Origin of the sequence: Mesorhizobium hunchu (genome assembly GCF_040081975.1) — a bacterium.
GTDB classification, from domain to species: Bacteria; Pseudomonadota; Alphaproteobacteria; order Rhizobiales; family Rhizobiaceae; genus Mesorhizobium; species Mesorhizobium hunchu.
Genome location: NZ_JBEBMG010000002.1, coordinates 56,538 through 113,408, shown reverse-complemented (window position 1 = coordinate 113,408; position 56,871 = coordinate 56,538). Strand labels below are relative to the sequence as shown.

Annotated in this window: 48 protein-coding genes and 1 tRNA gene (2 of these 49 running past the window's edge); 24 read left to right on the top strand and 25 right to left on the bottom strand. The window is 65.4% G+C overall.

The genetic code is table 11. From position 1 onward, the window contains the following. Positions 1-505, bottom strand: partial view of a hypothetical protein gene (locus ABMA46_RS04060; RefSeq protein WP_348998036.1) — the 5' portion only. 77 nt of this gene lie to the left of the window's left edge; the window shows 505 of its 582 coding nt (coding positions 1-505); its start codon is at positions 503-505; its stop codon lies beyond the left edge, outside the window. Between the two features lie 126 nt (positions 506-631). Here ABMA46_RS04060 and ABMA46_RS04055 point away from each other — a divergent pair, with 126 nt between their 5' ends. Beyond that, positions 632-1,366: a 16S rRNA (uracil(1498)-N(3))-methyltransferase gene (locus ABMA46_RS04055; RefSeq protein ID WP_348998035.1), complete on the top strand. Its 735-nt coding sequence runs from the start codon at positions 632-634 to the stop codon at positions 1,364-1,366. Positions 1,367-1,798: 432 nt separating this feature from the next. Continuing rightward, positions 1,799-3,172 carry a glutamate--cysteine ligase gene (locus tag ABMA46_RS04050; RefSeq protein WP_348998034.1) on the top strand — a complete coding sequence of 458 codons (1,374 nt, stop codon included), beginning with the start codon at positions 1,799-1,801 and terminating at the stop codon, positions 3,170-3,172. 15 nt (positions 3,173-3,187) lie between these two features. On the opposite strand, the gene ABMA46_RS04045 is transcribed toward ABMA46_RS04050, so the two are convergent. Beyond that, positions 3,188-3,379 carry a hypothetical protein gene (locus tag ABMA46_RS04045; RefSeq protein ID WP_348998033.1) on the bottom strand — a complete coding sequence of 64 codons (192 nt, stop codon included), beginning with the start codon at positions 3,377-3,379 and terminating at the stop codon, positions 3,188-3,190. Between the two features lie 319 nt (positions 3,380-3,698). Here ABMA46_RS04045 and ABMA46_RS04040 point away from each other — a divergent pair, with 319 nt between their 5' ends. Further along, positions 3,699-4,655, top strand: coding sequence for a DUF937 domain-containing protein (locus ABMA46_RS04040; RefSeq protein WP_348998032.1), 957 nt, complete (start codon positions 3,699-3,701; stop codon positions 4,653-4,655). Between the two features lie 240 nt (positions 4,656-4,895). Continuing rightward, positions 4,896-5,390 (top strand): cupin domain-containing protein, encoded by a 495-nt coding sequence (locus ABMA46_RS04035; protein ID WP_348998031.1) that lies wholly within the window; start codon positions 4,896-4,898, stop codon positions 5,388-5,390. Between the two features lie 143 nt (positions 5,391-5,533). Here the strand turns inward: ABMA46_RS04035 and ABMA46_RS04030 are convergent, their stop codons facing one another. Continuing rightward, entirely contained in the window at positions 5,534-5,818 is a 285-nt protein-coding gene (locus ABMA46_RS04030) for a DUF1127 domain-containing protein (RefSeq protein WP_348998030.1), read from the bottom strand. A gap of 173 nt (positions 5,819-5,991) precedes the next feature. On the opposite strand from ABMA46_RS04030, the gene ABMA46_RS04025 reads away from it, so the two are divergent. From ABMA46_RS04025 to ABMA46_RS04015, 3 genes are read left to right on the top strand one after another with little or no spacing between them, the layout of a single operon-like run. Continuing rightward, entirely contained in the window at positions 5,992-6,948 is a 957-nt protein-coding gene (locus ABMA46_RS04025; protein WP_348998029.1) for a LysR substrate-binding domain-containing protein, read from the top strand. 52 nt (positions 6,949-7,000) lie between these two features. Continuing rightward, positions 7,001-8,641: an exodeoxyribonuclease VII large subunit gene (xseA, locus tag ABMA46_RS04020; RefSeq protein WP_348998028.1), complete on the top strand. Its 1,641-nt coding sequence runs from the start codon at positions 7,001-7,003 to the stop codon at positions 8,639-8,641. Positions 8,642-8,643: 2 nt separating this feature from the next. Then, complete coding sequence (locus ABMA46_RS04015) at positions 8,644-9,771, top strand: DmpA family aminopeptidase (protein ID WP_348998027.1); 1,128 nt, start codon at positions 8,644-8,646, stop codon at positions 9,769-9,771. Between the two features lie 116 nt (positions 9,772-9,887). Here the strand turns inward: ABMA46_RS04015 and ABMA46_RS04010 are convergent, their stop codons facing one another. From ABMA46_RS04010 to ABMA46_RS04000, 3 genes are all read right to left on the bottom strand, one after another. After that, positions 9,888-10,130: a hypothetical protein gene (locus tag ABMA46_RS04010; protein WP_348998026.1), complete on the bottom strand. Its 243-nt coding sequence runs from the start codon at positions 10,128-10,130 to the stop codon at positions 9,888-9,890. Positions 10,131-10,312: 182 nt separating this feature from the next. Then, positions 10,313-10,389 (bottom strand) — tRNA-His (locus tag ABMA46_RS04005). Positions 10,390-10,683: 294 nt separating this feature from the next. Further along, entirely contained in the window at positions 10,684-11,142 is a 459-nt protein-coding gene (locus ABMA46_RS04000; protein WP_348998025.1) for a phasin, read from the bottom strand. A 241-nt stretch (positions 11,143-11,383) separates the two neighbouring features. Here ABMA46_RS04000 and ABMA46_RS03995 point away from each other — a divergent pair, with 241 nt between their 5' ends. After that, positions 11,384-15,217, top strand: a complete 3,834-nt coding sequence (locus ABMA46_RS03995) for a PAS domain-containing sensor histidine kinase (RefSeq protein ID WP_348998024.1) — start codon at positions 11,384-11,386, stop codon at positions 15,215-15,217. A gap of 468 nt (positions 15,218-15,685) precedes the next feature. Here ABMA46_RS03995 and ABMA46_RS03990 read toward each other — a convergent pair whose 3' ends face one another. Further along, positions 15,686-17,650 carry an acetoacetate--CoA ligase gene (locus tag ABMA46_RS03990; protein WP_348998524.1) on the bottom strand — a complete coding sequence of 655 codons (1,965 nt, stop codon included), beginning with the start codon at positions 17,648-17,650 and terminating at the stop codon, positions 15,686-15,688. Positions 17,651-17,831: 181 nt separating this feature from the next. Here ABMA46_RS03990 and ABMA46_RS03985 point away from each other — a divergent pair, with 181 nt between their 5' ends. Further along, the gene (locus ABMA46_RS03985; protein WP_348998023.1) at positions 17,832-19,721 is read left to right on the top strand and encodes an AsmA family protein; all 1,890 of its coding nucleotides are present in this window, start codon (positions 17,832-17,834) and stop codon (positions 19,719-19,721) included. Between the two features lie 71 nt (positions 19,722-19,792). Here the strand turns inward: ABMA46_RS03985 and ABMA46_RS03980 are convergent, their stop codons facing one another. From ABMA46_RS03980 to ABMA46_RS03955, 6 genes are all read right to left on the bottom strand, one after another. Continuing rightward, complete coding sequence (locus tag ABMA46_RS03980; protein WP_348998022.1) at positions 19,793-20,611, bottom strand: ABC transporter permease; 819 nt, start codon at positions 20,609-20,611, stop codon at positions 19,793-19,795. A 4-nt stretch (positions 20,612-20,615) separates the two neighbouring features. Further along, complete coding sequence (locus ABMA46_RS03975) at positions 20,616-21,584, bottom strand: ABC transporter permease subunit (RefSeq protein WP_348998021.1); 969 nt, start codon at positions 21,582-21,584, stop codon at positions 20,616-20,618. Positions 21,585-21,592: 8 nt separating this feature from the next. Then, the gene (locus ABMA46_RS03970) at positions 21,593-22,732 is read right to left on the bottom strand and encodes an ABC transporter ATP-binding protein (protein ID WP_348998020.1); all 1,140 of its coding nucleotides are present in this window, start codon (positions 22,730-22,732) and stop codon (positions 21,593-21,595) included. Positions 22,733-22,801: 69 nt separating this feature from the next. Further along, positions 22,802-23,899 carry a polyamine ABC transporter substrate-binding protein gene (locus ABMA46_RS03965; protein WP_348998019.1) on the bottom strand — a complete coding sequence of 366 codons (1,098 nt, stop codon included), beginning with the start codon at positions 23,897-23,899 and terminating at the stop codon, positions 22,802-22,804. A 289-nt stretch (positions 23,900-24,188) separates the two neighbouring features. Further along, entirely contained in the window at positions 24,189-25,145 is a 957-nt protein-coding gene (locus ABMA46_RS03960; RefSeq protein ID WP_348998018.1) for a DMT family transporter, read from the bottom strand. 193 nt (positions 25,146-25,338) lie between these two features. Next, a complete protein-coding gene (locus ABMA46_RS03955; protein ID WP_348998017.1) occupies positions 25,339-26,781 on the bottom strand; it encodes a helix-turn-helix domain-containing protein in 1,443 nt (480 codons plus the stop codon). A gap of 237 nt (positions 26,782-27,018) precedes the next feature. Here ABMA46_RS03955 and aceA point away from each other — a divergent pair, with 237 nt between their 5' ends. From aceA to ABMA46_RS03940, 3 genes are all read left to right on the top strand, one after another. Then, positions 27,019-28,308: an isocitrate lyase gene (aceA, locus tag ABMA46_RS03950; protein ID WP_348998016.1), complete on the top strand. Its 1,290-nt coding sequence runs from the start codon at positions 27,019-27,021 to the stop codon at positions 28,306-28,308. A gap of 55 nt (positions 28,309-28,363) precedes the next feature. Then, a complete protein-coding gene (locus ABMA46_RS03945; RefSeq protein WP_348998015.1) occupies positions 28,364-28,606 on the top strand; it encodes an SMc00767 family acetate metabolism repressor in 243 nt (80 codons plus the stop codon). Positions 28,607-28,924: 318 nt separating this feature from the next. Further along, on the top strand, positions 28,925-29,374 hold the full coding sequence (locus ABMA46_RS03940; RefSeq protein WP_348998014.1) for an ANTAR domain-containing protein: 450 nt from the start codon (positions 28,925-28,927) through the stop codon (positions 29,372-29,374). 92 nt (positions 29,375-29,466) lie between these two features. Here the strand turns inward: ABMA46_RS03940 and ABMA46_RS03935 are convergent, their stop codons facing one another. After that, complete coding sequence (locus tag ABMA46_RS03935; RefSeq protein ID WP_348998013.1) at positions 29,467-30,183, bottom strand: HAD family hydrolase; 717 nt, start codon at positions 30,181-30,183, stop codon at positions 29,467-29,469. 152 nt (positions 30,184-30,335) lie between these two features. Between ABMA46_RS03935 and ABMA46_RS03930 the strand changes: the two genes are divergently transcribed. The 4 genes from ABMA46_RS03930 to ABMA46_RS03915 all read left to right on the top strand — a co-directional run bounded on the left by ABMA46_RS03930 (position 30,336) and on the right by ABMA46_RS03915 (position 34,494). Then, positions 30,336-31,757: a glutamine synthetase family protein gene (locus tag ABMA46_RS03930; protein WP_348998012.1), complete on the top strand. Its 1,422-nt coding sequence runs from the start codon at positions 30,336-30,338 to the stop codon at positions 31,755-31,757. A gap of 44 nt (positions 31,758-31,801) precedes the next feature. After that, entirely contained in the window at positions 31,802-32,176 is a 375-nt protein-coding gene (locus ABMA46_RS03925) for a four helix bundle protein (RefSeq protein ID WP_348998011.1), read from the top strand. Between the two features lie 40 nt (positions 32,177-32,216). Continuing rightward, a complete protein-coding gene (locus ABMA46_RS03920) occupies positions 32,217-33,500 on the top strand; it encodes an NAD(P)/FAD-dependent oxidoreductase (protein ID WP_348998010.1) in 1,284 nt (427 codons plus the stop codon). Positions 33,501-33,756: 256 nt separating this feature from the next. Then, on the top strand, positions 33,757-34,494 hold the full coding sequence (locus ABMA46_RS03915) for an SH3 domain-containing protein (protein ID WP_348998009.1): 738 nt from the start codon (positions 33,757-33,759) through the stop codon (positions 34,492-34,494). A 75-nt stretch (positions 34,495-34,569) separates the two neighbouring features. Here the strand turns inward: ABMA46_RS03915 and ABMA46_RS03910 are convergent, their stop codons facing one another. The 4 genes from ABMA46_RS03910 to ABMA46_RS03895 form a co-directional block, all read right to left on the bottom strand. After that, positions 34,570-35,319, bottom strand: a complete 750-nt coding sequence (locus tag ABMA46_RS03910; protein ID WP_348998008.1) for an SDR family oxidoreductase — start codon at positions 35,317-35,319, stop codon at positions 34,570-34,572. Further along, positions 35,319-35,591, bottom strand: coding sequence for a HepT-like ribonuclease domain-containing protein (locus ABMA46_RS03905; RefSeq protein WP_348998007.1), 273 nt, complete (start codon positions 35,589-35,591; stop codon positions 35,319-35,321). Before ABMA46_RS03905 ends, ABMA46_RS03910 begins: the two co-directional genes overlap by 1 nt. Before the next feature lie 66 nt (positions 35,592-35,657). Continuing rightward, positions 35,658-35,999 (bottom strand): nucleotidyltransferase family protein, encoded by a 342-nt coding sequence (locus tag ABMA46_RS03900; protein ID WP_348998006.1) that lies wholly within the window; start codon positions 35,997-35,999, stop codon positions 35,658-35,660. Between the two features lie 3 nt (positions 36,000-36,002). Next, complete coding sequence (locus ABMA46_RS03895) at positions 36,003-37,475, bottom strand: aldehyde dehydrogenase family protein (protein ID WP_348998005.1); 1,473 nt, start codon at positions 37,473-37,475, stop codon at positions 36,003-36,005. A 189-nt stretch (positions 37,476-37,664) separates the two neighbouring features. Between ABMA46_RS03895 and zwf the strand changes: the two genes are divergently transcribed. The 5 genes from zwf to ABMA46_RS03870 all read left to right on the top strand — a co-directional run bounded on the left by zwf (position 37,665) and on the right by ABMA46_RS03870 (position 42,542). Continuing rightward, entirely contained in the window at positions 37,665-39,134 is a 1,470-nt protein-coding gene (gene zwf / locus ABMA46_RS03890) for a glucose-6-phosphate dehydrogenase (RefSeq protein WP_348998004.1), read from the top strand. A gap of 5 nt (positions 39,135-39,139) precedes the next feature. Continuing rightward, a complete protein-coding gene (gene pgl / locus ABMA46_RS03885) occupies positions 39,140-39,838 on the top strand; it encodes a 6-phosphogluconolactonase (RefSeq protein WP_348998523.1) in 699 nt (232 codons plus the stop codon). 191 nt (positions 39,839-40,029) lie between these two features. Further along, positions 40,030-41,850, top strand: a complete 1,821-nt coding sequence (gene edd / locus ABMA46_RS03880; RefSeq protein ID WP_348998003.1) for a phosphogluconate dehydratase — start codon at positions 40,030-40,032, stop codon at positions 41,848-41,850. A gap of 45 nt (positions 41,851-41,895) precedes the next feature. Continuing rightward, complete coding sequence (locus ABMA46_RS03875; RefSeq protein WP_348998002.1) at positions 41,896-42,144, top strand: AbrB/MazE/SpoVT family DNA-binding domain-containing protein; 249 nt, start codon at positions 41,896-41,898, stop codon at positions 42,142-42,144. Further along, positions 42,141-42,542: a type II toxin-antitoxin system VapC family toxin gene (locus ABMA46_RS03870; protein WP_348998001.1), complete on the top strand. Its 402-nt coding sequence runs from the start codon at positions 42,141-42,143 to the stop codon at positions 42,540-42,542. Before ABMA46_RS03875 ends, ABMA46_RS03870 begins: the two co-directional genes overlap by 4 nt. Positions 42,543-42,560: 18 nt before the next feature. Here the strand turns inward: ABMA46_RS03870 and ABMA46_RS03865 are convergent, their stop codons facing one another. From ABMA46_RS03865 to ABMA46_RS03850, 4 genes are all read right to left on the bottom strand, one after another. Beyond that, on the bottom strand, positions 42,561-44,252 hold the full coding sequence (locus tag ABMA46_RS03865) for a vWA domain-containing protein (protein WP_348998000.1): 1,692 nt from the start codon (positions 44,250-44,252) through the stop codon (positions 42,561-42,563). 86 nt (positions 44,253-44,338) lie between these two features. Continuing rightward, complete coding sequence (locus ABMA46_RS03860; RefSeq protein ID WP_348997999.1) at positions 44,339-45,301, bottom strand: GlxA family transcriptional regulator; 963 nt, start codon at positions 45,299-45,301, stop codon at positions 44,339-44,341. A gap of 60 nt (positions 45,302-45,361) precedes the next feature. Then, complete coding sequence (locus ABMA46_RS03855) at positions 45,362-46,258, bottom strand: bifunctional methylenetetrahydrofolate dehydrogenase/methenyltetrahydrofolate cyclohydrolase (RefSeq protein ID WP_348997998.1); 897 nt, start codon at positions 46,256-46,258, stop codon at positions 45,362-45,364. Between the two features lie 137 nt (positions 46,259-46,395). Further along, positions 46,396-48,615, bottom strand: coding sequence for a GumC family protein (locus ABMA46_RS03850; protein WP_348997997.1), 2,220 nt, complete (start codon positions 48,613-48,615; stop codon positions 46,396-46,398). Positions 48,616-48,828: 213 nt separating this feature from the next. On the opposite strand from ABMA46_RS03850, the gene proC reads away from it, so the two are divergent. After that, a complete protein-coding gene (proC, locus tag ABMA46_RS03845) occupies positions 48,829-49,644 on the top strand; it encodes a pyrroline-5-carboxylate reductase (protein WP_348997996.1) in 816 nt (271 codons plus the stop codon). A 49-nt stretch (positions 49,645-49,693) separates the two neighbouring features. Here proC and ABMA46_RS03840 read toward each other — a convergent pair whose 3' ends face one another. From ABMA46_RS03840 to ABMA46_RS03830, 3 genes are all read right to left on the bottom strand, one after another. Beyond that, on the bottom strand, positions 49,694-50,479 hold the full coding sequence (locus ABMA46_RS03840) for a TIGR02186 family protein (protein ID WP_348997995.1): 786 nt from the start codon (positions 50,477-50,479) through the stop codon (positions 49,694-49,696). Beyond that, complete coding sequence (locus tag ABMA46_RS03835) at positions 50,479-51,402, bottom strand: sulfite exporter TauE/SafE family protein (RefSeq protein ID WP_348997994.1); 924 nt, start codon at positions 51,400-51,402, stop codon at positions 50,479-50,481. The genes ABMA46_RS03840 and ABMA46_RS03835 overlap by 1 nt, the downstream gene beginning before the upstream one ends. A gap of 177 nt (positions 51,403-51,579) precedes the next feature. Then, entirely contained in the window at positions 51,580-55,506 is a 3,927-nt protein-coding gene (locus tag ABMA46_RS03830; protein WP_348997992.1) for a peptidoglycan-binding protein, read from the bottom strand. Between the two features lie 459 nt (positions 55,507-55,965). On the opposite strand from ABMA46_RS03830, the gene ABMA46_RS03825 reads away from it, so the two are divergent. Both ABMA46_RS03825 and ABMA46_RS03820 read left to right on the top strand, forming a co-directional pair. Further along, positions 55,966-56,424 carry a MerR family transcriptional regulator gene (locus tag ABMA46_RS03825; RefSeq protein WP_348997990.1) on the top strand — a complete coding sequence of 153 codons (459 nt, stop codon included), beginning with the start codon at positions 55,966-55,968 and terminating at the stop codon, positions 56,422-56,424. Positions 56,425-56,650: 226 nt separating this feature from the next. After that, on the top strand, positions 56,651-56,871 hold the 5' end (the start) of the coding sequence (locus tag ABMA46_RS03820; RefSeq protein ID WP_348997988.1) for an acyl-CoA dehydrogenase C-terminal domain-containing protein. It continues 1,576 nt past the right edge of the window; the window shows 221 of its 1,797 coding nt (coding positions 1-221); it begins with the start codon at positions 56,651-56,653; its stop codon lies beyond the right edge, outside the window.

Below are 56,871 nucleotides of genomic sequence, written 5' to 3'. Positions count from 1 at the left end.
CGGGAATCGTCATGATCACATCCTGGCGCTTGCCGGCGATCTTGAACGACAGGCCGCTGGTCCGATAGCGCGCCAGTTCCGCTTCGGAGAAGTTGATGCCGACGGTCTCGGAGACGCTGCAGCCGTAGCCTGAGCACGAGCCGACGTCGCGGCTGATCTGCGACGTGTCCAGCATGCGCCCGTCCGCATAGGCCTGCTGGAGGAACGCCCATTCGTTGAAATTGGCTGTCACGTAGATCTGGAACCTGTCGTTCAGCGCCGGATTGTTCGGGCTGATCCAGCTTCGGACCGAATAGGTTTTTCCGAGCAGGTTGCGATCGTGGAAGATGACGGGGCCGGTGATCTTGGTCGCGCCCTCGTACGGATCGTTTTCCGCCTTCATATTGGCCATGACGGCCGCCTTCTGGCCCGGATCGACGATCGCAATGCCGCTCATCGCCGCGATCTGCGCGCCACAGCCGGCCATCGCCATGCATATGGCGACCAGGAAGAACCTGCGAAACATGACTGAACTCCCCTCACCCGGGGCAATCATAGGGCCGCCGGCCTTCGTTTCTCAAGAGGCACGGCCGCATCGGCGATCTTGACCGGCGGCCTTGACCGGCGGCTTGGCCTGCCGCATGGATCGGCCATGCGCGCCAATTACAGAATGCAGCGGCTGTTCGTGCCGAACGACCTCGCCGAAGGCGTCGAGATCGAGCCCTCTGCGCAGCAGAGCCACTATCTCCTCAATGTGCTGAGACTGGCCGAGGGTGCCGAAGTGCTCGTCTTCAACGGCCGGGACGGTGAATGGGCAGCGGCGGTCGGCGCAAAGACGAAGAAAAGCGTCCGGCTCACTGTGCGCGCCGTGCAGCGGCCGCAGCCGGCCCTGCCGGACCTCCTCTACTGCTTCGCGCCGCTGAAGCAGGGGCGGCTCGACTACCTCGTGCAGAAGGCGGTCGAGATGGGCGCCGGCGTGCTACAGCCGGTTATTACCCGGCACACGCAAGTGGCGAAGCCCGGCTTGGACCGGCTGCGCGCGAACGTGGTGGAGGCGGCGGAGCAATGCGGCATCCTCGCCGTGCCGGAAGTGCGTGACTGTGAAAAGCTGGAGCGCCTGCTCGGTGCATGGGATCCTGAACGTCGCCTGATCTTCTGCGACGAGGACGCCTCGACCAACAATCCGCTGCCGGCCTTGCAGGCGGTCACGGAAAAGAAACTGGGCCTGCTCGTCGGCCCCGAAGGCGGCTTTTCGGACGACGAGCGCCGGATGCTGAGGGCCCTGCCCTTCGTGACCGCCATCCCGCTCGGCCCGCGAATCCTGCGCGCCGACACGGCGGCGGTGGCCGCACTCGCCGTCATCCAGGCAACGGCGGGGGATTGGTAGTTTTCCGAGCCCGAGGGCTGTCCGACTGGACAGTCGGCCACTTCGCCGTCCCGGTCCGTCGTCACATCAACCGTCGTCGTCCTCGGGCCTGACCCGAGGATCCATGCCGGAACGATTTGGCCGTATGAGGCAGTGCACAAGGTGATTCATTCTGCACCGCACCGGCCGCCACCAATGGTCAGGCATGGATCCCCGGGTCGCACCCGTCGCTGCGCTCGGGCTTGCCGAGGATGACGAAGAGAAAGGGTGCGCAAAAAATCTCTCCACACTCTCCCGCCCCCAGATACTCGAGCCAGGGCCGACAGGCAGCGTGGCGACAAAGCTTCATGCGATCAAATCCAGTTGACGGCTGGCTCAGGATTTTTCGCTTGATCGCGGTGCGGGCAATCGTCCATCTAGCGCGGCGGCCGTGAGCCGTTTGTGGAGGCCGAGATGGCGCGCGACACGACAGACAACAGCCCGGTCGAAGGCCTCGACGACCTCGTCGCCTATCTCGCCGCCGGCAACAAGCCGCGCGAGAAGTGGCGCATCGGCACCGAGCACGAGAAATTCCCCTTCTATGTCGACGGCAACGCCCCTGTGCCCTATGGGGGGGCGAACGGCATCCGCTCGATCCTCGAGGGCATGCAGCAGAAGCTCGGCTGGGATCCGATCCTCGACGACGGGCGCATCATCGGCCTGGTCGAACCGACCGGCCAGGGCGCGATCAGCCTCGAGCCCGGCGGCCAGTTCGAGCTTTCGGGCGCGCCGCTGGAAACGATCCACCAGACCTGCCGCGAGGGCAACGCGCATCTGGCGCAGGTGCGCGAGATCGCCGAGCCGCTCGGCATCCGCTTCCTCGGGCTCGGCGGCAGCCCGAAATGGACGCTTTCCGAGACGCCGAAAATGCCGAAGTCGCGCTACGAGATCATGACGCGCTACATGCCCAAGGTCGGCACCCAGGGCCTCGACATGATGTACCGCACCTGCACCATCCAGGTGAATCTCGACTTCGAGAGCGAGACCGACATGCGGCGCAAGATGCAAGTGTCGCTGAAACTGCAGCCGCTGGCCACCGCGCTGTTCGCCAATTCGCCATTCACCGACAGCCGGCCGAACGGCTTCCAGAGCTGGCGCGGCGACATCTGGCGCGATACCGACAACCAGCGCTCCGGGCTCAAGGAATTCTGCTTCTCGCCCGAGTTCGGCTTCGCCGACTATGTCGAGTGGGCGCTCGACGTGCCGATGTATTTCGTCATCCGCGACGGCCGCTATCACGACATGACGCATATGACGTTCCGCCAGTTCATGGCGGGCGCGGCGCGCAGCGAGATTCCCGACGGCCTGCCGACCCTGGGCGATTGGGCGAACCACCTTTCGACGTTGTTCCCGGACGTGCGGCTCAAGCGCTTCCTCGAAATGCGCGGCGCCGACGGCGGGCCGTGGCGGCGCATCTGCGCGTTGCCGGCCTTCTGGGTCGGTCTGCTCTACGATGCTGTCGCGCTGGACGAGGCCGAGACGATGACCGCAAGCTGGAGTTATGACGAGGTCGCGGTGATGCGCGATGCCGTGCCGGCGCAGGGCATTTCTACGTCGTTCAGGAACACGACGCTGCGCGAGGTGGCGCGCGACGTGCTGGCTGTTGCACGCAACGGGCTGAAGCGGCGGGCGAAGCTCAACCGCGATGGCTATGACGAGACCTCGTTCCTCAACACGCTGGACGAGGTGGTGGCCCGCGGGACAACAAGCGCGCAGGAGATGGTCAACGCCTATCACACGCGCTGGGGCGGTTCGATCGAGCCCGTCTTCCTCGAATACGCCTACTGATCCAGGATTCTCGGATCAGGAACGGGCGCGCCGGGGAAAGGGCAGCACCGTCGCGGGCTGTGCCGGGCGACTGCATTCCGCGACGGCCACGGTCTCGATCAGCCGGTCGAGCGCTTCGCGCAACTGGGAGGCCAGTTCATCGTCGCCATGCACCTGGAGCCAGGCGCCTTCCAGATACTGTCGCAAGGTCGTGAAATCGGTCTGCATGTTTCTCCTTGCCCCCGAGAACCCCACCTAACAGGCGGTTCTATGGAAAATGGAAACAGCCGCGATCAAAACTGATTCAAAACGTTTCCGTTCAACTTGAAACAAAACGTCATTGTCGCTGTCCGCGCCGCTGACATAAGTCTTGCCGGGGCGCGGCGGCGATTGCCCTTGCATCGCTCGGGCATAGCTCAGGCAGCGGTCTGCCGCGTCCACCCTCCCCTTCCAGCGATTCGAGCCGGCATTTCGAATGCCGTTCAGCCTTCAACATGCCGTTGAAAGGCTTTACAGTCGGCAATCCCAGTGCCTCGGAGGAACCGACATGCTTCCCTTGTTCGACATGCTCTCGCAATCCCAGAACGGACGCGGGATGGAATTGCTAGCCCGGCAGTTCAATCTTTCGCAGGAACAGGCGCAGCATGCGGTGGAAGCGCTGTTGCCGGCGTTCAGCCAGGGATTGAAGCGCAATGCATCCGACCCCTACGGCCTCGGCACGTTCATGACCGCACTGGCAAGCGGCAACCATGCCCAGTATTTCGACGATCCGTCGAAAGCCTTCTCCCAGCAGGGCCGCACGGAAGGAAACGACGTATTGGGGCAACTCTTCGGCTCGAAGGACCTGTCGCGCGCGGTGGCGGCGCAGGCCGCGCAGGCCACCGGCATCGGTCAGCAGGTCCTGCAGCAGATGCTTCCCGTGATCGCCTCGATGGTGATGGGCGGCCTGTTCAAGCAGTCGACGGGGCAGATGCAGAATGCGCAGGCCGGCGGCTTCGGCGGCGCCAACAACCCGCTCGGCCAGATCATCGAGGAGATGATGAAGCAGGGCGGCATGGCGGGCGGCCAGCAGCCGGGGCAAGCGCAACCGGGACGGGGCCAACCGGGGCAGGCACCGCAAGGCCAGAATCCGTTCGGCCCGCTCGGCAACAATCCCCTCGGCAAGGTGCTGCAGGACATGTTCGGCGGCGCGGCGGGATCGCAGGGCGGTTCGCAACCTTCGCAAAATCCGCAGCCCCAGAACCCGTTGGGCGACAATCCCTGGGGCAAGATCCTGGAAGACATGCTGGGCGGCGCACAGCAGCAGGGCGGGCAGGCCCGTCCGCGCCACACGCAGGCCCCGGAGCCGGAACCACAGGCGGAGCCTGGCGGCAAGCAGCGCAATCCCTATGACGACATCTTCGGTAAGATGTTCGAGACCGGCCGGCAGCAGCGCGACGATTACGAGAAGACCATGGGATCGGTCTTCGACCAGTTCCTGCGGGGGATGGACAGGAACCGCTAGGAGCATTTTGCAGCCAGACGGACTCGTCTGGCGTCCGCACAATGCGGCTAAGAAGAACAGGCTGGAGCAGTGGAACTGCGTTCATCAGAACGCCCGCTGCTCCAGGCGTCCGATGTCAACGGGATCGTAAAAATCCGACCGGTCCCGTTGGGGCGGCGTTAACCGCATCCGGCAGCGGCTGAAACGTCCTAAGCCCGGATTAACCGTGACCGCCTTTGATGCGCGAAACGGAGGATCCCGATGGCTGCCCAGAGCGTAGACGCCGCCCATGTCGACACCGTCGCCATGACCCCCGCGCCGATCAATCCCGACTGGGTGATCGAGGGATCGCCGGTGGCGCGTGCCGGCCAGATCGTGCAGTCCAGCGACGGCACGGCGACAAGCGCTGTCTGGGATTGCACCGCCGGAACGTTCAACTGGCATTTCGGCATCGACGAGACGGTCCATATCCTCGACGGTGAGGTGGAGGTGAGCACGGCGAACGACCAGACGCGCATCCTGCGCGCCGGTGACGTGGCACTCTTCCGTGCCGGCACGACGGCCGTGTGGCATGTGCCGGCCTATGTACGAAAAATCGCCTTCTGCCGACACCCGCTGCCGTGGCCACTCGGAACCGCGGTGCGGGCGCTCAGCAAGGTCCGCTCGCTGCTGCAAGGCGCGGTGATCGCCCGGCCTGTCGGGCATCCGGGCCGCAGGTCCAAGGCGGAGCCCGTCAGCGCTCTGTCGCGGCTGTGAAGTCGCGGCTGTGAAAAAGCCCGGCCCCTTTCGGGACCGGGCAGCGCGCAGGCAGCCGGTGGGGAAACCGGCGGGAGTGGGGAGCCTGCGAAAACAATTCATGCTTTCAGGGGTGAGTCTCCCTGAACAAGACCGGCGGACCTTCAGGACACCCGGCGCGCGCAATCCTCGACGGCGTTGAAACGCTCGTCCGCGATCACTCTCAGCCGCACCGTCGGATCGCTGCCGAACGGCCCGTCGAAGGCCACGTGCAGGTCGCTCCGCGTCAGCCCGATATCGGCAAGTTCGGCATCGGACAGTTCTCCCAGCCGGTAGAAGGCGCGGCGGTTCATCAGGGCTCGCCAGGCGTCGGCCACGACGCGCAGCAGGCGCCTGGCGGCGCGCGCGGTCCTGCTCGAAGGGGCAGCGGCAAATTCGTAGGCGGTCATGGCGCTTTCCTTTCCTCTTCCACGCCCATGCGCTTGTCGGCATCGGGGCAGACCGAAGCCGAACCACATGTCTCACGGTTTCATGCGAACGGTCGGAATCTCTCATGGAGCGATTGATTAATCCAACGAATGTTTTTAATCTCTATCATCAATCATGATGATGGATGGATGCGATGAAAGCGCCGCTCGACCTCGATCAGTTGCAGACCTTCATCTCGATCGCCGACACCGGCTCGTTCACCCGTGCGGCGGAGGAAGTGCACCGGACCCAGTCGGCCGTATCGATGCAGATGCGGCGGCTGGAGGAGCGGATCGGCAAGCCGTTGTTCGAAAAGGACGGGCGCACGAACAGGCTGACCGAAGAGGGCGACCGGCTGCTCTCCTATGCGCGGCGGCTTTTGTTCCTCAACCGCGAGACGCTGGCTGCCTTCGACGACCGGCGGCTGGAGGGCACCATCCGCATCGGCACGCCTGACGACTATGCCGACCGTTTCCTGCCCGAGATCATGGCCCGCTTCGCGCGCTCCAATCCCCATGTCGAGCTAACCGTGGTGTGCGAGCCGACGCCCGGCCTCGTCGAACACATCAAGCGCGGCAATCTCGATCTTGCGCTGGTCACGCACAACGACGCGCGCGGCCAGTCGGAAGTGGTGCGGCGCGAACCGCTTTTGTGGGTCACGTCGGCCAACCACGCCACGCATGAGCAGGACGTGCTGCCGATGGCCTTCGGCCGGCCGAACTGCATCTGGCGGCGCGCGGCCTGCGACGTTCTCGACCAGATGGGGCGCGATTACCGCATCCTCTTCACCTCGTTCTCGGCGACCGTCATCACCGCCGCCGTTCTGTCCGGCCTGGCGATTTCGGTGCTGCCCGAATGCGCGCTCAGACCCGGCATGCGCGTGCTCGGTGAGGCCGACGGCTTCGGCACCCTGCCCGACTGCCGCATCGGCATCATGCGCGGCCAGACCAGCCGGCCGGAAATCGTCGACGCCATCGCGCGCCACATATCGGAAAGCCTCGACAACATCACGGTGCCGATGGCGGAGGAGGCCGGCAGCTTCGATTTCGCCGGGCTGGCCTTCTCCAGGATGAAGAAGTCCAAGCCGAACCAGATCATGCCGAGCTGGTGACGCCGATCAGCCCGGACTTGACGCGCACCGTTGCGAGGCCCCCTATCCCCGCATGAGCGAAGCCGTCGCCGAATCACGTACCAATGCCGCCGAATATACGGTGAGCGAGATTTCCGGCGCGCTGAAGCGCACGGTCGAAGACCAGTTCGGTCACGTGCGCGTGCGCGGCGAGATTTCCGGCTATCGCGGCCCGCATTCCTCCGGCCATGCCTATTTCGCGCTGAAGGACGACCGCGCGCGGCTCGACGCCGTCGTGTGGAGGGGCACGTTCTCGCGGCTGAAATTCCGGCCTGAAGAGGGCATGGAGGTGATCGCCACCGGCAAGCTCACCACCTATCCCGGCAAGTCGAACTACCAGATCGTCATCGACAATCTGGAGCCGGCCGGCGTCGGCGCCCTGATGGCGCTGCTGGAGGAGCGCAAGCAGCGGCTGGCCGCCGAAGGCCTGTTCGAGGCCGCGCGCAAGCAGCTCCTGCCGTTCATGCCGCGCGTGATCGGCGTGGTGACCTCGCCGACAGGCGCGGTGATCCGCGATATCCTGCACCGCATCCGCGACCGTTTTCCGCTGCATGTCGTCGTCTGGCCGGTGCGCGTCCAGGGCGAGACGGCGGGCGCAGAGGTCACGAACGCCGTCCAGGGGTTCAACGCCCTGCCCGAAGGCGGATCGCTGCCGCGTCCGGACCTCATCATCGTGGCGCGCGGCGGCGGCAGCCTGGAGGATCTGTGGGGCTTCAACGACGAGGCGCTGGCGCGCGCGGTGGCGGCCTCCGACCTTCCGGTGATCTCGGCGGTCGGCCACGAGACCGACTGGACGCTGATCGACCTCGCCGCCGACGTGCGCGCGCCGACGCCGACGGGCGCGGCCGAGATGGCGGTGCCGGTGAAGGCGGAGCTGGAAGCGACGCTGGCCAATCTTTCCGCACGTCTCGGCGCCTGCATCTCGCGCGGCATCGACCGCAAGCGCCAGGCGGCGCGGGCCGCGGCGCGGGCGCTGCCCTCGCCCGATCAGTTGCTGGCGGTGCGGCGCCAGCGCTTCGACGAGGCGACGGGGCGATTGGGCCGCGCGCTCGACGCCGGCGTGAGGCACAAGCGCGCGCATCTGTCCGGCTTGCGGCTGACGCCGGCGACGCTGAAACGGCGTCTGGAGGAAACCGGCAGGATCCTGCAACGCGATTTTCTGCGGGCGGCTCGAGCTCTCTCGAGCGTCGTGGGCGACCGGCGGCTCACCTTGCGCCACGCCGCCGACCAGTTGCCGAAATGCGCCCGCGCCAACCTGCGCCGCCACAGGCAGACCTACGCCGCATTGCAGGCCCGCCTGTCCATCGAGCCGACGGCGCAGCGGTGGCAGCAGGCGAACCAGCGGCTGTCCGCCGTCGACCGGCGCCGCGACCAGGCCGTCGCCATCCGTCTCGACCAGTTCCGCGCCCGACTGACCCAGGCAGAGCGGCTGCTTGCCACGCTGCAATTGTCGGAACAGGCGATCCTCGAGCGCGGCTACGCGCTGGTGCTCGATCCGGCCGGCCAATTGGTGAAGCGGGCGGCCGACGTAAAACCCGGAGAGGCGCTCGACCTTCGCTTCGCCGACGGAACCGCCCATGTGCTGGCGACCGGCGCGGCTGCCCCGGGGCAAAGAGCCGCGCCCAAGGCGGCAGCCAAGCCGAAGGACGGCGGCACGCAGGGCTCGCTGTTCTGACCATGACGCCTCCCCGAAATCAGCATCATCTCGCTACACCTTCCGGCAGGCCGCGCGCCCGCGCCTTCCTCGCCTTCGACGGCGAGCCCGGCCCCTGCAACGCCATCACCGACGTGGCGGGCGTCAGCGTCGGCTATACGACGCTTGTCGAGGGCGACGGCGCGCTCGTCGTCGGCAAGGGGCCGATCCGCACCGGCGTCACCGCCATCCTGCCGCGTCCCCGCGACGATCTCGCCACGCCCTGCTTCGCCGGCATCTTCAGCCAGAACGGCAATGGCGAACTGACCGGCACGCATATCGTCGAAGAGACGGGCGCCTTCGATTTTCCGATCACCATCACCAACACCCATTCCTGCGGGGTGACGCGCGACGCGACGCTGCGCTGGATGCACAAGGTGCTGCCCGGCGCGCTGGAGGGTGCCTGGGGCCTGCCGGTGGCGGCCGAGACCTATGACGGATTCCTCAACGATATCAACGGCCATCACGTGACGGACGCGCATGTCTTTGCGGCATTGGAGAAAGCCTCGACCGGACGAATAGAGGAAGGCAGCGTCGGCGGCGGCACGGGCATGATCGCCTTCGGCTTCAAGGGCGGCTCGGGCACCGCCTCGCGGCGCGTGCGGCACGGCGCAACGGACTGGACCGTCGGCGTCTTCGTGCAGGCGAATTTCGGCGACCTGAAGAATTTTTCCATGCGCGGGCGGCATGTCGGCGAGGATTTGCGGCCCCTGCTCGTGGAAGCTAAGGCTTCGATCGAGAAGGGCTCGATCATCGCGATCGTCGCCACCGACGCGCCGTTCCTGCCGCACCAGATGAAGCGGCTGGCGCGGCGCGTGCCGCTCGGCATCGCCCTGACCGGCGGCTTCGGCTACCACAGTTCGGGCGACATCTTCCTGGCCTTCTCGACGGCGAACAGGCCAGCTCTTACGGCAGCCAAGGGCTCTGTTGCCCAGGCCGACTTCATTCCCGACGCCGCCATCGATCCGTTTTTCGACGCCGTGGTGCAATCGGTCGAGGAGGCGATCCTCAACGCGATGATCGCCAACGAGGACATGCGCGGCCGCGACGGCCACTTCGTGCCGGCGCTGCCCAAAGCCTGGCTGACCAGGGAATTTTTCCGACCGGAATAGACCGTACGGCGCTTAGAGCGGTTTCCGTGCTAACGGAATCGCCGAGACCGCTTTATCTCTTTGTTTTGGCCGCATTTCCGGACGCAAAACCGCTTCGCACTTTTGCTGGAAATGCTCTAGTCGGAACCGGAGGCGCGTTCCTGTGCCTCGACGGCATCCTCGAGGCGCGCGGCGATGAGGTCCTGGATGTCGCCGACCTCTTCCTGGAGTTCCTCCAGCGGAATGCCTGCCTCCGCGGCCTCGGCAGCGCATTCCCTGGCGAGCGTCTCGGCCTGCTTCTCGATCCGGATTGGCTCGGCCGGGGCCTGGCACTTCTCGCAGATCCATTCCTGCAGGAACTCGATCGCAGTCTCGCTCATAATCAACAACCTGGTTCGGCCCAACCATCATGCTGCGGGCCGGCGTCATCGCTACAAACGTGTGGCACCCGAAAAGGATGCCGGCGGCAGTTCAAACCGAGTCGCCGCAAGACGGCAAGGCGCAAAGGAGAGCAAGGCGAAAGCGTCGTTTTCGGTCGCAGGGCCAGCCATATCGGGGAAAATGGTACCGTTGGGTGGGCTCGAACCACCGACCTCCGGATCCACAATCCGGCGCTCTAACCAACTGAGCTACAACGGCACTTTGCCTGAGCCTTGGGAAACGAAAAATCCTTCGTCAGCCGCGCTCCTTCGTTCGGCGAAGCGTCCTTACGAGCAATCGAGCCCCATTTCAAGACTTTTGGCGAGACAAAGGCAGCCGTCACGCCGACCCATGTGTTTTGTCCCCAAGAGGCATGTGAATGCGGCTCGCAAAGAAAAAGGCCGGCGGGAGGAGCCGGCCTTTTCCTTATCAGGGCCAACGGGAGGAGGTGCTGGCCGCTTCATCCCGACGGCGAGGGAGGAGGAACGCCGTCGGGTATGGCAAAGATCGCGATCAGGCGACCTTGAGTTCCTTGAAAGCCTTCTCGAAGGCGCCCTTGATCGGCTGGGCGACGTCCTCGGCGGCCTTGGAGGCGACCGTCTGGAAGTCCTTCGCCTGCTCGACGGCCAGCTCGACGCGCTTGCGCAGGAAGGCAGTCTGCAGCTCGACGGCTTCCGACAGCGACTTGGCGCCGACCAGCGCCTCGAGATGGGCGAAATTCGCCTCGGCGTTGGTGCGGAGCGCGGCAATGGTCTTGAGCGAAAGGTCGTTCGAAACGGATTTGGCGGTCTCGTAGGTCGCCTCGAGAGCCTTCTGCGCCTCTTCGGCGCCGGTCTTCATCTTGGCATAGGCTTCCTTCGACTGCTCGACGCCCTTCTCGGCGAAGGCGCGCATCTGGTCAGTGGCCTTGGAAGCGTCGAAGCTGGGGAACTCAACGGTCTCGGCGAATTCTGCGGTCTTGGTCTTGGACATTTTCCATCCTCTCGGCTGGCGGCCTTGCTGAAGGCCGTCTCGTGACTTGATGGGCGCTATATAGGACAAGTTTTTGTGCAATGCAATATTTTTGTTGCATTGCAGCATAGACGGGCCTTGTGCCCGTTAACCAAGCCGGGAAAATACGGCCCGTCGACCGGCCCCGCTGTGGACGTCGGCCGCGCTGGCCTTTATTAACAAAGCGTTAATCGCAATGCTTGCGAGGGTTCAGGCCAGGCGCATGTCGTCAAGCTATTCGTTTCTCGATGTCGCCGTGCTGGACGCGGTGAGAAGGCGCTTTGCCGCAGGCGACGCCCTGGTCGTCCTGTCCGCGGACCTGGAGCGGGCGCTGTGGGCGAACGGGCCGGGAGCGGCGCTGTTCGGTCAACCCGACATCGAAACATTCGTCGGCGCCGGCAGCGTCCTGCCGCCGGTGGCGCGCCGCCAGTTGACGGCGACGCGCGGCTTTCCCGCGATCGGCGTCGACCGCGCCATCACGCTGAGACTTGTCACCGGCATGACCAGCCAGGCGGTTGCGATGACGGCGAGCGCGATCACCATGCCCGACGGGGAAGACGCGATCCTGCTCGCGGCGCCGGCTGCATCGACGGATGCCGGCGAAATCGCAAGCCTCGCCCTCGGCGGGTTCACCGATGAAGGGGAATTCCTCGCCTTTATCGACGGCCAGGGCAGCGTAGAGGCCGCCTCGGACGGATTTGCCGCGCTCGGCATAGCGCAGGACACGCTGGCGGCTCTGGTCCGGCAGGTTGCCGGCCAGAGCGACCGCACGGTCAAGCGCCTGATCGCCGGCGGACGCCGCTCCTATCCCGCCGGCATGGCGCGCCTGTCGGACGAGCCGGCGCGCCATCTACTGGTCGTCATCGACGACGGAAGGGCGGAAGACGGGCAACCCGAAGCGCCGGCCGCTTCGCAGGCGGCGGCGAATGAGCAGCAGGACGACATTCCTCTTCCCGACGAAGCGGCGGCATCGCGCGTCGAGCCGGCCGATCCGGTGAACGGTAGCGACCGGAACGAAACCGAGCCGCAGTCCGCCGATGCGGATAGTCCGCAGGACCCGACGACCGAGAACGCACCCGGCGCGGAAGCGGACAAGCAGGAGATGCCTCTCGCGGTCGCAGACAGTGAGTCCGAGACGGGAACCGAAACCGGCGACAGCGACAGCGGGCAGGCGCCGGCAATCGACACCCATGCGATGCCGGCGCGCTTCGTCTGGCGCACTGACGCGGACGGCGCGTTCAGCACGATCTCGCCGGAGTTCGCCGCCGTGGTCGGCGAGCAGGCGGCGGATGTGATCGGCCGCCGTTTCAGCGACGTCGCAACCGCTTTCGGCCTCGACCCGAGCGGCGAGATCGCGCAGTTGCTGGAGCGGCGCGACACATGGTCCGGACGCACCGTCCAGTGGCCGGCGAAAGGACTGCGCATTCCGGTCGATCTGGCGGCGCTACCGGTCTATGACCGCGACCGTGCCTTCCAGGGGTTCCGCGGCTTCGGCGTGGCACGGCCAGCGGATGCGGTGGTCGATACGAAGCCGTCCTCTCCTCAGGGGACGGAACGGCCGGCAGCAGAGACCGCTGCCAGCGACATGGCCGTGGCCAACGGGCAAGCGCCCGGAGCGGAAACCGACCCTTTCAAGGGTGAAGTCCCGGCGCTGGCCATCGAGCCAAAGCCGGACAGGCGCTTCACCGACAAGGTGATCCGGCTGGCGGAACACCGGCCACCGACGATCGACAAGAGCCTCTCCAATGTGGAGCGGAACGCTTTTCGCGAGATCGGCGAGAGGTTGAGGAAAGACAGCGGGCCTTCCGGGGAAGCGGCGAGCGCGCCCGCGGCCGCAGGCGCCGGCAATGGCGCGCCGGCCGGCGAAGACACGCCGACGGCCCGGCCTGCCCGACCGGAGTTGGAAAGGGAGGAGCAGGTTCGGCCGGCTGACGGCGTACCGGCCGCCGTTGCGCAGGACGAAACGCAAACCGAGGCCGGAAACGACGACCTGCGGGGGCCTGCCACCGAAGCCGGTCAATTGGCCAGCGGCGTGGCCGGGGCCGAGCCTCCGGTAATGGCCGATGCCGAAGATGCCGCAGGCGAGGCGGAAACGGCGGCTTCGGAAAAACCCGGCGAGGAAACCGACACGACTTCCGTGCCGGACGGTTCGGCGCCGGATGCGCCGGCGAACGACGCCGTGGCGTCCGGACGTCCCGCAAGGAAACGCTCGCTTTCGCTGCTTGACTATGCCGACCCGGTCGACGGATCGCCAACCGCCCCGCTGCCCGAAGGGACGGCGAGTGAATCCGAACGTGCGCAGGCGAGCGCCGACGACAGCATCGCCGCCGCCGATTTCGCCGATGCCCGCGACGACGAGACCCTGCCGATCATTCACGATGGGGAAGCCGGCGATGACGAGGGGGGCGCCGGTGACGATATCCCTGCCGAGCTCATCGACCAGGGGAACGACAAGACACCTGCCGCTCCGCAACGGGCGCGCCGCCCGCTGTCGCCGCCGCCATTGCGCAGCGAGGGCATCATGCCCTCCGCCTTCGCCACGGTGGACGACACTGCGCCCGACACGTCGATCCTCGCCAGGCTGCCGGTTCCGCTGCTCATTCATTCGGGCGACGCGCTCTACTACGCCAATGACGAATTCCTTGACCTGACGGGCTATGGCGCACTCGAGAGACTCGTGGACGCGGGCGGGCTGGAAGCGCTGTTCGCCGACCCTTACGCCGATGACGGCGCCGCCGACCAGACGGATCGCTCGCTGCGCCTGCGCACCAGCGAAGGCCGCGAAATCCCGGTGCACGCGCTGCTGCGCACGGTGCCGTGGCGCGGCGGCAAGGCGCTGATGCTAGTGTTGCGGCGGTCCGGCGAAGAGGCTCCGGAAGAACTCGGCGCCACACCGCGCGGCCAACAGGCTGAGATGGTGCAGCCCGACATCGCCGATCTCAAGGCGCGCATCTCCGAAATGCGCACGATCATCGACACGGCGACGGACGGCGTCGTCCTGATCGGCAGCGACGGCCTGATCCGCTCGATCAGCCGTCCTGCCGAAGCGCTGTTCGGCTTCGATGGCGACGACGTCGCCGGCAAGCCGTTCGCCTCGCTGTTCGCCATAGAAAGCCAGCGCTCGGCCAACGAGTATCTGGCCAGTCTCTCCGAACCCGGCGTCGCCAGCCTTCTCAACGACGGGCGCGAGGTGATCGGCCGCGAAGCCCAGGGACGCTTCATTCCGATTTTCATGACCGTGGGCCGGCTGCCGGGCGACAGCGGCTATTGCGCCGTGGTGCGCGACATCACCCAGTGGAAGCGGGCGGAAGAGGACCTCACCCAGGCGCGCGCCGTGGCCGAACGGGCCTCCTCGCAGAAGACCGACTTCCTGGCGCGCATCAGCCACGAGATCCGCACGCCGCTCAACGCCATCATCGGCTTTTCCGAACTGATGGTGGACGAGAAGTTCGGCCCGGTCGCCAACGACCGTTATCGCGACTACCTGCGCGACATCAACCGGTCCGGCAACCATGTGCTCGACCTGGTCAACGACCTTCTCGACATCTCGAAGATCGAGGCCGGCCAGCAGGAGATGGACTACGAGGCGGTGTCGCTCAACGACGCGCTCGCCGAGACGGTGGCGCTGATGCAGCCGCAGGCCAACCGCGAGCGGGTCATCATCCGCTCCAGCCTGGCGTCGCGCCTGCCCGACGTGGTGGCCGATCTGCGCTCCATCAGGCAGATCGCGCTCAACATCCTATCCAACGCCGTCCGCTACACGCAGGCGGGCGGCCAGGTGATCGTCTCGACCGCCTACGAGCCCTCGGGGGACGTGGTGATGCGCGTGCGCGACACCGGCGTCGGCATGACGCAGGCCGAGATCGAGCAGGCGCTGAAACCGTTCAAGCAGATCAACGCGCTGAAACGCGGCCGCGGCGACGGCACCGGCCTCGGCCTGCCGCTGACCAAGGCGATGGTGGAAGCCAACCGCGCCCAGTTCGCCATCCATTCGACGCCCGGCGAAGGCACGCTGGTGGAAATCGCCTTTCCCTCGACGCGCGTGCTGGCCGAGTAACCGCGATCCTGGTCCATTCCCGGCGGGCCGCCCGCAAAAAGAAAGGCGTCCGGATGGACGCCTTGGAGAAGTGAGAAATTTGTCACAACGGGCTTGAGGAACAGTCCGCGCGGGGGCGTCGAGGACAATCTCAAGTTATCCCGACTATCTCAGGCGGGACCTTAACAAAACCTTACCCGCACCGCGGAAACTTTACCAATGTGTACCACTTGTGAAATCGAGGTAAATTCTGCGGATACGATCGGTTAACCAAGATCACCGGGAGTCGAGGACAACCTAATGGCGTCATCCCGGCCGCTGCCGAACGCCCCCCGGGTCTCGCCTGCGGCAACCCCGAGGGCAGGCTCCGGGCGCGAGGCGAGAGCCGGAATCCATTCCGGAGCATGGACAGGTTACGGAATAGATCCTGGATAGCCGCTCTTCGCTCCGCTCCAATCGGCTTCCGGGATGACGCCCCTTCGCTGACCGTCACGTCGCCAGTTGCGGCAAATCCTTGAACAGGTCGAGCGCCTCGGGGTTGGCGAGGGCTTCCTTGTTCTTGACCGGGCGGCCGTGCACCACCTCGCGCACGGCAAGCTCGGTGATCTTGCCGGACTTGGTTCGCGGGATGTCGGCGACCGCGACGATCCTGGCCGGCACATGCCGCGGGCTGGCGCCCGTCCTGATCTTCGCCTTGATGCGCCTGTCGAGGTCGGCGTCGAGCGCCGCGCCCGGCGCCAGCCGCACGAACAGCACCACGCGCACGTCGCCGTCATGCTCCTGGCCGATGGCGAGTGCCTCGGCGATCTCGGGCATCTGCTCGACCTGGTTGTAGATCTCGGCCGTGCCGATGCGCACGCCGCCGGGGTTGAGTGTGGCGTCGGAGCGCCCGTGGATGACGATGCCGCCGTGCTCCGTCCATTCGGCGAAGTCGCCGTGGCACCAGACATTGTCGAACCGCTCGAAATACGCGCCGCGGTATTTCCCGCCGTCGGGGTCGTTCCAGAAACCGACAGGCATGGCGGGGAAAGCTTTCGTGCAGACGAGTTCGCCCTTTTCCTGGCGCACCGGCCGGCCGTCCTGGTCCCACACGTCGACCGCCATGCCGAGCCCCGCCGCCTGGATCTCACCTTCCCAGACAGGCTCGGTCGGCACGCCGAGCACGAAGCACGAGACGATGTCGGTGCCGCCCGAGATCGAGGCCAGATGCACGTCCTTTTTGATACCGTCGTAGACGAAGCGGAATCCTTCCGGCGACAGCGGCGAGCCGGTCGAGGCGATCGCACGCAGCGACGACAGATCATGACTGCTCATCGGCACGAGGCCCGCCTTGCGCACCGAGTCGATGAACTTCGCCGAGGTGCCGAAAAAGGTCATGGCCTCGGCATCGGCGAAGTCGAACAGCGTGTTGCCGTCAGGATAGAAGGGCGAGCCGTCGTAGAGCAGCAGCGTCGCCCCGGAGGCCAGCCCCGACACCAGCCAGTTCCACATCATCCAGCCGCAGGTGGTGAAGTAGAAGAGGCGGTCGTTCTCGACCAGTCCCGCATGTAGGCGGTGTTCCTTGAGGTGCTGGAGCAGCGTGCCGCCGGCCGAATGGACGATGCATTTGGGCACGCCCGTCGTGCCCGACGAATAGAGAATGTAGAGCGGATGCGAAAAAGGCAGCCGTTCGAAGGCCAGCGGCTTCGGCGCGAAGGGTGCAAGCGCGGCGTCAAGCGCTTCGGCTCTCCGGATGCCGGCGGCGACGTTCGCGGAGGTGCCGAGATAATCGACCACCAGGACCTTGTTCACGCCCGGCAGCCTGTCGACAACCGCCGCAACCTTGCCCGTGACCTCGATCGCCTTGCCGTTGTACCAGTAACCGTCCGGCACGATCAGTACCTTGGGCTCGATCTGGCCGAAGCGGTCGAGCACGCCCTGCTCGCCGAAATCGGGCGAACACGAGGACCACACCGCGCCGAGCGAGGCGCAGGCCAGCATGGCGGCGGCGGTCTCGGGCATGTTGGGCATCATGGCGGCCACGCGGTCGCCCGTGCCGACGCCCAGCGAAACGAACAATTGCTGCAGCCGTGACACCAGGCCGCGCAGATCATCCCAGCTCAGCCGCCGCTCGACCTTGTCCTCGCCCCTGAAGACGATCGCCTCCTGCGATCCGTCTCTCCGCAGCAGGTTCTCGGCGAAGTTCAGCCGCGCATCGGGGAAGAAGGACGCGCCCGGCATGCGGTCTACGTCGACCAGCACGCGTCCGCCGGCGCCCTTCTCGCCGACGACGCCGCAGAAATCCCAGACGAGGTCCCAGAACGCCTCGCGATCGTCGACCGACCAGGCATGAAGATCCGCATAGGACGCAAAAGGCCTGCCGGCGCGCTCCGCCGCCGCTTCCGTGAACGCCGTCAAGGGCGCCGACCGGATCCGGGCCGGTCCAGGAATCCAAAGCGGCGTGTCGCTTGTCATCATGCCTTCTCCTCAACCTTTCGCCGCTAAAGCACATAGGCGACGGCCCATGCAAGCTCCCACCGATATGCGGCATGGCTGTGCGCATTTGCCATCGCCGGGCCACAAAGACTTGAAATGCGTCGGCGACGAACTACACCTGTCCGACGATGTCGGCGGAATCCCAACTTAACGAGGCGAAATGCCCTCACCCTGGATATGGCGTGCAATATGGGCGGTGGGCGTTGTCCTGATCGTGGCCACGCTGGCATTCGCCGCGCTGCCCTATATTGCGTCCACTCGAATCGTCCGCGACCGCATCGCCTGGGAGATGAGCGCCTGGAGCGGCTTTCGCGTGGCGATCGACGGCACGCCGCAGATCGAGGTCTGGCCTAAGTTCCGCGCCATCCTAACCGACGTGAAGCTGTCGAAATGGACCGAGACCGACGCACCGCCGGTACTGCAGGCCGAGCGCGTCGAGATCGACCTGTCCGCGCTGGCAGCGCTGCGGGGCGACGTGGTGTTCCAGGCGACGCATTTCATCAGGCCGACCTTTCGCCTCGACCGCCTTCCCAGCGGGCTTTTCACGCTACCCATTCCGACGGGCGGACGCATCGCCCGCTCGGTCGATACCGCGCGCTCCATCGTCAATGCCAACCCGACCAAGCCGGATGTCGGCAAGCTGCCTTCCGATCCTTTCGGCGCGCTTGACGTGCGCGACGGCCGCGTGATCGGCTCCGCCGACGGCAAGGACGTCGAAATCCTCACCGGCCTGAACGGCCAGGCCAACTGGTCGGCGCTCAACGCCGATGCAAGCCTCTCCGCCACCGGCATCTGGCGCGGCGAGAGCATCAAGGTCGAGATGTCCTCGGCCGCGCCGCTGCTGCTTCTCGCCGGCGGCACGTCGGCCGTTTCCGCATCCTTCAAGGCCGCACCTGCGAATTTCTCGTTCGACGGCAACGCAGGCCTTGCCCAGAACGCCTTTTTCGACGGGCAGGCGCAATTCAACACGCCGTCGCTCAGGCGCGCACTGGAATGGCTGGGCGCCAACCCGGCATTCGCCGGCACCATCGGCGCCGTCTCGGTGACGAGCAAGGTCAGCGGCGAAACCGGCCGCGTCAAATTCACCGGCACCAAGCTTGCGCTCGACAAGAACCCCGGCGTGGGAGCGCTCGACCTCACATTCGCTGACGCCCTGCCCGTGCTTTCCGGCACGTTGGCGTTCGACACGCTCGACCTCAGATCGTTTCTTTCGGCCTTCACCCCGATCGGCTCATCGAACGGCCAGGTGCCCGACGAGATCGATGCGAATTTCGCTAGCCGATTCAATCTGGACCTGAGACTGTCGGCCGCCCATGCCACGGCGGGCGCGACCCAGCTCGCCGACGTCGCCGCCACCGCCCAGGTCAAGAACGGCCTTGCCGTCTTCGACATCTCCGATGCGACAGCCTTCGGCGGCAATATCCAGTCGAGCCTCCGCTTCGACCGCAAGCCCGACGGCACGCAGGTCGAGATGCGGCTGCTCGCATCCGACGTGGACGGAGCGCAATTCGGCGCCGCCGCCGGCATGAAGCGGCTGGTCCCGACCGGAACCGGCACGGTATCCATCATCCTCAAGGGTCCCGGCAAGACATGGGATTCCATCATGGACAACGCCGACGGCTCGATCTCGGCCAATTTCGGACAGGGCACGCTGACCGGCCTCAACCTGCCGTCGTTCCTCAAGCGCTGCAAACAGGGCGGCTTCTTCCCGCTCGACGAGGTCTCCGACGGCACGCTGGCGATCGACGGAGCGGAACTAAAAGCCAATATATCCAACGGCGTGGCGCGGATCGACAAGGCCGAAGCCAAGTCGGCCAAGAACCGGATCTGGGTTTCCGGCATCGTCCCCTATGCCGGCGGGGGACTGGCGCTTTCAGGCGGGATCAGCCAGCCGGGAACGGCCCCGGCCGCCGCGCAGCAACCTGCGGACGGCGCGCAACCGGCGGACGCTCCTCCCGCGACGCCAGGCAACCAGGTGTCGTTCTTCGTCGGCGGAAGCTGGACCACGCCTTTCGTCTCGCCGATCAACGGCGGCAGTGCCGGGAACTGACGAACCGGACTGCTGACCGCACAGCGGTCCTTTCGAGAATATTTTTGAGTTAGTTCTTCCGGCGCCGGTGCTTACCCGCGCTGGGCTGCCTGCTCGTCGCGGATTCGCTGCACTTCACGGCGCTTGTTGACCACCGAGGCGATGATGACGCCGGTGGCGACAAGGCCGATCAGGATGGTGCAGGCGGCGTTGATCTCCGGCGTCACGCCGAGCCTGACCTGGCTGTAAATTTTCATCGGCAGCGTGGTCGCGCCCGGACCGGAGGTGAACGAGGCGACGACGAGGTCGTCCAGCGACAGCGTGAAGGCCAGCATCCAACCCGAGACGATGGCCGGCGCGATGACCGGCAGGGTGATCTGGAAGAACGTCTTCACCGGCGGCGCGCCGAGGTCCATCGCCGCCTCCTCCAGGGAGCGATCGAACGTCAGCAGACGCGATTGCACCACCACCGCCACGAAGCACATCGAGAAGGTGATATGCGCCAGTGTCACGGTGAAAAAGCCGCGATCGAAATCCACGGCGACGAAGAGCAGCAGCAACGACAGACCGGTGATGACGTCGGGCATGACCAACGGCGCGAAGATCATGCCCGAGAACAGCATCCTGCCGCGGAAGCGCGTGTAGCGCGTCAGCGCCAGGGCACCCAGCGTGCCGAGCACGGTCGCCACGCTGGCCGAGATCAGGCCGACGCGGATCGTCACCCAGGCGGCATCCATCAGGCCCTGGTTATGGAACAGGGAGACGTACCATTTGGTCGAGAAACCGCCCCAGACGGTGACCAGCTTCGAGGCGTTGAAGGAGAAGATCACCAGAAGCACGATCGGCAGATAGAGGAAGGCGAAGCCAAGCGTGACCGAGGTGATGTTGAAGCGGCTCCAGGTCGAGTTCATCGCCTCACCTCCCCGCTTCCTGGGCGCGCGCCTGCGCGTTCTGGAAGATGACGATCGGCACGATCAGGATCAGAAGCAGGATCACCGCGACCGCCGAGGACACCGGCCAGTCACGGTTGGCGAAGAACTCGTTCCATAGCGTGCGGCCGATCATCAGCGTCTGCGAGCCGCCGAGCAGGTCGGGAATGACGAATTCGCCGACGGCCGGGATGAAGACCAGCAGGCAGCCGGCGACGACGCCGGGCAGCGACAGCGGAAAGGTGATCTTCCAGAAGGCGGTGATCGGCGGACAGCCGAGGTCCTGCGCGGCTTCGATCAGCGAGTTGTCCATCTTCTCCAGCGCGGAATAGAGCGGCAGCACCATGAAGGGAAGGTAGGAATAGACGATGCCGATGAAGACGGCGGTGTAGGTGTTGGTGATGATCAGCGGCTCATGGATCACGCCGATACCGAGCAGCAATTGGTTGAGCAGGCCCTCGGGCTTGAGGATGCCGATCCAGGCGTAGACGCGGATCAGGAACGAGGTCCAGAACGGCAGGATGACCAGCATGAGCAAGGTCGGCCGCAGCGTCGCCGGGGCGCGGGCCATGCCGTAGGCGATCGGATAGCCGACCAGCAGGGTCAAGGCCGTGGAGATGGCGGCGACGACGACGCTGGTGACATAGGCGTTGAAATAGAGCGAATCCTGCGTGAGCCAGACATAGTTGTCGAAGCTCAGTTGCTTGAGGCCGGCGACGAGACCCGAGATGCCGTGCCCGAAACCCAGCACCGGCGTATAGGGCGGCATGGCGATCGCCGTGGTCGACAGCGAGATCTTGAAGACGATGACGAAGGGGATGAAGAAGAAGAACAGCAGCCAGAGGTAGGGCACGATGATGACCAGCCGGCTGAAGATTGCCTCGGCAAGGCTGGCGAGCGCGGATTTCCGGACCGCGGTTTCCGGGCCAGTAGCTGTCAATGTGGTGTCCGCCATCGCCGCACCTACCGCGTCAGCACGACGCCGGCGTCCGGCCGGAAGGAAATCCAGGCGCGGTCGTCCCAGGTCAGCGGATCGTCGACGGCGCGGGTCGCGTTCATGGCGCTCGCCCGCACCATCTGCCCGTCGTCCAGCCTGACATGGTAGACGGTCATGTCGCCGAGATAGGCGATGTCGTAGACCTGCCCTTCCAGGGCGTTGACTGCGTCGGCGGGCCGCTTGGACGACACCTTGATCTTCTCCGGCCTGATGGCGAAGGCGACATCTGAGCCGGCGGCCGTGTCGCCGGCGTTCTCGACCTGTATCTGGGCGCCGCTGGCGCCGGTGATGCGCGCCTTGTCGGCGGCGCGCTCGGCGACCTTGCCTTCGAACATGTTGACGTTGCCGACGAAGTTGGCGACGAACCGCGAGGCCGGCGCCTCATAGACCTCCGCCGGCGTCGCCACCTGCATGACCTCGCCCTTGTCCATGATGGCGATGCGGTCGGCCATGGTCATCGCCTCCTCCTGGTCGTGGGTGACGACGACGAAGGTGAGGCCGAGTTCCTGCTGCAGGTCCATCAGCTCAAACTGGGTTTCCTCGCGCAGCTTCTTGTCGAGGGCGCCGAGCGGCTCGTCCAGCAAAAGCACCTTCGGCCGCTTGGCGACGGAGCGGGCGAGCGCGACACGCTGGCGCTGGCCGCCGGACAACTGGTGCGGCTTGCGCTTGGCGAACGGTTCCAGCTTGACCAGCTTCAGCATCTCGGCCACGCGCTTGTCGATGTCTGCCGCCGGCATCCCTTCCTGCTTCAGGCCGAAGGCGATGTTCTTCTCCACGCTCATATGGGGGAACAGCGCGTAGGACTGGAACATCATGTTGACGGGGCGGCGGTAGGGCGGGATTCCGCGCAAATCCTGCCCGTCGAGCAGGATGCGGCCGGAGGTCGGCTCCTCGAAGCCGGCCAGCATCCTGAGCAGGGTGGACTTGCCGCAGCCCGAGGCGCCGAGCAGGGCGAAGAACTCGCACTCGAAGATGGTCAAGGAAAGGTCGTTGACCGCAGTGAAGTCACCGAACTTCTTGGTGACGTGATCGAACTGAATATAAGGCTTGGCGTTCGGATCGTTCCAAGGCGCGAAATCCCTGCGGATGCTGCCAAGCGACTTCATGTCCCACTCCGTGCCCTGTTCCCCTTGAAAAGAACCGGCCCCGCCTGATGGGCGAGGCCGGTTCTCCCGTCACTGCCCGGTGACGACCTTGGTCCACATGCGCGTCACGTTGCGCTGGGTCTTGGGATCGAGCGTCCCCACCGTGAAGAGCTTCTTCAGCGTCTCCTCGTCCGGATAGACGGCCGGGTCGTCGAGGATGTCCTTGTTGATGAACTGCTGCGATGCCTTGTTGCCGTTGGCGTAGTAGACGTAGTTCGACGCCTTGGCGATGACCTCTGGCTTCATCATGTAGTTGAGGAATTCGAGCGCTTCCTCGGTGTGCTGGGCGTCGGCCGGGATCGCCATCTGGTCGAACCACATCTCCGCGCCTTCCTTCGGCACCGCATAGGCGAGATGGACGCCTGCCTTGGCCTCGTCGGCGCGATCGCGGGCCTGGAACACGTCGCCCGACCAGCCGATCGCCACGCAGATATCGCCGTTCGCCAGCGCGTTGATGTATTCGGACGAATGGAACTTGCGCACGTCCGGGCGCACCTTCATGAGCATGTCCTCGACCTTCTGGAGGCTCTCGGGCGAATTGTCGTCCGGGTCGAGGCCGAGATATTTCAGCGCCGAGGGAATGACGTCGGTCGGCGAATCGAGGAAATAGACGCCGCAGTCCTTCAGCTTGTCCATGTTCTCGGGCTTGAAGACCACGTCCCAGCTGTCGACCTTGTCGGTGCCCAGCGCCGCCTTGACCTTGTCGATGTTGTAGCCGATGCCGACGGTGCCCCACATGTAGTTTATGGAGTAGTCGTTGCCGGCGTCGTAGCGCGCCGTCCGCTCGCTGATGACGTCCCACATGTTCTTGAGGTTGGGCAGCTTCGACTTGTCCAGCTTCTGGAACACGCCGGCCTGGATCTGCCGGGCAAGGAAGTTCGCGGTCGGAACCACGACGTCGTAGCCGCTGCCACCCGCCAGCAGCTTGGTTTCGAGAATCTCGTTGGAATCGAAGGTGTCGTAGACGACCTTGATGCCGGTCTCCTTGGTGAAATCGTCGAGGATCGAAGAATCGATGTAGTCGGACCAGTTGAAGACGTTGACGACGCGGTCCTCGGCATGTGCCGCCAGCGTAAAGACAGCCAGCAGCGCCGATGTCGCGAATAGCCCTGTTGCCCTGCGTATCATGAAGTTCTCCTTTGGATCGAATGTTCCCGGAGCCGGCTCGACTGCGCGCCGGCTTCATCTGTTTTTCAGACTATGGCGAGGGGCGGCGCACGGCAAGCGCCCCGGCCGCCGCGGCGCTTCAAGGAGCCGCAGGCCGGCTCCGCGACTGCGCGATGGCGACGGTCGTAAGCTCCGGTCTCGGTCGGATCGCCGGGGAGACGTGGCAAGATACGCCTGTGTTGTTGTTGCCCTCTTCTGCAAACCTGCCCGGCAGGCAGCGGGCTTGTCAACGTCAAAGAGACGGGCGCCTTCAGTTCGGTGCCGGAATTCCGATCACGCCAGGCCGGGCCGGACGCGTCTGGCGCCGCAGTTCGAGGCCGATATGGGTCAGCAGCGCCACAAAGACCACGGAGCCGCCGACGATCGTGCGGGCCGAAGGCACTTCCGAATGGACGAGCCAGACCCAGATCGGCCCCAGCAGCGGCTCGAACGTGCCGAGCAGCGCGGCGATCGCCGCCGGGATCAGGCGTGCGCCGGTGGCGAAGAAGGCGAGTCCGAGCCCCAGGTTGAGGACGCCGAAGGCGAAGAGGAAGACCATGTCGCGGCCGGACGCGCCGAGCGTCGAAGCCTGGCTCGCGGCAAAGGCGGCGGCGAACAGGGTGCCGAGGCATGTGGCAGGCGTCATGCGCACATGGGAGAAGCGGCGCGTGATGACGGTGGCGACGGAAAAGGCGAAGGCGATCAGCAGGGCGAGACCGTCGCCGACCGGAGACACGGAGCCATCCAGCGATTCCGAGACCATGATGCCGACACCGGCGATGACGGCGGCGATGGCGATCCAGGTGGCCGTCGAAACGGATTCCCTGAACAGCACCCAGGCGAAGAGCGCCGCAAGCAGCGGCACGCCGGCCTGCATGAGCAGGATGTTGGCGACGGTCGTATAGGCGAGCGCGACCACGAAGCTGGTGGATGCGGTGGCGAAGCACAGCGCCACGGCCAGTCCCGGCAGGCCCATGCCGCGAAACAGCGCCATCATGCCACGCCAGCCGTCGCGCCAGATCATGAAGGCGACGAGGAAGGCGGCCGCCCAGACGGATCGCCAGAACACCACCGTCCAACTATCCTCAGCATGGATGAAGCGGGCGATGGTGCCGCCAAAACTCCACATCAGCGCCGAGAGGAACACCAGCAGGTAGCCGACACGCTCCTCGCCGGGCGTCGCGGCGGAGAGGCGGTTCGGCGCGGGCGGCACGGCAGCGTCGGTCATGGCACGGCCATCAACGATGATCCGGCGCACGATGCGCCTCGATCCATCGGACAACGCGTAGCGCAGGGTCGGTTGCGCCGCGTGATCCAGGGCGTGCGGCCCATTGTGTCACCAATCGGACAGACCAGACCACATGACGGCAAGCGGCCGTCGCTCCGGCCCATGTCCCGAAGGCTGACTTTGCGCGGCCGCCTTACTGGAAATCGAAGGCCGACAGGCCGGCAACCATCTCGTCGAGGCCGAGCGGCCGGGTGACCGGCGGCTCGGCCCGTGCCAGGCAGCCCGGGCGTTCGCATATCCGGCAGGCCGGGCCGACAGCCGTCAGCCCGAGCTCGGCCGTGCCGCTCCTCGAAGCCACCGCCGGCAGGGCGGCGGCATAGACGATCTCGTCGCGGAATCCGATGTCGCATCCCAGAAGAAGCGCGGTGCGCCGCGGCCGCTCGTTGAAAGCGCCCTGCGGCCCTTCCAGCGTACGGGCGATGCACAGGAACTGCGCGCCGTCCGGCATTTCCACCGCCTCCACAAAGATCTGGCCGGGCTGGGTGAAGGCGGCATGGACCGGCAGCTTCGGGCAGCCGCCGCTGAAACGGGCGTGCGGGAACCCCTGCGCGCCCGCCCGGCGGAAGCGGTTGCCCGCATTGTCGACCTCCAGCATGAAGAACGGCACGCCCGACGCGTTCGGCCGCTGCATCATAGTCAGCCGGTTGGCCGCCTGCTCGAAGGACACGCCGAAGCGCGAGCGCAGCACGTCGATGTCGCAGCGCGCCCGCTGTGCGGCGGAATGGAAGGCCGCATAGGGCATCATCAGCGCCAGCGCGGCATAGCGGCCGAGTTCGAAGCGCGCCAGCCGGCGCGCCTCGTCGGTCGACAGCTTCAGCGCCTTGATCTCGGCGGCCACCGCCACGCTCATGCGCATGAGGCAGGCTTCCATCGCCACCTCGCGCAACTGGTCGAAGGGCGACAGGCGCTCGGACAGGAACAGGCGCTGCGAATGGCGATCATAGCGGCGACGCCAGTTCGGCATGGTGGCGACCGGCAGCACCTTGACGACGATGCCGTGCTCACGCCGCAGCCAATCCTTGAGGGCGGAAAGCAGGTCGTCCCCTGGCCCCAGCAACTTCGTGAAGGCCTCGGCTTCCTCCTCGATCGAGGCGAAGAAGTTCGGCCGGCGCTCCAGGACCTCGCGCACCTCGTCGATCGGCAGCCTGGCGCCCGAGAGCGCAGTGGCGCGCCCCTCATGGGCGAGCATGTCGTTGAGGTCCGACAGCCGTTCCGCCTGCTCGCGATAGGCACGGAAGAGTTTTATCATCGCGGCGGCGGCGTTGGGCGCAGCCTCGGCCACCTCGATCAGTTCCTGGTCGCCCGGCAACTCGCCGGCCAGCAGCGGATCGGCGAAGACCTCGCGCAGGGCGGCGAGCGAGCCGTGCGCCTCGCCATGCAGGTCCTCGGGCTCGACCTGGTAGGCCGCGGCGAGCTTGAGGATGAGCTGCACCGTCAGCGGCCGCTGGTTGCGCTCGATGAGGTTGAGATAGGAGGGCGAAATGCCGAGTCCCTCGGCCATGGCCGTCTGCGTCAGGCCCTTCTGGGTGCGGATGCGGCGGATGCGCGGTCCGGCGAATATCTTCTGCTCGGCCATCGGGGTCCCGTGACAAGATATTTACAGGAATGACCCGTCGCGCGAGTCATGGCAGGCTTTTACAATTTTGACATTTTTACAACCAAGCTCTGTCAACGACAATACAGATTTTCTCCTATTTTTGGCCGTGAATTGTCAATTTTCTAGATTTTTTGCGCTGCAATGTAAATCAAGTCACATGCAAGAGCTTACAGACACTCTTGTTGCAACGACGTGAATTCCTTGCGGAGCCAGATAATGACCGATTTTTACAATCTCGTCCCCTCGGCCGCCGAAGGCCGCTTCGACGGCATCGAGCGTCCCTATGCGCCGGAGGACGTCGTCCGGCTGCGCGGCTCCGTGCAGGTGCGGCAGACCCTGGCGGAGAACGGCGCCAACCGGTTGTGGACGCTGATCCACCAGGAAGATTTCGTCAACGCGCTGGGCGCCGTCACCGGCAACCAGGCCATGCAGCAGGTGCGCGCCGGGTTGAAGGCGATCTACCTGTCCGGATGGCAGGTGGCGGCGGACGCCAACACCGCCTCGGCCATGTACCCCGACCAGTCGCTCTATCCGGCCAACGCGGCGCCGGAACTGGTCAAGCGCATCAACCGTACCTTGCAGCGCGCCGACCAGATCGAGGTTTCGGAAGGCAAGGGCCTGTCGGTCGAGACCTGGTTCGCGCCGATCGTCGCCGACGCGGAAGCCGGTTTCGGCGGGCCGCTCAACGCCTTCGAGATCATGAAGGCCTTCATCGAGGCGGGCGCTGCGGGCGTCCATTTCGAAGACCAGCTGGCGTCGGAAAAGAAATGCGGCCATCTCGGCGGCAAGGTGCTGATCCCGACCGCCGCGCATATCCGCAACCTGACGGCGGCGCGGCTCGCGGCCGACGTGATGGGAACGCCGACGCTGATCGTGGCCCGCACCGATGCGGAAGCGGCCAAGCTGCTGACCTCCGACATCGACGAGCGCGACCAGCCCTTCGTCGACCACGAGGCGGGCCGCACGGCGGAAGGCTTCTACCAGGTGAGGAACGGCATCGATGCCTGCATCGCGCGCGCCATCGCCTATGCGCCTTATGCGGACCTGATCTGGATGGAAACGTCGAAGCCCGACCTCGGGCAGGCGAGAAAGTTCGCCGAAGCGGTGCGCAAGGCGCATCCGGGCAAGATGCTGGCCTATAACTGTTCGCCTTCCTTCAACTGGAAGAAGAACCTCGACGACGCCACCATCGCCAAATTCCAGCGTGAACTGGGGGCTATGGGCTACAAGTTCCAGTTCATCACGCTGGCCGGCTTCCACCAGCTCAACCACGGCATGTTCGAGCTGGCGCGAGGCTACAAGGACCGGCAGATGGCGGCCTATTCGCAGCTTCAGGAAGCCGAATTCGCCTCGGAAGCCGACGGCTATACCGCGACCAAGCACCAGCGCGAGGTCGGCACCGGCTATTTCGACGCGGTGTCGATGGCGATCACCGGCGGACGGTCGTCCACCACCGCCATGCATGGGTCGACCGAGCACGCGCAGTTCCGGCCCGCGGCCGAATGAGCCCATAGCAACACAGACAAGGAACGCCCGCACGGCGGCATCAAGGAGAACGATCATGGCATCCATCGCACGCGTCAAGGAACGGGCGGAAGAACAGTCTTCCGCCATGAGCAGCGACCAGCAGGCGACGATCCGCATGCTGGCGAACGACCTGCACAGGCTCAACCAGTCGGTCATGAAGGCCGTCGAAGCCGGCGTCTCGGTGGAACTCGTGCGTTCGGCCCGCCATCACGGTGGCGGCGGCAACTGGGGCGATCTTCTGATCCCGGTCATCGTGACCCAGCAACCGCACGGCTAGAGCAATTCCAGCAAAAGTGTGCAGCGGTTTTGCGTCCGGAATTGCGAAAAACAAGAGAGTGAGCATTGAAGGCGATTCTGTTTTCGCCGGAAATGCTCTAGAATGATCGACCCGACCGCCAGCCACTTGCGCGTATTGCGCGCAGGTGGCTTTCATTTTGGTGCGTTTGTGAAAACCTGAGGCAACGTTCGGAATTAGCTTTGCTTTTTTTCGCGAAAAGTAATTTTACTTCCCGAAAATGATGCTTGACACCACGTCGCAGCCGCTTAATTCTGCTCGCCGTTTCAACCTTCAATTGAAATCAAGCGAGCCAGCGTCTTGTCCGTACCAGCGTCGAACAGCAAGCAGAGTACTCCGGACAACGACAACGACGGAACCTTCTCGATAGACTTTTCCCGCGTGCTGGTGGTCGGGAAATCCCCGGTGAACCGCATCGTCGTCTCCAAGATCGTGGAGCGCTGCGGCCTCAAGCCGATTTCAGAATCGCCCGAGACGGCAGCCAGGGCGCTACAGGTTTTCCGCCCGGGAACGATCGTGCTGGACGGCGGCCCCGGCAACAAGGACTGCGACTGCCTTTTCGACGGCATCGCCGCCGCCCGCCAGGCCGCCGGGTCCGCCAAGCCGGCCGTCGTCCTGCTTTCCAATACGACCGGCACAGCAAGAAGTCTCGACCTGCCCGGCATCGTCGATGTCGTCGTCGCCAAGCCCATCACACCTGAACAGCTGCAGCCGGTCATCGACAGGCTGATCGCGCAGGGACTGACGTAGCCGACCGCAATTTCCGTCTGGCGGTCACTGCCCGGCAAGTAGGGCCACTCCGGCGAGAGAAGGAACGCAGCGGGACAGGAGCGCGGCGCCGGTCAGCCGAGGCCCGCCACGAGAGCGGGAAGTTCGCCGAGGTCGCCGATCTCGTGGAAGCGCCGAGCGGACCGGGGCGGCTCGACATGTTCCAGCACCCAGGTCAGGTCATGCGGGACATAGACGCCCCAGCCGCCGGCCTCGATGGCCGGCACGATGTCGGATTTCAGTGAGTTGCCGACCATCATGCTGCGTTCGGGTCCGTCTCCGTGACGGCTGAAGATGCGGTCGTAGGTGCCCGCGCTCTTGTCGCTGACGATCTCGACGGCATCGAAATACCCGGCCAGCCCCGACTGTGCCAGCTTGCGCTCCTGGTCGAACAGATCGCCCTTGGTGATGAGAACCAGCCTGTAGTCCGAGGCAAGGCGATCCAGCGTCTCGTGCGCGTGCGGCAGGATCTCGATCGGATGCGCCAGCATCTCGCGTCCGGCAGCCAGGATTTCCGAAATCACGGAACCCGGCGCCCGTCCCTCGGTGACGTCGAGTGCTGTCTCGACCATCGAAAGGACGAAACCCTTTATGCCGAAACCGTAGAGGCCGAGATTGCGCCTTTCGGCTTCCAGCAGGCGGGCCTTCACGTCGCCTTCGCGAGCATGATCCGCCAGGAGATCGGCCAGCCTCTGCTCGGTCAGGCGGAAGAACTGCTCGTTCTGCCACAGCGTGTCGTCGGCGTCGAAGCCGATCGTGGTCAATGGGGCGGTAGGCGAGGAACTGGTCATCCCAAATGTCCGAAGTGGCGTCAGCGGCGTCGGCCGAGCGGCGAACCTATACCCTGCCCGGCGGTTTTCAACCGGTTCCTCCGCCCGGGTCCCCTTCCCATCGCGCTGCCGGCGTGGCTATACTCGTCAATCTTCAATCCAACTGGTGAATGATGCCGCCTGCCAAAAAGGAAGTTCGTCCGAGACGCGCCCGCACGCCCGCTTTCGTCAAAGCCCAGAGAGGCGTGAAGAACTGGAAGGAAGCCAGCGCCTGGCTGGAGTGGCGGGGAATCGAAGACATCGAGTGCATCACGCCCGACCAGGCCGGCGTCGCCCGCGGCAAGATGATGCCGTCGAAGAAATTCACCTCCAACACGTCGCTCGCCCTGCCCTCCGCCGTCTTCATGACGACGATCTCCGGCGGCTACCCCGAGGACGGCAACGGCTTCCACTACCCGGAGGACGACGGCGATCTCAAGCTCATGCCGGATCTGTCGACGCTGACGGTGGTGCCGTGGGAAGAGGACCCGACCGCGGCCGTCATCTGCGATCTCGTCCATCAGGACGGACGCTCCGTGGAATTCACGCCGCGCAACGTGCTGCGGCGTGTTCTGGGCGCTTATGACAAGCTCGGGCTGAAGCCGGTCGTCGCGCCGGAGATCGAGTTCTACCTGGTGCGCAAGAACCCCGATCCCGATTATCCGCTGACTCCGCCGGTTGGCCGCTCCGGCCGCGCCATCGGCGGCGGCGCCGGCTATTCGATCGCCGGCGTCAACGAGTTCGACGAGCTGATCGACGACATCTACCATTTCTCCGAACAGCAGGGCCTGGAGATCGATACGCTGATCCACGAGGAAGGCGCCGGGCAGCTCGAGATCAATCTGAGGCACGGCGACCCGGTCGAGCTCGCAGACCAGGTGTTCATGTTCAAGCGCACCATCCGCGAGGCGGCGCTGAAGCACGACACCTACGCGACCTTCATGGCCAAGCCGATCCAGGGCCAGCCAGGTTCGGCCATGCACATCCATCAGTCGATCATCGACAAGAAGACCGGCAGGAACATCTTCTCTGCGGAAGACGGCTCGGAGACCGACGCCTTCTTCCACTTCATCGGCGGCATGCAGAAGCATGTGCCGAACGCGCTGGTGATGCTGGCGCCCTACGTCAACTCCTATCGCCGGCTGACGCAGGCGGCCTCCGCGCCGGTCAACACCAAATGGGGTTACGACAACCGCACCACGGCCTTCCGCGTGCCGCGCTCCGATCCGGCGGCGCGGCGCGTGGAGAACCGCATTCCCTCCTCGGACGCCAATCCCTATCTGGCGCTGGCGGGATCGCTGGCCTGTGGCCTGATCGGCATCACCAGGAAGATCGCTGCCGAACCGCCGGTGCTGACCACGGCGAACGAAGACGAGATCGACCTGCCGCGCGGCCTGCTCGAAGCGGTGGACCTGTTCGAATCCGACGACGAGCTTGCGACCGTGCTGGGGAAATCCTTCTCGGCCACCTACGCCGCCATCAAGCGCGCCGAGTTCGAGACGTTCATGGAAGTGATCAGCCCGTGGGAGCGGGAGTATCTGTTGTTGAACGTTTAGGGCAGTAGGGCAGTAGGGCAGTAGGGCAGTAGGGCAGTAGGAAAATGCCGGCGCGGATCGAATCCTACAAGGACATGATTGTCTGGCAGCAAGCGATGGACCTAGTGGTTGCTGTTTATGCGATCACCAGACAATGGCCCAAGGAGGAGCTTTATGGACTTATCTCACAAGCTCGCCGTTCCGCTACATCTGTACCCGCCAACATTGCCGAAGGCTTTGCGCGCGAAAACAGAGGATCCTATCAACAGTTTCTTCGCATTGCTCAGGGATCGCTGAAAGAGCTCGAAACTCATCTCTTGATTGCGCAGCGCATCGGCATTGCCCATCATGACAGCATCAGTTCTTTGCTGGATCAAGCCGAGAGCGTAGGCAAATTGCTCCGCCTCTTGATCCGAAAGCTTTCAGGAACCTCAGCATGAATATATTGCCCTATTGCCTTACTGCCTTATTCCCCTCAACATGAGTTACCAATCCCCCATCTCCCCCGGCCGTTCCTGGTACGAGGATACTGCCGGACCGAGGCCCGAATACCCGTCGCTGGACGGCGACCGGACCTGCGACGTGGTCATCATCGGCGGCGGCTTCACCGGTCTTTCGGCCGCGACGCATCTTGCCAAGGCCGGCGTCGATGTCGTGCTGATCGAAGCACATCGGTTCGGCGACGGCGCCTCGGGGCGCAATGGCGGCCAGCTCGGGTCGGGCCAGCGCGCCGGTCCCGAGGAGATGGAGAAGGAATACGGCTTCACGCGCGCCAAGGCGCTGTTCGATCTCGCCGAGGAGGCGAAGGCGCATCTTCTGGAATTCGCCTCGACCAACGGCATCGAGATCGACTTCCGCCCCGGCCACATGAACGTCACCCACAAGAAGCGCGAACTGTCGGATTTCGTCGACTACGCGGATGCCGCCGAGCGCTTCGGCTATCCGCATATCAGGATCATGGACCGCGCCGAAACCGCGCAGAAGGTCGGTTCGGATCACTATGTCGGCGGCGTCTACGACAGCGGCACGGGCCATATCCACCCGCTGAAACTGGTGGTCGGAACGGCGCGCGTCGCCAGGGAGGCGGGTGCGCAGCTTTTCGAAAACACCAGGGCGACCGCCATCACGACGAACGGCGGCAAAGTCGTCGTGACCACGCCAACGGGAACGGTCACCGCACAGAAGGGATTCGTCGCGCTCAACGCCTATGGCGGCGATCTGGAGCCGACGAGCGCGGCGCACATCATGCCGATCGGCTCCTTCATCGGCGCCACGGTCGATCTCGGCGCGGACAGTCCCGTGCTTTCCGGCGGCGAGTCCGTTTCGGATTCAAGGTTCGTGGTGCGCTACTTCCGGCGCGTGAAGAGCGGGGAGCTTCTGTTCGGCGGCCGGGAAATATACGCGGTCAACGATCCGAAGGACATCCACATCCATATCCGCCGCCAGATCAGCGAGATCTATCCGCATCTGAAAGATGTCGAGATCACCCACGGCTGGGGCGGTTATGTCGGCATCACACTGCCGCGCAAGCCGTTCGTACGGGAGGTCATGCCGAATGTCATCTCGGCCGGCGGCTATTCGGGCCACGGCGTGATGCTGTCCAATTTCGTCGGCAAGCTCTACGCCGAAACCGTAGCGGGCAACCGCGACCGGCTGAAGCTGATCGAAGACCTGAAGATACCGCCCTTCCCCGGCGGGCGGCGATGGCGCGCGCCGCTCCTGTTCCTGGCGCTCAACTGGTATGCATTGCGGGACCGCCTCTGACGCGAGCACGCTGGAAGCGGCGATTTTCGATACAGTGCGCAAGCGGCGCCGGCATCTTGCCCGCATGGCGTAGTGATGCCACAATCGCCGGTAAGATGACCCATTCGCGGACAGGAAGGCGTTACGCGCTCTTCCTGGCCGGTATTGGTTCGGGACCGGCGCACATCCCGCTCAACAACAGAACGTCGGCCTTTCGGAGGTGGCAGGAGTGAAGGGGCCTTTCGGCATCAGTGGACCGAAGCGTCGACGCGTTTCGATGCAGCTCGGCTATGACGTCCGGCCCTCCCTGTGGCAGGCCATCAAGTCCAATTCCCATCTGGTGATCGCCGCGGTCGGCACCGTCGCGCTTGTCGGCGTGGCCGGCTCGGCTCTGTGGCTGGCGATGCCGGACGGCGACAGGCGAGCTTTCGCGCAGGTGGAAAAACCTGCGTCGGCCGCGAACGCCGAACAGCCGGCAAGCGGGAATGAAACGGCCACGACGGCGCCGGTCGCAGATGGCGTCGCCAGCGCGGCCGCCCCTGCTCTTTCTGCCCAGGATCCGCGCTGGAAAGCGCCGGGCTCGAAACGGACCGCCGAAAACAAGGCCATCCAGGAAATCCAGAAGGAAGCCGGCACGCCGCTGATCCCCACTCCGGAGCAGGCAGCCACCGTCGCCGCCTATCAGGCTGCGATGGATGCACCGGCCACGGGAAAGAACAAGGCGCACACCGGAACCGACAAGGCGGAGACGGCCGCCATTCCCACGCCGAAGCCGGCCATGCCCGAAGCCGGCGACGCTGCCGACGGCAATACCGGCGATAGCGACCATGCCGGCGAAAACGGCCACATCCTGCGGGCCGTCACCATGCGCTCCGGCCCGAAGAAGGGCGCTTCCGCCATCACCACCATCCCTGCCAAGGCAGCCGTTCAGGTGATGTCCTGCAAGTCGTGGTGCGAGGTCGAATACAAGGGCCAGCGCGGCTGGATCTACAAAAGCTTTCTCAAGCGCGGCTGAGCGCTTTCCGCCTCCAGCAAGAGATTTTCTGCTTCGATCCGCTTCGTTATTTCAACGGACAGCCGGCAAGACCGCTCAGATGCAGCGCCCTCCGTCCACCTCCAGCGCGACACCCGTGATGAAGGCCGCCTCGTCCGAAGCCAGCCAGAGCGCGGCGTTGGCGATGTCGAGCGGCGTCGACAGCCGGCCTAGCGGAATCGAGGCATGGAACTTCGCGCGCATCTCCGGCGTGTCCTCGCCCATGAACCGCGCCAGCATGCCGGTTTCTCCCGCAACCGGGCAGAGGCAGTTCACCCGGATGTTCTTCGGCGCGAGTTCCACCGCCATCGATTTCGTGGCGGTGATCGCCCAGCCCTTGGAGGCGTTGTACCAGGTGAGGCCCGGCCGCGGCCTGAGGCCGGCGGTCGAGGCGGTCGTCAGGATCACGCCGCCGCCCTGCTTTTCCATGACCGGCACCACGGCCAGCGCCGCGTGATAGATCGCCTTCATGTTGACGGCGGTGATGAGGTCGAACGTCTCTTCGTCCACCTCGAGCATGTCGCCGTTACGATGGGTGAAACCGGCATTGTTGACCATGATGTCGATGCGGCCGAAGGCCTTCAGCGCGGCGTCCTTCATCTCCTCGAGCGCGGAGCGCTGCGAAACGTCGGACCGCGTCCAGATCGCGCCGTTGCCGATTTCGCCGGCCACGCGCTCGGCGCCCTTGGCGTTGAGATCGGCCACGACGACCTGGGCGCCCTCCTCGGCGAACCGCCGCGCCATGCCTTCGCCGAAGCCCGATGCGCCGCCGGTGACGACGGCAACCTTGTCCTTGAGACGACCCATCAACCGTTCCCTGATTGTTGCTGTTCGCGATGGACAGCATTTTCCAAAGCGTGGAGATGATCCCGTACCGTATTCCACAGAATGGTTGCGAGGATATCTTCGTAGTCGTGCCGGGAGATATTGCCCGCGCCCGCGATCGGTCGCCACGGAACGTCTGGGTGGCGTGCCTTCACGTCGTCCGGCAGACGACGAACCGCTTCCGATACGATTTCAAGACAGCGCGTCACCGCATAGAGCGTACGATCGTCGGTCGCGAACGCTTCATAGGACATGCTTTCGATGAACCGTCGGCGAGTGTGATGTTGTGAGCTATGGCGTCAAGGACGCGCGCCGTGTCCCTAGAAGGCATAGACAAGATTGGTCAATGCTGCGGGCCTTATATACGGCTTCAATCCATCTCTGTTGACGACATCGACAGGCGTCTCGAAAAGCCCGGCGATATACTCCTTGATGTCGACATAATCGAACATGCTCAGATGTGCAGCGGGGTCGAGATCGATCAGTATGTCGATGTCGCTGTCCGGTCGCGCATCACCACGCGCCACTGACCCGAACAACGCAAGGTGGATCACGCCCTGCCTATGCAGTTCGTTCTCATGCTCCCGTAGTCTGGCTATGATTTCCTGACTATTCATACCGTTGAAGATAACGCCTGTGCTGTCATTGTTCAATTTGATCACGCTCTATCCGTGATTGAACACGATCGTCTTGGTCGCGGACATGTCGTAGAGCGCCTCGAAACCCTTCTCGCGGCCGTGGCCGGAGCGCTTGAACCCGCCGAAGGGAAGCTCGATGCCGCCGCCGGCGCCATAACCGTTGACGAAGACCTGGCCGGCGCGGACGCGCTTGGCCATGCGGTGCTGGCGCGCGCCGTCCTTCGTCCAGATGCCGGCGACCAGTCCGTAATCGGTGCCGTTGGCGAGCCGCACGGCTTCCTCCTCGCCGTCGAAGGAAAACAGGGTGAGCACCGGGCCGAACACTTCTTCGCGGGCGATGGTCGCTGACGGGTCGACCGTGCCGAACAGCACCGGCGCGAAATAATAGCCGCCAGCCCGCACGTCCGGACGGATCGCTCCGCGCGCCAGTACCGGAATACCGGCCTTTTCAGCATCCGCGACCATGCCGGCGACACGCGCCTTCTGTCTCGGGTTGATCAGCGCGCCGAGGTCGAGGTCCGCGTCATGCGGACCGGCCACCAGCCTGGCGAAGCGCTCGGCGAGTGCCGACGCTACCGCTTCATAGACTGGACGCTCGACCAGCACGCGGCTGCCGGCCGAGCAGGTCTGGCCGCCGTTCTGGATGATGGCGTTGACGAGCACCGGCAGCGCCTTGTCGAGATCGGCGTCGGCGAAGACGATCTGCGGCGACTTGCCGCCGAGTTCCATGGTGACGCCACGATTGTTGAGAGCCGCCGCCTGCTGGATGGCCGTACCGGTCGCCGGGGAACCGGTGAAGGTGACGTAGTCGACCAGCGGGTGGGCCGAAAGGGCGGCGCCCGCCTCGCCGCCATAGCCGGTGACAACATTGAACACACCGTCGGGAAAGCCGGCCTCCCGCGCCAGTTCGGCCATGCGGACGGCGGTCAGCGAAGCATCTTCCGCCGGCTTGATGACCAGCGTGTTGCCCATTGCAAGCGCGGCGCCCGCAACGCGGGCCAGAATCTGCAGCGGATAATTCCACGGAATGATGCCGCCAACCACGCCGTGCGGTTCGCGCAGCGTCAGCGCCGTGTATCCGTCGAGGAAAGGAAGCGTGTCCCCGTGAATCTTGTCGGCAGCGCCGCCGTAGAATTCGTAGTAGCGCAAGGTGGCGGCGACGTCCGCCTTGCCCTGGCGCGCCGGCTTGCCGGTATCGCGCGATTCCAGCGCGGCCAGTTCGTCGCCGTTTTTCTCGACCAGATGGCAAAGCCTGGTCAGCAGCCGCCCGCGCTCAACGGCCGGCATCCGGGGCCACGGCCCCGTTTCGAACGCGGCGGCGGCCGCGCGCACCGCCCGATCGACATCTTCCGCATCGGAAGCAGGAATCGAGGCGAAGACCAGGCCGTCCGACGGGCAGACGACATCGATCTCGGAGCCCGACGATGCGGCCACGCTTTTGCCGCCTATCACCTGCCGGACAATCCGGCGGCCGTCGGTTTCCGGCCGATCCATATCCATCCGACTTCTCCTTCGGCCTCATCATGTCATATATCTATGGTGTCATGCCGGCAGGAAAATATCGAACCTTGCCGCGCGCGCAGCTTGGTCCAGTTACCGAATACACACTGTGGCACCATGCCACTGGCAATTTTAAATCGATTAGAATATAGACGGCCGACGCTTCGGCCAGACCCTCAGGGACATGCCATGACGAGCCAGATCATCCCCGTCGACCCGTTCGACTTCATTATCTTCGGCGGCACCGGGGACCTCTCCGAGCGCAAGCTGCTGCCCGCGCTCTATTATCGCCAGCGCGACCATCAGTTCAGCGAGCCGACACGGATCATCGGGACGTCGCGCGCGAAATTGTCGGACGCCGAATTCCAAGCCTTCGCTCGCCAGGCGATCACCGACCACGTCAAGGCCAGCGATGTCGACGACAAGGAGTTGGAGACCTTTCTCGCCCGCCTGTCCTACGTTCCGGCCGATGCGACGAGCGGCGCCGGATTCGACAGACTGAAGAAGGCGGTCGGCGAAAGCGACCGCATCCGCGCCTTCTATCTGGCCGTCTCGCCGGCCCTGTTCGGCGATATTTCGCACCAGTTGCGCGAGCACAGGCTGATCACGCCCAATTCGCGCATCGTTGTGGAAAAGCCGATTGGCCGCGACCTCGATTCGGCCCGCGCGCTCAACGACCTTGTCGGCGACGATTTCGGCGAACACCAGATCTTCCGCATCGACCACTATCTGGGCAAGGAGACGGTGCAGAACCTGATGGCGCTGCGCTTCGCCAATATGCTCTACGAGCCGCTGTGGAACTCGGCCCATATCGATCACGTGCAGATCACCGTGGCCGAGACGGTGGGGCTGGAAGACCGCGTCACCTATTACGATAAGGCCGGCGCGCTGCGCGACATGGTGCAGAACCACATTCTCCAGCTGCTCTGCCTCGTCGCCATGGAAGCGCCGTCATCGATGGATGCGGACGCCGTGCGCGACGAGAAGCTCAAGGTGCTGCGGGCGCTGAAGCGCGTCAACGGTCACGAGGCGCCCAGGCAGACCGTTCGCGGACAGTACCGCGCCGGCGCTTCCGCCGGCGGGCCGGTCAAGGGTTATGTCGAGGAACTCGGCAAGGGATCGGACACCGAAACCTTCGTCGCCATCAAGGCCGAGATCGCCAACTGGCGCTGGGCCGGCGTGCCGTTCTATCTGCGCACAGGCAAGAGACTCGCCACCCGCGTCTCCGAAATCGTCATCGAGTTCAAGCAGATCCCGCATTCGATCTTCGGTGAAGGCACCGGCAACATCAGCCCCAATCAGTTGGTCATCCGCCTGCAGCCGGACGAAGGCGTCAAGCAGTTCCTGATGGTCAAGGATCCCGGCCCAGGCGGCATGCGGCTGAGGCAGATTCCGCTCGACATGAGCTTCGCGCAGACCTTCCAGGGCCGCGCGCCGGACGCCTACGAGCGGCTCGTCATGGATGTCGTGCGCGGCAACCAGACGCTGTTCATGCGCCGCGACGAGGTCGAGGCCGCCTGGAGCTGGATCGACCCGATCCTGAACGCCTGGGAACAAAACCGGCAGGACGTGCAGGGCTACACCGCCGGCACCTGGGGGCCGTCCTCCTCGATCGCGCTGATCGAGCGCGACGGCCGCACCTGGCACGAAAGCAATTGAACGCGATGGCCGCCACCTATCACTGGAACAGTTTTGCGGACGGCACGGCGCTGGCGTCGGCGCTGGCCGGCAAAGTGGCCGGGCTTCTGGCGCGAGCCGTTTCCGAACGGGGGGAAGCGCTATTCGCCGTGTCCGGCGGCGCGACGCCTGCGCTCTTCTTCGCGGCGCTGTCCGAAGCCGACATCGCCTGGGACAAGGTGACGGTGACGCTGGTCGACGAACGCTTCGTGCCGCCTTCCTCGCCGCGCTCGAACGCTGCGCTGGTGATGGCGAAACTGCTTCAGGGCAAGGCCGCGGCCGCGCGCTTCCTCCCGTTGTTCCGCAACGGCGAAGACCTCGACGAGGCGGCCGCCGACGGCGACCGGGCGATCGCCGCGCTGCCGCAGCCCTTCGATGTCGTCATCCTCGGCATGGGCGGCGACGGGCACACGGCCTCGTTCTTTCCCGATGCGGAAGAACTGCCCGCCCTGCTCGATCGGGAAAACAGCCTCGCGCTGATGCCGGTCCACGCCGACAGCGCCGGCGAGCCGCGGCTGACGCTGACGCTGCCGCGCATCGTCGCCGCCGGTTTCCTGGCCCTGCACATCGAAGGGGATGAAAAACGCGCCACCTTCGACAGGGCGATGGGCGGCGGGCCGCAACTGCCGATCCGCGCCGTGCTCGACGCCTCGCCCCGGCCCGTCGAGGTGTTCTGGGCGCCGTGATGTCGGCCGTTCGAGTTGAAAACCCCTCTCCGGCCCTTCGGGCCACCTCTCCCCAGAGGGGCGAGGAACCTAAGCTGGAGAGGCGCCGGCGTAGCGGCAGCAGTTCCTCCCCCTTTTGGGGGGAGGTGGCTCGGCGAAGCCGAGACGGAGAGGGGTTCTTGTTCGCAGATGCGACGTAGGAAACACCGATTATGACCGCCAGAGCCGATATCGAAGCCATCACCGACCGCATCCGCGAGCGTTCGAAGCCAACCCGCGAAGCCTATCTCGACCGCGTCGCCGAGGCCGCGGGCAAGACCGCCAACCGCGCGACGCTGTCCTGCGGCAACCTCGCGCACGGCTTTGCCGTCTGCTCGCCGGCCGAGAAGGCCGCGCTTGCCGGCGATCGTGTGGCGAACCTCGGCATCATCACGTCCTACAACGACATGCTGTCGGCGCATCAGCCCTTCGAGACCTTCCCGCAACTCATCAAGGCGGCGGCGCGCGATGCCGGCGGTATCGCTCAGGTGGCGGGCGGCGTGCCGGCCATGTGCGACGGCGTCACGCAGGGGATGCCGGGCATGGAACTGTCGCTGTTCTCGCGCGACGTGATCGCCATGGCGGCGGCGATCGGCCTGTCGCACAACATGTTCGACGCGGCGGTCTATCTCGGCGTCTGCGACAAGATCGTGCCCGGCCTGCTGATCGCGGCACTGACCTTCGGCCACCTGCCGGCCGTCTTCATTCCCGCCGGACCGATGACCAGCGGCATTCCGAACGACGAGAAGGCCAAGGTGCGGCAGCTCTACGCCGAGGGCAAGGTCGGGCGCGCCGAACTTCTGGAGGCCGAGTCCAAATCCTACCACGGACCGGGCACCTGCACCTTCTACGGCACGGCCAACTCCAACCAGATGCTGATGGAGATCATGGGCCTGCATATGCCCGGCGCCTCCTTCGTCAATCCGGGCACGCCGCTGCGCGACGCGCTGACACGCGAAGCCACGAAGCGCGCGCTCGCCATCACCGCGCTCGGCAACGCCTATACGCCTGTCGGGCGCATGATCGACGAGCGCTCGGTGGTCAACGGCGTGGTCGGGCTGCATGCCACCGGCGGCTCCACAAACCACACGATCCACCTGATCGCCATGGCCGCCGCCGCCGGCATCCGACTGACTTGGCAGGACATTTCGGATCTTTCCGACAGCGTGCCGCTGCTTGCCCGCGTCTATCCGAACGGGCTGGCGGACGTGAACCACTTCCATGCCGCCGGCGGCATGGGTTTTCTCATACGCGAACTGCTGGACGCCGGGTTGCTGCACGAGGATGTGCAGACCGTCTACGGCGAGGGACTGCGTCCCTATGCCGTCGAGGCCAAGCTCGGCGCGAACAGCGCGGTGGCGCGCGCGCCGGCACCGCGCGAGAGCGGCGACGAGAAGGTGCTGGCGCCTTATTCCAAGGCGTTCCAGCCTACCGGGGGGCTCAGGGTGCTGACCGGAAATCTCGGCCACGCCGTCGTCAAGACCTCCGCCGTAAAGCCCGAGCGGCGCGTCATCGAGGCGCCGGCAAAAGTGTTCGACAGCCAGCAGGCGCTCAACGACGCCTTCAAGGCGGGTGAGTTGACCGGCGATTTCGTCGCCGTCGTCCGCTTCCAGGGACCGAAGGCCAACGGCATGCCGGAACTGCACCGGCTGACCACGGTGCTCGGCGTGCTGCAGGATCGCGGCCAGCGCGTGGCGCTGGTCACGGACGGGCGCATGTCGGGTGCGTCCGGCAAGGTGCCGGCGGCGATCCACGTCACGCCGGAGGCGCTGGAGGACGGCCCCATCGCCCGCATTCGCGACGGCGACATGGTGAAGCTGGACGCCGACGCCGGAACGCTCGAGGTGCTGGTGGACGCGCGCGACTTCGCCATGCGCCACCCTGCCGACGCCGATCTGGCGGCGAACGAATTCGGCTTCGGCCGCGAGCTTTTCGCCGGCTTTCGCCGCATGGCCGGCCGTGCCGATCACGGCGCGGCGGCGTTTGGCGGTTGAAAGTAAGGTTCTGTTGCCTTACCTTCGAGGCAGGAGAAAGTGCCAATGCTTACGCTCACCGTTACCGCCAAGGGTCAGGTCACCCTGAACAAGGATGTGCTGCGGCATTTGAGGATCGGCCCGGGCGACAAGATCAATGTCGATCTGAAACCTAACGGCGAGGCTTCGATCGCCAAGCAGCCTGCCGCGTCGTGGGACGATATCGCGGGAATGCTCCACGATCCGGACGGCCCCACGCTGACCCTGGAAGAGATCAAGACCGTGATCGAGGAAGGCTGGGCAGACCCCCGGTGAAAGTCGCGCTCGACACCAACATCCTGCTGCGGCTTTTCCTCGGCGACCATCCCGCCCAACAGAAGGCCGCGCTCGCGGTGGTCAAAGAGGCCGAACTCGTAGCGATCCCGATCCACGCGATCTGTGAGTTTGTTTGGGTGCTGACGCGCGGCTACAAAAGGAGCCGCGCCGAGGCAGGCGCCGCCATCCGCGCTCTGCTCGGCATACCGAATGCCGTGGCCGACCAACCTGCCATTTCCGCCGGGCTGGCAACGCTCGAAGCCGGTGGCGATTTTGCCGATGGCGTCATCGCCCTGGAAGGGATAAGGCTTGGCGGCGACGCCTTCGTCACGTTCGATCAAGAGGCTGCGGAACTGCTACAGGCGCAGGGCGGGAATGTGCTCTTGCTTGTACCCTGATGATCCGCGCGGACGTCCCTATTTCACGCTCAACTCGTTGCGCTCGCCGGCCTTGATGGTGAAGGGCGTCTCGTTCTCCGGCTTGTCCGTGGTGAAGTTCGTGACAAGCACGTAGTCGCCCGCTGCGAGCGTCGTCTGCATCTTGTCGCCATAAGCATAGGTGACCTGCTTGCGCTCGCCCTGGATATTCTTCTTGGCCTCGAACACCTTAAACCCGTCCGCGCCGGGTGCATCGACGGCCAGCACGCCGGCATTCAGCGTGACGCTGACATCGCTCATTTCGCCGACCTTGACGCTGAAGGGCTGTTCGGCGGACGCCGCCTGCATCTCGACGGCCATGACATAGTCGCCTGGCGGCAGGTCGAACTGGCTGTCCGGTCCATAGGCGTATGTCACCTGGTCGCGCGTGCCGTCGATCTTCTTGGCGGCCTTGAAGACCTTCCATGAGAGATCGCTGGAATCGACTTTCTCGCCGCCCTGCATATAAAGGGCGTTGGCCTTCGCCTTCCCCACGCCGACGATGATGTCCTTGTCGACCACCTGGCCGGCGGCGAGTTGCAGCGTCTCGCTGACCTCGCCCGCGCCGAGCTTGGCCGTGACCTTGGTCTCGCCGGCGGGGACGACGAGCTTGGCCTCTCCATAGTTGGAAGCGGAGTTGCCGCCCTGATAGTCGACGATGATCTGGGCATCGCCGTCCACCTCCGCGCCGGGCGCCGGGCGCGCGTGCAGATAGAGTGCCGCCGCCTTGAGGTCGAGTACGGGTTCCGCCGTCTTGTCGATGGTAAGCGAGACCTTCGTCTCGGCCTTCGCAGAACCGGACGTGGCCACGACGATGTAGTTGCCTGCGGGCAGGTGGAACCGGACGTCGTTATAGCCGAAATCGACGTTCTTTCCCCTGGTGCCGTCGGCATCGTCCCTGAACACCTCGTACTGGACGTCGATACCGTCGGGCGCCTTGCCGCCTTCCGTCAACAGGGCCTTCGGAACGAGGTTATATTCGACTTCCGCGGCCTGCTTTGGGGCGGCCTTCGGCTCTGTCGCGGGCTGTGGTGCGGATGCGGGCGCCGGTTCGGGAGCCGCGACCGTTTCGGCCAGCGCCGCCTTCAGGGCGGACTCGTCGGAGGCCTGGATGTACTTGCCGCCGGTGTTCTCGGCCAGGCAGGCGACCTGTTTGCCCTCCTCCGCCGTCAGCCCGAAGCCGACGACGTCCGCGGTGAAATCGACGCCGGCGGCCTTCAGTTCCTTGCCGAGCGTGCAGGGATCGCCGCCGCAGGTCTCCAGTCCGTCGGTGATCAGGATGACCTTGGCCTTGTCCTCGGTGTATTTCAGCGCTTCCGCCGCCTGCTTCACGGCGGCCGTCAACGGCGTCTTGCCGAGGAACTTCAGATTGTCCGCGGCTGTCGTGATCTGGCCGGACGTGCCAGCCGCCGGCGGCACGATCAGTTCGATGTCGGAACAGCTTCCCTTCTCTCGATGGCCATAGGCCATGAAACCGATTTCCTCGTCGCCGGGAACGGACTGAAGCGCGGCGCGCAGCGATTCGCGCGCGATCTCGAGCTTGGGCTTGCCGTCGATCTGCGCCCACATCGAGCCCGAGGCGTCGAGGATGACGATGACGCGGTCTGCGGCTTGGGCGGCCGCTCCCACAAAGACAACGCCCACACAGGCAAACAGCAACGATGCGACGAGGCAGCGCAAGATACGCGTCATGGAGCTCTCCGGAATTCCCCAAATCGGTCGGCGCAAGCTAAAGCAAGCGCCGGCAGCAGGGAAGACGCGCGCCGGATCAAATGCGCTCAATAGGTCGTGCGGCGTTCCTCGGAGGGCGGGCGGCCGAACTGCAGACGGTAGCTCTGCGCGAAATAGGAATGCGAGGTGAAGCCGGTTGCGATCGCCACGTCGAGGATCGGCATGTTGGTCTGGCGCAGCAGTTCGCGGGCGCGCTCGAGCCTGAGGCGCATGTAGTAGCGCCCCGGCGTCACGCCGAGATGGCGCAGGAACAGGCGCTCGACCTGGCGCACCGACAGGCCGGCGGATTTCGCAAGCTGCACCGCCGACAGCGGCTCGTCGAGATGGTCGGCCATGAGTTCGACGATCTTGCGCAACTTCTCGGATTTGCCGGTGAGATCGCGCTCCGGCCCGACGCGCTGGCGGTCGCCGGCGGAGCGGATGCGCTCGTGCTGGAACTGGTTGGCGACGCCGTTGGCGAGGTTGGAACCGAAGTCGGTACGGATGATCTCCAGCATCAGGTCGATGGAGGTGGTGCCGCCCGCGCAGGTGTAGCGCTTGCGGTCGATCTCGAAGACGTTGCCGGTGCAGTCGATCTCGGGGAAGCGCTCCATGAAGCCGGCGCGGTTCTCCCAGTGGATGGTGCAGCGGTAGCCTTCCAGTTGGCCGGCCTCGGCCAGAAGATAGGAGCCGACCGACAGCGCTCCCATCGCGCCGCCGCGGCGTCCCCAGCTTCGCAACGCGGCAAGCACCTTCGATTTGCCGGGAAATTCGGTGGTGAGCCCGACCGCGACGAACAGGATGTCGACGGGCGGAATGTCGGCCACCGCATAGTCGATCTTGATCGGCAGGCCGTTGGAGGCCATCACCGCGTCGCCGTCGGCCGATACCGTGGTCCAGCCGTAATAGTCGTAGCCGAGGAGACGGTTGGCGGCGCGGAAGGCGTCGATCGCCGCCGCGAGGGAAAACATCGAGAACTTGTCGACCAGCAGGAACGCGAACTGCCGGCCGTCCTGCACGGGATCAGCCATGGTCGGCCGTTCTACAGGAACAGGCGGCATCGGCAAAGGAGGGGCCTTGCTGCTGGAGTGTCAGAAGAAAGGACGTTCGAGTCCCGCCGCCAGGAAGGCGGAGGTCACGGTGTTGGCCATCAGCATGGCGATCGTCATCGGACCGATGCCACCGGGCACCGGGGTGATCGCGCCGGCGACCTGTTCGGCTTCCGCATAGGCGACGTCGCCGACCAGCCGCGTCTTGCCCTCGCCCTTTTCCGGCGCGGGAATGCGGTTGATACCGACATCGATGACGGTGGCGCCGGGTTTCACCCAGTCGCCACGCACCATTTCGGGCCGACCGACGGCGGCGACAAGGATGTCGGCGGTGCGGGCCAGCGCCGGCAGGTCCCTGGTGCGGCTATGGGCGACGGTGACGGTACAGTTGGCGGCGAGCAGGAGGTTCGCCATCGGCTTGCCGACGATATTGGAGCGGCCGACGACGACGGCGTTCAGCCCCGAAAGGTCCCTGCCGCGCACGCGCTCGATCAGGAGCATCGAGCCTGCGGGCGTACAGGGCACGAAAGCGGTCGCAAGCTCGCCGGCGCCGAGTTTGCCGACATTGATGAAGTTGAAGCCGTCGACGTCCTTTTCGGGTGCGATCGCCTGGATGACGGCGCCGGCGTCGATCTGCGCCGGCAGCGGCAATTGCACGAGGATGCCGTGGATCGCCGGATCGGCATTCAGGTCCGACACCAGCTTGAGGAGGTCTGCCTGGCTGGCATCGGCCGGCAGCGTGTGCTGGAGCGAATGAAAACCGCATTTCTTGGCGGTGCGCGACTTCGAGGCGACATAGACCTGGCTGGCCGGGTCCTCGCCGACGATGACGACGGCAAGGCCAGGCTTTATTCCCCGGCCCGCCAATTCAGCGGTCAGGCCCTGAACCTTGCGCACGACATCGGCAGCGACGCTCTTTCCATCGATCACTTCGGCCATCGGACACCTTCATGGCGATTCTTGCGGGGGCGATTCTTGCGGGGGCGATTCTTACAGCGGCATTTTCACCAAAACCGCCCGACGCAATCCCGCAGGAGCGTCGTCCGATGCCGTAAACCCGAAATCGCGGGCCGTGATTACAGGAACCGGCGGCGCGGCCGGCTGTCGGCGAGGTCGCGCAGCGCTTCCCTGAACTCATGCAGGGAAGCGCGGATTTCGTCCAGCGCCTCCTGATCGATCGCAGGACGCTGCCACATGTCCGGCGCCGGCTGGGCGTACTGGACCGGATGAGCCGGACCGGCATAGGGATGGGCCGGGGCGGCATAGGGCCAGGGCAAAGGAGCGGCAGTAGCCGCGGGCCAGGCCTGCACGGGATAAGACGGCATAGGCTGCATGGTCGGATGCGGCGGATAGAAGGGCTGCGGGTAAGGCTGCGCTGCATAAGGGGCCGGCGCGTAGGAGGCAGCGGGCGAATAGGCAGGCTGCTGCCATTGCTGAGGCTGGAACCGGGGTTGGGGCCGAGGCTGCTGCGGATCCTGGGCATAAAGCTGGTCGGGATGGACCGGGTACATGTTCGTCTCCGTGGGTTCCATGATTGCGGTGGGCAGCGGCAAGGCCTCGTCCGGCAACGGCCATGCTTCGTCATCGTCTTGCGGTCGGCCGGGTTCGTCCCATTCCTCGGAACCGGCCACCGGCCGCGAATCGCGGCGCCAGCGCTTCTTCCGGCCGGATCCGGCTTCGAACAGGGTGCGCGCATCGCGTTCGGCCGGCGTTTGCGGGCCGCCGTGACGACCTCGGCCAGCGCCGAGCCCAAGTCCGGCGAACAGGCCAAGGGCGGCACCGGCCAGGGTTATCGTCAGGCGCGGCGGACCGCTCGGCTTTGTCGGAGGAGTGGCCCGCGATACGATCTCGGCACCTTGCCCCTTCGCATCGTCACCAGACACGGCGATGCTGCCGGTCATGGTCTGACGATCGACTTCCGCCGCGGCGCGCTCTTTCTGGATATCGCGCAAGGCCGCGATATCCTGCACGCTCAGTCCGGTCCTGGCGAGACGGGAAGCCAGCGCCTGCTCGGTCTCGACGGCCTCTTTCAACCTCGCCTGCTGGGCGGCGACGATGCGGCGAAGCTCGGCCGCCAGCCTGCTGCGAGCGCCCGCGAGTTGCGCCTCGATGGCGTGGCGTTCGGGATTGCGCGGCCCCAGGCGCGCCGCCGCCAGATCCGCCTGCCGCTTGATGTCGAGATATTGCGTGCGCAGCGCCTGCACGGCGCCGGTCTCGAACTCCGGCGGCAATCCACCGCCCAGCGAATCGACGTTCGTCGAACGAAGCTCGGAAACCTTGGCGTTCAGTGCTTCCGTATGGGCGCGCGCGTCCTTCAGGTCCGTGTCCAGATCGAGGATGCCGATGATGCGGGCCGGATCCTTCGCAAGATCGGGCCGATCGTTGGCGTTCGCGAAGTCGTCCAGATGGTCCCGGGCAGCGGCCGCAGCGGCGTCGCCTGTCTGCGTATCCACGGCGGAACCGGTCACGGCGCCGGAGCGGTCCTTGTCATGGACCTGTACGAAGGCGTCGGCGACCGCATTGGCGATCAAGGCGGACTTCTCGCCGTTGCCGGTCGTCGCGGTGACGGCGATGCCGCCGCCAGCGGCATGCGAGACGGACAGGGCAGCCAAGAGCCGGTCGACGGCGAGTGCCTGGCGATGGCCCTCGTCGGCAGCGCCGCCGCCATCGCGCACGAGCAGCGCGCGCAACATTCCTGTGATTCCGCCGGCCCCGCTTTCCCTGCCGTTGAATTCCGGATCGCTGGCAAGGTTCAGCCCATCGACTACCCTCGTCAGCACGATGCCGGAGATCAACAGGCGGAGCTGGCTTTCGACCGCGCCGCCGTTCAGGTCACCTGCCCCGAGGATCAGGCCGGCCGTGGCCTGATAGCGCGCGGGCAGCGAGAAAGCGACCGCGCCCCCCATCAGCAGGCCGAGCGCAGTGCCGGCGGCAACCAGCCGCCAGGAGAGGCTTCGCCTGCGCGGCCGATTGCCGGATGTGTCAGGGCCGCTCCAGTCTTCGTCTCTCCCGCCTTGGATCGGGGATGGAGGAGCCCGCCGGTCTCCGTCCTCCTGCGGCCATTGCGGTTCTGGTAAGGAGAAAGGCTGGTTCACGTCCTCAATCGCCTCGCGCTGTGCCCGTGCGAGGCGATGTCTCAGGCGGACATCGAAGGGTTCTTCGGCCTCGATGCGGTCATCCGCCGGCATGAGCGATTGGTGATCCGGGCCGGAATGATCCTCGCTGTGCACGGCGCGGCCCAGTTCGAGCAGCGAATGCTCGCGCCTCCAATCCTCGCGCTCCGGGCTTCTGTTCATACTTTGCATCCAGGCGGCGAAGGGCGCGCCGCTTTCGTTACGACAAGCTAAACAGGCATGGGTAACAAAAGGTTAATTCAGGCTCCGATATCTACCCTTTAAAAGAGCAAAAGTCAGCTATTTCAATTTTCGATTGCATATCCCGGTCATCCGCCGCGCCAGGGCTTCCCCACGCCTGAACATGCCGCTAAGGAGGTCCAACGGAGGCTTTTCATGACGATCTCTCTTGTGCTCGCCGGCTGCGGCAATATGGGCTACGCCATGCTTTCGGGCTGGGTGAAGGCGGGCAAGCTCAGGCCCGCCGAAATATTCGTCGTCGAGCCGAATGCCGATCTCAGGGCACGCGCCGAAGCGCTCGGCTGCGCGGCCGGGACGAACGCCGAGGAGATACCTTCAGACGCCGTGCCGCGCCTGATCGTCATCGCGGTCAAGCCGCAGGTCATTCGCGACGTTCTGGCTGGTTACCGGCGCTTTGCCGATGGCCGCACGACCTTCGTGAGCATCGCCGCCGGCACGCCCGTCTCGACCTTCACGCAGGTGCTGGGCGACAAGGCGCCCGTCATGCGCTGCATGCCGAACACGCCGGCCGCCATCGGCAAGGGCATGATGGTGGTGTTTTCCACGCCGCTCGTTTCCGTCGAAACCCGCGCTTTCGTCAACGATCTCCTGTCGGCGAGCGGCGCGGTGGCAGGCATAGAGGACGAGAGCCTGATGGATGCGGTGACGGCCATCTCGGGCTCCGGTCCGGCCTATGTCTTCCATTTCATCGAATGCCTGACGGCAGCAGCCGAAAAGGCCGGGCTGCCATTGGAAACCGCGAAGCTCCTCGCCATGCAGACGGTGTTCGGCGCGGCGTCGCTGGCGGCCGAGAGCGGCGAGGAACCGGGTGTGCTGCGCCGGCAGGTGACCAGCCCGAACGGCACCACGGCGGCGGCGCTGGACGTGCTGATGGGCGAGGACAGGCTGAAGACGCTGGTGACGCAGGCCGTGGAAGCCGCCCGCCTGCGCTCGATCGAACTCGGCAAGTAGACCTTCACGGGATCGCCGGGCGGTTCCGGATGCGGCCTACAGAGGCCGTTCAGTCCTTGCGGAAGACGATGCGGCCGAGCCAGCCCGTCGCCATCGCGAGCGAGACGGAGAGGAAGCCGTAGAACAATCCGTGGTGCTGGGCGAGGCGAAAGACCGTCTGCTCGAAGCCCGATTTGCGGATTTCGAGCTGCGCCGAGCTTTCCTTGAGGAAAACGCCGTTCTTGAACAGGAAGGCGCGCGCCTTGTGGGTGCCGACGGGCACGTCGGGCGCCAGGCGGACCGTCGCGCGGAACAGGCTTTGGGAGAGGAACTGCACGCCGCCGGGATTTTCGCTGTAGAGGCCGGCCGCCGCCTTCCGCTCGCGCAGCGCCCGCGTGAACTCCGCGATCGTCACCGGAGGTTGGCCCGCTTCGGCCGGCTGCATGAAGATGTTGCCGCTTCCGAGCGACAGCCGCCGATAGCTTTCCGGCTGGGTGATGTCCTGCAGCGGACGGGTGGACGCCACGGAATAGGACACCGGCACATTGGTGAAAGTCTCGGATTCGAGATTGATCCACACGCCGAGCACGCGGTCCTTGCGGCGCACCACGACCGGACGTGCCGGCCCCTCGAGAACGACAACCACGTCGTAGCGTCCTTGCCGCGCGGTCTGCGGGTCGGCATCCTCCAGGGAACCGAAGATGGTGAGGTCGGCGCCTGAAAACCCGGCCGTGATCGAGATGTCGTCCTGCGACAGGCCGATCTGGATGCCTTCCTGGTGGGCGATCTGCGCCGCAGCGGGCGCCGTTGCGAGAAAGGCGAACAGGAGCGCCGCGAATGCCGTGCGGGCCGCCATCAGCCCTCTCCCAGGGCCGCGAGCGAATAGACGTTGTGCGGCGTGACGAACAGGTCGACGGCCAGGCGGAGCGCCACGGCCATGACAAGGAGCGCCAAAAGGGCGCGCAATTGCTCGCCGCGCAGCTTCTGGCCGGCCTTGGCGCCGTATTGCGCGCCGGCGACGCCGCCGATCATCAGGACGAAAGCCAGGACGACGTCCACCGTCTGGTTGGTGGCTGCATGCACCAGGGTCGTGTAAGCCGAGGTGAAGATGATCTGGAACAGCGAGGTGCCGATGACGACGTTGGTCGGCACGCGCAGCAGGTAGATCAACGCCGGAACCATGATGAAGCCGCCGCCGACGCCCATGATCGACGACAGGAAGCCGATGGCTGCGCCGAGGCCGAGCACCGGGATGACGGAGACGAACAGCTTGGAGGCCCGGAAGCGGACCTTGAGCGGCAGGCGGTGAATCCAGTTGTGCTGTCCGGGCTTCTTGAGCGTCGGGGCCGCACCCGAGCGCGACGCGCGCAGTGCGCCGACGCTTTCGACCAGCATGATGGAACCCACCGTGCCCAGCAGCACCACGTAGGAGAGCGAGATGACGAGATCGAGCTGACCCAGGCTGCGCAACAGCGCAAACACCCAGATGCCGAGCGACGAACCCACGATGCCTCCGGCCAGCAACGCCCCTCCGAGCTTGAAGTCGAGCGTGCCGCGCTTGAGATGCGAGAGCGCGCCCGAGAACGAAGACGCCACCACCTGGTTGGCGCCGGTCGCCACGGCGATCGCGGGGGGAATGTTGTAGAAGATCAGCAGCGGCGTGATGAGAAAGCCGCCGCCGACGCCGAACATGCCGGACAGAAAGCCGACTGCCGCGCCCATTGCCAGGAGGACAAGGACGTTGACTGACATTTCGGCGATCGGAAGATAGATGCCCACCCGCTTGTCTCGATCATTGGCTCGCGGCCCTGAAGCCGCAACGGGTATAGCACCCAAACCCTAACTCGACGTTGCAACGGCGCACGGCATGTCCCACGCCGCGCGGTCACTGCAAACATCTCAATCGCTTAGCAGGCAAAAATGTGGCCCGGCGTCGCAACAGCGACGCCGACAGGATCATTTGCGCGCCAGCAGCGCCTTGACCAGTTTCTCGTCGACGTCGCCGGTCGCGGTCATGCCGTTGTCGCTCTGGAAGGCCATGATGGCGGTCTTGGTCTTCGACCCCATGATCCCGTCCGCACCGCCGGCATCGTAGCCGTTCTTGTTGAGGATTCGCTGGATGTTCTGGACGGCCTTCTTCATGTCGATCGAAGCCGTGGTGGTCGGGACATCCCGCCAAGCGTCGGGAACATCGACCGTGTTCGCCGCCTGGTCGAGCGATTTGGGCTTCCACAGTTCGACGGTGCCGCGCGCCCGCTCGAGCTGTTCGGGCCGCATGGCGTTGGCGATCTCGTCGCGCTTGGTGGCGGCGTCCTTGTCGCCGCTCTTGGCGACGAGGGCGAACCATTTGTAGGATTCTTCGAGGTTCTGCTGCATGCCGACGCCCTTGGCGGCGAGAATGCCGAGATTGAACTGGCTGTCCTTGACGCCGAGGTCGGCGGCCGCCTGGAACCAGTGCGCGGCGGACTGGTTGTCGGTCACACCGTCCGCCGCCATGGCGAAAAGCACGGCAAGGTTGTGCATGGCGCTTGCGTTGCCCTGCTCGGCGGAGAGCTGATACCAGGTCTTCGCCTTCTGGATGTCGCGTTTGACGCCGATGCCCTTCTCATAAAAATTTCCGATGCGGTACTGGGCCACGGCGAGGCCGCCTTCGGCCGCCTTTTCGTACCACTTCGCCGCTTCGGCCATGTCTTCCTTGACGCCTTGGCCGTCCGCATAGCGCGAGCCGATCTCGAACAGCGCCTTGGCGTCCCCCTTGGCGGCGGCGTCGCGAAGCGCCTCCGGTCCGATGGCTGCCGGGATGTCCGCCGCCGCAACCGCCGGCTCGGGTGTTGCGGGCTGCGTGGAGGAAACCGCGCCTGTGCTGTCTTCGGCTTTGGCGGCACCGGCTCCGGCAGAAGCTTCGGCCTGCGAAGCCGATGCCGTGGTCTCGTCGGACGCAGGCGGCAGGGTTGCGGCCATCTTGGCCGTATCTCCATCACCTGTCTGCGTGGTGTCAGCCTGCGTCGTGTCGGCCTCTGTCGCGGACAACGCCGGCGCTTCGTTGGCGATCAAGTCGTCCTTGACCTTGCCGGACGGTTCCTCGCCCTCGACCACCCGCACGGATGCCGCCGGTTCCGTCGACACCGTATCGGACGAGCCGCTGACGCCGGTTGCCGTCATAGCACCATCGGCCGACGCCGTCTGTACCGGCTGCTGCCCGGCGATCGGGGCGGGCTGTTCGGCAGCGAGTTGTTTGGGCTCGGAGAAGAACGCCTTGCCGAGTTGCAGCCCGGCGAGCGCCAGCATGATGGCGGCGGCGGCCATCAGGATCGGCTTGCGCCGTGCCTTGATGAGATCGCCGATCCTGAGCGCCTTGACCGGCCCCTTGACGGAGGACTGCCGTTTCAGCGCGTCGGCTTCGGCTGCGGCCGCCTGCGCGGCGCGGCGCGCCGCGGCGATGAAATCGGACTTGGCGGCGTCGCCTTCCGCCGCCCGTGCCGGCTGGGCGCGCTCGTCGCGCACCCGCTTCATGATGGCGCTGAGGTCCGGCGCGCCCGACCCGGGTTCGAGCGGGCGATTGACCAGCTTGGGCTCAAGCGGCTCGTCAAGCCCGACCTCCGGCGCCTCCACGACCGGAGCGGCCGCCTGCGTTTCGACCCTGGGTTCCCTCTTGAGGGCGAATGCCCGGGCGATACCGCCCAGCATGGATTTGCGGCCGCCGGCAGGCTGTTCGGCAACGGCCTGCTCTCCCAAGGCAGCCCGCGCCGCCTCCGCCGCCGCCTCCGCCGGCGTGCGCGCGGCCGGTGCATCGACGGGCGCATCGACCTGCGGACCGGCCCTCCCCTCGCTCGGCCCTCTGGCGGGTTGCTCGCCGGCGACGGCGGCCAGCGGCATCGGCTCGTCCATCTGCAGGGCCGGCGCGTCCTGTACGGCGATCTTGTCCAGCGTCTCGGCAGGCGCGCCGCCTTCGAGCGAGCCCAGACGATCGACGATCTTCAGAAGCGTGTCGTGGATGGCCTCGAAGGTCTTGTTGTTGCGCTCGTCGGAGCGACGGGTCAGTTTCTCCAGCGTCTTGAGATCCTGCGCCAGACCCACGACGGCAGGCGTATCGGGGCTGGCCGAGCCGAGCGCGCGCACCGCGTTTTCCGCCGCCTCGCGCGCCGCTTCCAGAATGGTGTCGCGGCTACCGGCCACCGCCTGCTCGATGCGTGCGATGCGCGGCGCGATGTCCTCGAAATCAGGGAGAGGAGCGCCGGGCTTGCTCAGATGCGCGGACAGGCCGGCGACCTGCGCCTCGAGGGAGCGGATGAGATCCGGATCGATGCCGGCGACCTGGGCGGCCGAGGCATTGAGACGGCTCGATATGTCTTCCAGCCTGTTTTCCAGGCCGCGCATGGCGGCCTCTCCGCCGGCGGCGGGCTGGCGCGTCTCAAGGCTTTTGGCGAGCGCGGTGAAACGGGCGTCAATCGCATCCATGATGCCGGCCGTATCGATGCCGACGTCCTGACGGCGTTCGAGCCGGTCGGCCACCTCGTCCAGCCGGCGCTCCATATCCTGGAAAAGCACGTTGCCGTGCTCGATCGTCTCGCCCTGGCGGCGCTCGATCATCCCCGAGAGCACATCGAAGCGCTGCTCGATACCGCGGAAAATTGTGTCGGCGTCGAGCGACGCCGGCGCGTGCTCCACGCGCTCGGCAATCAGCGCCATTTGCTGGCCCAGCCGTTCGATGGCCTGCTCGGGCAGATGGGCACGGGCGGCGAGATCGTCGACGCGGCCGGACAGAAGATTGATGCGGTCCATCAGTTCGCCGCCCGACCGATCGGCGGCAACCTCCTCGATCTGCTGGGCGAGCGAAGCGATGCGCTGCTCGATGCGGCCGAAGGCCTCGGTATCGAGCGCATTCGACTGCGCCGCGACAGTCGATGCCACGATCGCCCGCGAGATCTCGTCGAGACGCTCATCGATCATGCCGTAGGTGTCGTTGCCGCGATCGCCCTGCTGGCTCGCGAAATGATCGACCGCGCCGGCAAGCGTGCGCACCTTTTCTTCCAGTGAGCGCAGCGACAGGGATTCCGGCAGGTTGTTCACGGCGCTGCCGATCTGGTCCAGCCGATCGAAAAGAGTCGACAGGTTCGGCCCGTCGGCACGCTTGCGCTGGTCGGCATCGATCCTGTCTTCGAACGCGTTCCAGCGGCTATAGAAATCGTCCCAGCGACGATCCGATCTCTGTACGGTTTCCTCGCGCGCCAGCGTGTCGAGGGCGGCCTTCATCTGTTCCAGGTCGAGCCTGAGCATGTTGATGGTGCGGTCGTCGCTGCGCTCCGCGAGGGTCTGGATGGCGCCGGACAGCCGCTCGAACTCGAGCCCGAGTTCCGCGCTGTCCTTGGCGGCGGGCGCGGCGCTGAAAGCGCGATGGATGTCGTGACGCAACGTCTCGAACTCGCGGTGCAATTCGCCCGACATCTGATCGCGCAATTCGTCGCGCAGGCTGCGCAGTTCCTCGGCGATTTTGCCCACGGCCACGACGCCGTCTTCCTGGCCACGCACCCTGTCGAGATCGCTGGCGATGGTCCGGTAGCTGTGCGGACGCGGTTGCGACCCTGTGTGGGCCGCTGAAGTGCCCTGCCCTGCGGGCTGCCGATAGGATGCGGTACCGTACGCCGCCGAGGCGCGCTGCTGCGGGGACGCACCGGGATAGGGCTGCGCGTAGGGATCGGCTTTTGCGTAGCGAGGTTCGGGCCGGCGCGGTTGGTCGCCGCCGTAGCCGACGCGCTCCTCGCGCGTGCGTTCCAGGCGCTGCTCCAAGCTCTCCAGCGACCGGTTGATCTGTTCCAGGCTCGTGTGCGGCCTGCGCTGCCTGCCGGCGTTCAATGTATCGAGATAGGACCGCTTGCTGTTCATCGAAACGCCCGTTTCCGAAATGGCTGGCCGACGGCCAGTCCTCCTCAAATCCCTGCCGGGAACGAAGGCGCCGGGCAACGAGCGGAAAGGAAGCAAATCCCTGCCTTGTTGCCAGTGCTTCGAGAAACCGTGAGCAATTCAGTACAGGATAAACACGGGAGACCGACGCACGCACAATTCGCCCAACGTGGTAAACAACGCGTTAACCGAATGTCAGGAACCGTTAATCTTCGTTCGGAAAGTCTGAACAGCCCTGCATCTGATGCACAGCCGCATTGCACGAAATCGGCTTGCTTTCGAATTCGTTAACGGCTATACGCTTACGTAAACGTAAGTGGCGTGCAAGGTGCGCCGCTTGCGATTTCCATGTCGAAACGCGATTGGAAGCCAACCCCCCACCGCTTCCACAAGGCGATGCCGGCGCCTGCCGCGACGCCTCTCCGGGGAAAGTCAAGAACCATGAACATGATGAGAGCCGGCATGCCGGCGGCCACCGCAAATGACGTGCCGAATGAGCCGGGCGAAGAACTGACCCGCATCGGCGAGATGGCGAAGCTTTTCGGCGTGACGCTGCGCACGCTGCGCTTCTATGAGGACAAGGGCCTGCTTAAGCCCATCCGTGACGGCGCCACCCGCCTCTATACGCATCGCGACAAGGCACGCCTCAAGCTGATCCTGCTCGGCCGCAAGGTTGGCTTCTCGCTGCGTGACGTGAAGCAGATCATGGACCTCTACGATCCTGCCGGCTCCAACATGCGCCAGCTCAAGGTGACGCTCGACAAGTCGGAAAAGCAACTCGCGCGCCTCGACAGGCAGCGCGCCCTGCTGGACGAGGCGATCGTCGATCTCCAGCAACTCGTGAGCGTGGTCCGTGGCAAGCTGGCCGACGGCAGCGTCCAGAACGCGGCCGCGAACTGAGCGACGGCGACCGCGACCTGCCGGAAGGCATCGTCCGGCGCCGTTCCTATCCCTTTAATTGCAAGGCGCGACCCGTCCGGTCGCGCCTTTTTTATTCTCGCGGGAAATTCACCGGAAACGCTCGAATTGACGTTTACGCAAACGTCAATATTTGATATCCCAAGCGCAGATCGATCCGGGACCCGGCATTGAAGGCCGACCCGGCGTTTCGTGCTGGAGGATATCGATGCCGACTTACCAAGCTCCCGTCAGGGACACGCTGTTCGTCCTCAACGAGGTTCTGGGCATCGAGCGGCACTCCAACCTTCCCGGTTTCGCCGACGCCACGCCCGACATGATCGAGGCGATCCTGGCCGAAGGCGCGCGGCTGGCCGAGGAAGTGATCCAGCCGACCAACCGCACCGGCGACACTGAAGGATGCACCCGCAACGACGACGGTTCTGTGAC

What these genes read in the sequence shown, in the direction of transcription:
- ABMA46_RS03930 (WP_348998012.1), top strand. Translation starts at nt 30,336, where the DNA reads ATGCCGCCTGCCAAAAAGGAAGTTCGTCCGAGACGCGCCCGCACGCCC.
- ABMA46_RS04015 (WP_348998027.1), top strand. Translation starts at nt 8,644, where the DNA reads ATGACGCCTCCCCGAAATCAGCATCATCTCGCTACACCTTCCGGCAGG.
- ABMA46_RS03905 (WP_348998007.1), bottom strand. Translation starts at nt 35,591, where the DNA reads ATGTCCTATGAAGCGTTCGCGACCGACGATCGTACGCTCTATGCGGTG.
- xseA (WP_348998028.1), top strand. Translation starts at nt 7,001, where the DNA reads ATGAGCGAAGCCGTCGCCGAATCACGTACCAATGCCGCCGAATATACG.
- ABMA46_RS03975 (WP_348998021.1), bottom strand. Translation starts at nt 21,584, where the DNA reads ATGGCGGACACCACATTGACAGCTACTGGCCCGGAAACCGCGGTCCGG.
- ABMA46_RS03850 (WP_348997997.1), bottom strand. Translation starts at nt 48,615, where the DNA reads ATGAACAGAAGCCCGGAGCGCGAGGATTGGAGGCGCGAGCATTCGCTG.
- ABMA46_RS03860 (WP_348997999.1), bottom strand. Translation starts at nt 45,301, where the DNA reads ATGGCTGATCCCGTGCAGGACGGCCGGCAGTTCGCGTTCCTGCTGGTC.
- ABMA46_RS03945 (WP_348998015.1), top strand. Translation starts at nt 28,364, where the DNA reads ATGGCATCCATCGCACGCGTCAAGGAACGGGCGGAAGAACAGTCTTCC.
- ABMA46_RS04045 (WP_348998033.1), bottom strand. Translation starts at nt 3,379, where the DNA reads ATGCAGACCGATTTCACGACCTTGCGACAGTATCTGGAAGGCGCCTGG.
- ABMA46_RS04050 (WP_348998034.1), top strand. Translation starts at nt 1,799, where the DNA reads ATGGCGCGCGACACGACAGACAACAGCCCGGTCGAAGGCCTCGACGAC.
- ABMA46_RS03980 (WP_348998022.1), bottom strand. Translation starts at nt 20,611, where the DNA reads ATGAACTCGACCTGGAGCCGCTTCAACATCACCTCGGTCACGCTTGGC.
- ABMA46_RS04025 (WP_348998029.1), top strand. Translation starts at nt 5,992, where the DNA reads ATGAAAGCGCCGCTCGACCTCGATCAGTTGCAGACCTTCATCTCGATC.
- ABMA46_RS04010 (WP_348998026.1), bottom strand. Translation starts at nt 10,130, where the DNA reads ATGAGCGAGACTGCGATCGAGTTCCTGCAGGAATGGATCTGCGAGAAG.
- proC (WP_348997996.1), top strand. Translation starts at nt 48,829, where the DNA reads ATGACGATCTCTCTTGTGCTCGCCGGCTGCGGCAATATGGGCTACGCC.
- ABMA46_RS03825 (WP_348997990.1), top strand. Translation starts at nt 55,966, where the DNA reads ATGAACATGATGAGAGCCGGCATGCCGGCGGCCACCGCAAATGACGTG.
- ABMA46_RS04040 (WP_348998032.1), top strand. Translation starts at nt 3,699, where the DNA reads ATGCTTCCCTTGTTCGACATGCTCTCGCAATCCCAGAACGGACGCGGG.
- edd (WP_348998003.1), top strand. Translation starts at nt 40,030, where the DNA reads ATGACCGCCAGAGCCGATATCGAAGCCATCACCGACCGCATCCGCGAG.
- ABMA46_RS03830 (WP_348997992.1), bottom strand. Translation starts at nt 55,506, where the DNA reads ATGAACAGCAAGCGGTCCTATCTCGATACATTGAACGCCGGCAGGCAG.
- ABMA46_RS03985 (WP_348998023.1), top strand. Translation starts at nt 17,832, where the DNA reads ATGCCCTCACCCTGGATATGGCGTGCAATATGGGCGGTGGGCGTTGTC.
- ABMA46_RS03955 (WP_348998017.1), bottom strand. Translation starts at nt 26,781, where the DNA reads ATGGCCGAGCAGAAGATATTCGCCGGACCGCGCATCCGCCGCATCCGC.
- ABMA46_RS03960 (WP_348998018.1), bottom strand. Translation starts at nt 25,145, where the DNA reads ATGACCGACGCTGCCGTGCCGCCCGCGCCGAACCGCCTCTCCGCCGCG.
- zwf (WP_348998004.1), top strand. Translation starts at nt 37,665, where the DNA reads ATGACGAGCCAGATCATCCCCGTCGACCCGTTCGACTTCATTATCTTC.
- ABMA46_RS03895 (WP_348998005.1), bottom strand. Translation starts at nt 37,475, where the DNA reads ATGGATATGGATCGGCCGGAAACCGACGGCCGCCGGATTGTCCGGCAG.
- ABMA46_RS03970 (WP_348998020.1), bottom strand. Translation starts at nt 22,732, where the DNA reads ATGAAGTCGCTTGGCAGCATCCGCAGGGATTTCGCGCCTTGGAACGAT.
- pgl (WP_348998523.1), top strand. Translation starts at nt 39,140, where the DNA reads ATGGCCGCCACCTATCACTGGAACAGTTTTGCGGACGGCACGGCGCTG.
- ABMA46_RS03935 (WP_348998013.1), bottom strand. Translation starts at nt 30,183, where the DNA reads ATGACCAGTTCCTCGCCTACCGCCCCATTGACCACGATCGGCTTCGAC.
- ABMA46_RS04000 (WP_348998025.1), bottom strand. Translation starts at nt 11,142, where the DNA reads ATGTCCAAGACCAAGACCGCAGAATTCGCCGAGACCGTTGAGTTCCCC.
- ABMA46_RS03910 (WP_348998008.1), bottom strand. Translation starts at nt 35,319, where the DNA reads ATGGGTCGTCTCAAGGACAAGGTTGCCGTCGTCACCGGCGGCGCATCG.
- aceA (WP_348998016.1), top strand. Translation starts at nt 27,019, where the DNA reads ATGACCGATTTTTACAATCTCGTCCCCTCGGCCGCCGAAGGCCGCTTC.
- ABMA46_RS03965 (WP_348998019.1), bottom strand. Translation starts at nt 23,899, where the DNA reads ATGATACGCAGGGCAACAGGGCTATTCGCGACATCGGCGCTGCTGGCT.
- ABMA46_RS03990 (WP_348998524.1), bottom strand. Translation starts at nt 17,650, where the DNA reads ATGACAAGCGACACGCCGCTTTGGATTCCTGGACCGGCCCGGATCCGG.
- ABMA46_RS03920 (WP_348998010.1), top strand. Translation starts at nt 32,217, where the DNA reads ATGAGTTACCAATCCCCCATCTCCCCCGGCCGTTCCTGGTACGAGGAT.
- ABMA46_RS04030 (WP_348998030.1), bottom strand. Translation starts at nt 5,818, where the DNA reads ATGACCGCCTACGAATTTGCCGCTGCCCCTTCGAGCAGGACCGCGCGC.
- ABMA46_RS03995 (WP_348998024.1), top strand. Translation starts at nt 11,384, where the DNA reads ATGTCGTCAAGCTATTCGTTTCTCGATGTCGCCGTGCTGGACGCGGTG.
- ABMA46_RS03855 (WP_348997998.1), bottom strand. Translation starts at nt 46,258, where the DNA reads ATGGCCGAAGTGATCGATGGAAAGAGCGTCGCTGCCGATGTCGTGCGC.
- ABMA46_RS04035 (WP_348998031.1), top strand. Translation starts at nt 4,896, where the DNA reads ATGGCTGCCCAGAGCGTAGACGCCGCCCATGTCGACACCGTCGCCATG.
- ABMA46_RS03840 (WP_348997995.1), bottom strand. Translation starts at nt 50,479, where the DNA reads ATGGCGGCCCGCACGGCATTCGCGGCGCTCCTGTTCGCCTTTCTCGCA.
- ABMA46_RS03915 (WP_348998009.1), top strand. Translation starts at nt 33,757, where the DNA reads ATGCAGCTCGGCTATGACGTCCGGCCCTCCCTGTGGCAGGCCATCAAG.
- ABMA46_RS03875 (WP_348998002.1), top strand. Translation starts at nt 41,896, where the DNA reads ATGCTTACGCTCACCGTTACCGCCAAGGGTCAGGTCACCCTGAACAAG.
- ABMA46_RS03865 (WP_348998000.1), bottom strand. Translation starts at nt 44,252, where the DNA reads ATGACGCGTATCTTGCGCTGCCTCGTCGCATCGTTGCTGTTTGCCTGT.
- ABMA46_RS03925 (WP_348998011.1), top strand. Translation starts at nt 31,802, where the DNA reads ATGCCGGCGCGGATCGAATCCTACAAGGACATGATTGTCTGGCAGCAA.
- ABMA46_RS04055 (WP_348998035.1), top strand. Translation starts at nt 632, where the DNA reads ATGCGCGCCAATTACAGAATGCAGCGGCTGTTCGTGCCGAACGACCTC.